Below are 54,700 nucleotides of genomic sequence, written 5' to 3'. Positions count from 1 at the left end.
GCGCGCATGCACACCAATTGGCCTCAGATACTTTGGGTGGTCCGGCACGGCCAGAGTGCCGGCAACGTGGCGCGCGACGCCGCCGAAGCCGGCGGGATGGCGGTCATCGATCTCGAGTGGCGCGACATCGACGTGCCGCTGTCGGAACTCGGCAAGGCGCAGTCGATCGCGCTGGGCAGGTGGTTCGGCACGCTCCCGGACGATCAGCAGCCCCAGGTCATTTTGTGCTCGCCGTACCTGCGGGCGCAGGAAACCGCACGCCTGCTGGCCGACAGCGCCCGTCCGGGCCGCGAGGGTCCGAAGCTCCGGATCGACGAGCGCCTGCGCGAGAAGGAGTTCGGCATCCTCGACCGGCTCACCAAGCTCGGCATCCAGCAAAAGCATCCCGAGCTCAACGAGCAGCGACAGCACGTGGGCAAGTTCTATTTCCGCCCACCCGGCGGCGAAAGCTGGTGCGACGTGATCCTGCGCCTGCGCAGCCTGCTGGAAATGGTGACGCGCGAATATGCCGGCTGCCGGGTGCTGGTGGTGGCGCACCAGGTGATCGTCAACTGCATGCGCTTCCTGCTGGAGCACATGGACGAGAAGCAGATCCTCGACATCGACCGCCAGGGCGACGTGCCGAACTGCGCCATCACCTCCTACCGGGCCGAACGCCGCAAGGACGAGGACGAGGTGCTGCAACTCGACCTGGTCAACTTCGTGGCGCCCTTGCAGCAAGCCGCGACGCCGGTCACGAGCGAGCCCGACCGCCCCGTGGCGCCGAAGCCCTGAGTCGCCGATGGCCACCCCGCGCGCCAGGGCGCTGACCGAGGCCGCCTTGCGGCGCTGGCCGCTGCCGGCGCTCGGCGCCGATGCCGACAAGGAAAGCCGCGGCCATGTGCTGGTGGTCGCCGGCAGCCGCGAGATTCCCGGCGCGGCGCTGCTTGCCGCCACCGCCGCACTGCGGGCCGGTGCCGGCAAGCTGACCATCGCGGCCCCCGAGCCGGTCGCCGCCGGCTTGGCGCTGGCGATCCCCGAGGCCAGGGTCATCGCGCTGGCCGAAACGCGCGCCGGCGGCTTCCATGCCAGCGGCTGCGAGGCGCTGGCGCCGATCGCCGAAGGCGTCAGCGCGCTGGTCATGGGACCGGGCATGCTCGACGAGGCACGCAGCGTGCTGTTCGTGCGCGAGTTGCTGCCGCTGTTCCGCCACAGCACGCTGGTGCTGGATGCGCTCGCGATGTCGGTGGTCCACGAGGGCGCGTTCGCGCAGCCGGTGGTGCTGACGCCGCACGCCGGCGAGATGGCGCACCTGAGCGGACTGGCCAAGGAGGTCATCTGCGCCGAGCCGCTCGCCGTGGCGCGCGAGGCGGCCAGACGATGGAACGCCTGCGTCGCGCTCAAGGGCGCGGTCACCCACATCGCCGAAGCCGACGGCGCGGCCTGGCGATTCGACGGGGGAGGGCCCGGACTCGCGACCTCCGGATCGGGCGACACGCTGGCCGGCCTGATCGGCGGTTTCGCGGCGCGCGGCCTGCCGCCGCTGCAGGCCTGTGCCTGGGGCGTGCTGATGCATGCGCGGGCCGGTGCCGTCCTGGCGCGCCACTATGGCCCGATGGGCTACCTCGCGCGCGAGCTGTCGGCTCAGGTGCCGGCGCTGATGCACGCGCTCGAGCGGCGGCGCTAGCGCGGCACGGCGGACGCTTGCCCGGCGGGTGGATCCACTGTTGATCTGTCTCCCCGGCGCGAGCATCATCAGCGATGCGCCACCGGGCACGTGGCTCCGCGGCCTTCGTCCCGGTCCCATTGGTACCAGCAGCTTCACTCCGAGCCATGGCCGAATTGAACCTGGTGTTCACAGTGCTGTGCCAACACTGTGGCAGGCCGTTGTACGGCCGTGTCAAGTTCTGCCCATCCTGTGGCAAGGAGGAGTCCATTTCGCTCGTGGCGGGCGCCGCAAGTGCGAGGCGGGCGCTGGAGCGCGACCCTGCGGACCAGGCCAGCCCGGCAGGCATCCAGGCGCCGGTCGCCGTGGCTCCGGCCGCGGTTCCACGGCATGAAGCGCAGGAGGCCGTGGCGACGCCGGCTGTCTCCGGCGCCGTCCGCAAGCTGAACGAGGAAGCGGATTCCGCGCCGGCCCGCGTCGCCGCCCGCATCGAGCCGCCAACGAAGGAGCCCGCGCCTCCGGTCGCGGTGTTGCTGACGCCGGAGCCGGCTGCGGTGCCGGCGCCGGTGGAAATGCCGGAGCCGGTTGCGGTGCCAGCGCCGGTGCAGATGCCGACGCCGGTGTCGGTTGCAGCGCCGGTGGAGATACCGACGCCAACGCCGATTCCTGCGCCGACCCCGATGGCGCCGCACGGCGCAGTCCCGAAGCGCCCGAGGATCGGCAAGATGGCGGCGATGGCATTGCTAGTGCTCGCTCTGGTGCCGGCTTCCCTCTATTTCAGCCGGCAGAACGAACCAGCGACCTTGCCGCAGCTCAATGAAAAGCTGCCACAGGCGCAGGGCACCCTGGATCGCGGCGACCCCGGCGCGACGCAGCGAGCCTTGGCCACATCAGCCGCCGCCTTGGTCCCGGGCCAGGCGCCACCGGCAGTCGAGGCACTGGGCATCGCCGACGCATTGCCAGGGCTGAGAGACAGTCCCAGTCCGGAGCCCCAGGAGACGACTTGCAGCCAGGCACTGGCCGCCCTGGGGCTTTGCTCGATTGAACCCGTGGCTGAAACAGGATCAGAACAAATCAAGCCATGAGGAGGCGCGAGCGCTGCCCAACCGATCGTCACTGCTCGCCCGAAAATAACACAATGTTGATTATGTTAAATCAATGAGACGAAAGCAAAGGGCCCTCGAGCCCCTTGCGCTCACCCGCCCGAAATCCGGCTCACCAACGCCTTGGCAAACGCAGCCGTTCCGGCACTGCCGCCGAGGTCGCCCGTGCGCACCTTGTCGATGTTCAGCGTCTCGTCGAGCGCCCGCCGCAGCCGCGTCGCCAGTTCCGGCAGCTTGCAGTGGTCGAGCATCAGCGCCGCGGCGAGCATCAGCGCGGTCGGATTGGCGATGCCCTTGCCGGCGATGTCGGGCGCCGACCCGTGCACGGCCTCGAAGATCGCCGCATCGGCACCGATATTGGCGCCCGGCGCCATGCCCAGCCCTCCCACCAGCCCGGCCACCAGGTCCGACAGGATGTCGCCGAACAGATTGGTCGTCACCAGCATGTCGAACTGCCACGGGTTCAGCACCAGCTTCATGGCGCAGGCGTCGATGATCACCGTGTCGAGTTCGAACTTGCCCTTGTACTTGCGCTCGTAGAGATCGAGCCCGGTCTCCAGGAAGATGCCCGTGAGGGCCTTCATGATGTTGGCCTTGTGGACGATCGTCACCTTCTTGCGCCCGGTGGCGACCGCGGTCTCGAAGGCGTATTCGAGCAGCCGCCGGCTGCCCTGCCGCGTGTTGATCCCGGTCGCCATGGCCACCGCATGCGGGTCGCCGTCGATCGGCACGTAGTGCTCGTGGCCGATGTAGAGGCCTTCGAGGTTCTCGCGCACCACCACCAGGTCGATGTCGTCGAAGCGGCCGCCCGGAATGAGCGTGCGCGCCGGCCGCAGGTTGGCATAGAGGCCGAATTCCTCGCGCAGCCGCACGTTCGACGACCGGTAGCCGCCGCCCGATGGCGTCTCGAGCGGGCCCTTCAGGGCCAGCCGGGTGCGGCGGATGCTCTCCAGCGTGGCGGCGGGCAGCGGGTCGCCGGCGGCCTGAACGCCGGCCAGACCGCCGATCTGGCGATCCCATTCGAATGGCGCGCCCAGCGCGTCTAGGGCGGAGAGCGTGGCGTCGACGATCTCGGGGCCGATGCCGTCGCCGGGAATCAGGGTGGCTGGGATGACAGTGGACATTCGAATGATTCCAAAAAATGCGGGAGATCCCGGATCGGCCGATTATGGATTCCCGTTCCCGGACGCCCGTGCCGCAGGAAGGCAGATCGGGCCGCTTCGGTGCATGATGGCTCGACTCGTCCACCACCCATCGGCCTTCGTCCGCAGCCGCGGAGAAGGCCGATCCTCATACCCTAGGAATCAAGCATGCAACTCGGAATGATCGGCCTCGGCCGCATGGGATCGAACATGGTTCGCCGCCTGCTTCGCAATGGCCATCGCTGCACGGTGTTCGATCACTCGACCCAGGCGGTCGGCGCGCTCGTCGAGGAAGGCGCCACCGGCGCCTCGTCGCCGGCCGAACTGGCCGCCAAGCTCGAGCGGCCACGCGCCATCTGGCTCATGGTGCCGGCCGCGGTGGTCGACCAGGCCATCGCCGAACTGCTGCCGCACCTGGCCGACGGCGACACGCTGATCGACGGCGGCAACTCCTACTACGTCGACGACCTCCGCCGCGCGAAGGAACTGGCAGCGAAGAACATCGGCTACGTCGACGTCGGCACCAGCGGCGGCGTCTGGGGGCTGGAGCGCGGCTACTGCATGATGATCGGCGGCCCGCTGGAGGCGGTCCAGCGGCTCGATCCGATCTTCAGGACCCTGGCGCCGGGCGTGGGCAGCATCGAACGCACGCCGGGCCGCGAAGCGGGCCGCGGCACCGCCGAAGACGGCTACCTGCGCTGCGGCGAGAACGGCGCCGGCCACTTCGTGAAGATGGTCCACAACGGCATCGAGTACGGAATGATGGCCGCCTACGCCGAAGGCATGGGCATCCTGAAGGCAGCCAATATCGGCAAGGCCCGGCACGACATCGACGCCGAGACCACGCCGCTGCGCGATCCCGGCCACTACCAATACGACTTCGACCTGCCCGACATCGCCGAGGTCTGGCGGCGCGGCAGCGTGATCGCCTCCTGGCTGCTCGACCTCACGGCCACCGCGCTGGTCGAAGACCCGGCGCTGTCCGGATTCAGCGGCCGCGTGTCGGACTCCGGCGAAGGCCGCTGGACCCTCAAGGCCGCCATCGACGAGGCCGTGCCCGCGCCCGTGCTCACCGCGGCCCTCTTCGAGCGCTTCTCGTCGCGCGGCGAGGCCGACTTCCAGAACAAGCTGCTGTCGGCGATGCGCTTCCAGTTCGGCGGCCACGTCGAAAAGAGCGGCGGCCACTGAGTCGCTGGGAGCCTCCGATGACCGACGCCGACCTCGACTCGCTGTGCATCAACACCATCCGCACGCTGTCGATCGACGCCGTGCAGGCCGCCAACTCCGGCCATCCGGGCACGCCCATGGCGCTGGCGCCGCTGGTCTACACCTTGTGGAACCGGGTGATGCGATTCGATCCGCAGGACCCGATCTGGCCCGGCCGCGACCGCTTCGTGCTCTCCAACGGCCACGCCTCGATGCTGCTGTGGTCGGTGCTGCACCTGAGCGGCACCGTGGCGGTGAACGCTGAGTACGAACGCCTGGGCGGACCGGCGGTCACGCTCGACGACATCCGGCGCTTCCGGCAGTTCGGCAGCAAGGCCCCGGGCCACCCCGAGTACCACTGGGTGTCGGGGGTCGAGGCCACCACCGGGCCGCTCGGCCAGGGCGTCGCCACCAGCGTCGGCATGGCGATGGCGCAGCGCTGGCTCGCCAACCGCTACGACCCGGACGGCCCTGCCCTGTTCGACTACGACATCTATGCCGTGTGCGGCGATGGCTGCCTGATGGAAGGCGTGTCTTCCGAAGCCGCCTCGCTGGCCGGCCATCTCGGGCTCGACCGGCTCTGCTGGATCTACGACAACAACCACATCACGATCGAAGGCAGCACGCAGATCACCTTCACCGAGGATGTGGCGATGCGCTTCGCCGCCTACGGCTGGGAGGTGCTGCGGGTCGGCGACGCCAATGACCTCGGGCTGATCGAGGCGGCGCTGGCCCGGTTCCGCCAGACCCGCGGACGGCCGACTCTGATCATCCTGGACAGCCACATCGGCTGGGGCTCGCCGCACCGCCAGGACACCGCTGCCGCGCACGGCGAACCGCTGGGCGAAGACGAGGTGCGCCTGGTCAAGCGCGCCTACGGCTGGCCCGAAGACGCGAAGTTCCTGGTGCCCGATGGCGTGCGGGCACATTTCGACGCCGGCATCGGCGCGCGCGGGGCCGCTGCGCGCGGCGCCTGGGACCAGGCCTTCGCCGCCCTGCGTACCCGCTCACCTGCCCTTGCGCTCGAGGTCGAGCAGGCTCAGCGGCGCGAACTCCCGGCCGGGTGGGACCACGACCTGCCGGTGTTCGCGGCCGATCCGAAGGGCCTGGCCGGGCGCGACGCTTCGGGCCAGGTGCTCAATGTGCTGGCACAGCGCGTGCCGTGGTTCATCGGCGGCTCGGCCGATCTCGGCAGCTCGAACAAGACCACTCTCAAGTACCCGGGCGCCGGCGACTTCCAGCCCGGCAGCCCGGGCGGCAAGAACCTGCACTTCGGCATCCGCGAGCACGCCATGGCAGCCGCCGTCAACGGCATGGCGCTGTCCAAGCTGCGGCCCTTCGGCGCCACTTTCTTCATCTTCAGCGACTATGCGCGGCCCGCGATCCGGCTGGCCGCGCTGATGGAGCTGCCATCGCTCTTCGTCTTCACGCATGACGCGATGGGCGACGGCGAAGACGGCCCGACGCACCAGCCGATCGAGCAGCTGGCGTCATTGCGCGCCATGCCGGGTCTCACCGTGCTGCGTCCCGGCGACGCCAACGAAGTGGTCGAAGCCTTGCGCGTCGCGCTGCAGTCCAAGCATCGGCCGACCGCGTTGGTGCTGTCGCGGCAGGCACTGCCGACCCTCGATCGCAGCGGGCTCGCGCCGGCGTCGGGCGTAGCGCGGGGCGCCTATGTGCTGGCCGACGCACCGGGCCAGGGCGAGCCCGACCTGATCCTGATCGCCAGCGGCAGCGAAGTCGCCCTGGCCCTGCAGGCACACGCCGAACTCGTGGCGCGGGGCCTGCGTCCACGGCTGGTCTCGATGCCGTCCTGGGATCTCTTCGAGCAGCAGGCGCCGGCCTACCGCGACGCCGTGCTGCCGCCCGGCGTCCGTGCGCGGGTCGCCGTGGAACAGGCGTCGGCCTTCGGCTGGGAGCGCTATGTGGGCTGGGACGGCAAGGTGATCGGCATGCAGACCTTCGGGGCCTCGGCGCCGCTGGCGGCGCTGCAACGGGAATTCGGCTTCACGGTCGAGCACGTGGTGGCGGTCGCGCTGTCGGTGCACGAGGCCCTCCGCCCTTCCCTCCGCCCCTGAGCGACGCCTGAGCGTGCCTCCTCGCGCGACCCGGAGGCTCGATCAATGCCTGCCGTGGCCGCGCAGGGCCGCGAGCATCAGCGTGGTGAGGGCGGCGCCACCGGCTGCCGCCATCACCATCGAGCGGACCGGCTGGTCCGCCACGTAGTGGCCGCCCTGCTCGCGCAGCCGCTGGCCCGTGCGCTTGAGATCGTCCATCATCGTTCGGGCCCGACGCCGGGCGGGCCGGGCCTCGTGTTCGACGCCCGAGGTGTAGGCGTCCGCGCCGTCGACGTCTCGCACGGCCTGGCGGGTCGCCTCGGCGATCTGTTCCGGTGACTTGTAGTCGGTCTGGTCTGGGGTTTGCATGGAAGTCCTTCGATTCACGAGAGTGCGGCACCGCGCCGCACATGCATTCATTGATAGTTTCGGCAACGCCCGCGCCATGTCGGCACCGTTGCGCAGCCCGCGTAGGTCTTCGCTCACCCTGCCGATCCGGTTGCGGTCTCGCGCAGCACGCCATTCGAAGGAATAATCCTGTTGCCATGGGACAAGCAATTTCCGACCGTGAGACCTTTGCCGGCGTGCTGCTGACGCTGGTGCGCGAGCGTTCGACCGCAACCGGCGCCAGCAAGACATCGCGCACCGGGCTGCAGGCCAGCGTGCCGGTAAGCGAGCGGCCCAGTGTGCGGCGAGGCCTCGATGCGCTGCTGGAGCACGGCTTGCTGGCGGTCAGCGGCGAAGACATCGGACTCACGGGCAAGGGCAAGCTGTTCATGGCTCACGTCCAGCGCGCCCGCGGCCAACCCCCGGTCGCGCAGGATCCCGACGACAAGAACCCGGCCGTGCTGGCGGCGATCGTGAGCGCCGTCGAGGCCGACGACCGACTCGACCCGCAGGGTTCGATGGACGATGTGCGCACCCTTCCGGCCCGCCTCGAAGGCTATCGGGCCGCACGCGCGCCGCGCTACTCCAAGGGCCTGCTGGTGCTGGGCGGCCTCGCCGCCGCGGCCGTGGCCTTCGCCCTGCTGCACTGAGCCCGCGCCGCGGCTGTCATCCGATTGCCCGCCCGGCAGTCGCGTCTCTCCTACGCAGCTTCGGGCCTTCGGCAGACGTGAAGCGGATGCCCCGTCGCGCATGCTTGCCGCACCCCAAAACCTGAGGAGAAAACAATGATCAAGATCGGAATCGTCGACGACCATGCCATCGTGCGCTCGGGCCTGCGCGACTTCTTCTCGCAGCACGTGGACCTGCGCGTCGTCGGCGAGGCCGCCAGCGGCCGCGAAGCCATCGACCTGGTGCGCAACCACGAGATCGACGTCCTGGTCATGGACCTCTCGATGCCGGGACAGAGCGGCATCGACGCCATTGCCATGGTGCGCGCGAAGGCGCCGGACACCGGCATCCTGATCCTGAGCGGCTATCCCGAGGAACACTACGCGATGAGCCTGATCCGGCAAGGCGCGAGCGGCTACCTCAACAAGGAATGCGATCCGAAGGAGATCGTCGAGGCGATCCGCACGATCTCGCTCGGCCGGCGCTACATCACGCCGGGCGTGGCCGAACTGCTGGCCCGCCAGCTCGACAAGAACACCGACGCGGCGCCGCACGAGCAGCTCTCCGAACGCGAGTTCCAGGTCTTCCTGAAGCTGGCCACCGGCGAGACCGCGGGCAGCATCGCGGAGCACCTGTCGCTGTCGGTGAAGACCGTGAGCACCTACCGCAGCCGGCTGATGGAGAAGATGAATCTCGCTTCCAACAGCGATCTGACCTACTACGCCCTGAAGAACCAACTGATCAGCTGAGCGCAGGGCCGTCTGGGCGAGGCGCTGCGCGGCCCCGGGCCGTTAAGCTAGGCCGTTTTTCCAACGGCCGAAACCGCCCCCCATGACGACCATTCAGTCCAGACGCAAGCTCATCGTCATCATCCTGCTGTGCGTCGCCGTCGGTGGTGCGGCGTTGCGCCAGTGGGCCGCGCCGGGCTCGACCACCCGCGACATCGGCACCCTGCTGATGCTGCTCTGGGTCCCGATCATCGGCAACGTGATCTCGTGGCTGATCGGGCGGCTGCGGCGCCCTGCTCCGCCTGCTGCATCGCCGTTCGACGAACGGGCTTCCTTCGACCCGCAACTGCTGGTCGAACTCACGCTGCGACCGCCGCTGGTGCCGGCCGAAGACATCCCCGTGCCCGCCGGCGAACACCGCTGCGCCCTCGTGATCGGCAACGAAGCCTTTTCTGCCCGCTGGTGGGTGGCGCCCGATCGGAGCTTTCGCCGCGGCAGCCCGCAAGCGCTCGAGATGGAATTTCTGGCCCCGCTGCTGGCGTTGCCCAGGTTCCAGCCGGGTGCCAGTTTCAGGATGCTGGTCGGGGAGTCGTTCGTCGGCGACGGCCGCGTGCTCCGGCGCCTCGAGCCGGCCCCGCAGGGCGCCTAGCGCAGGTCGCGCCGCGCCAGCAGCACGTTGCCGCCGGTGGTGTTGAACGAGATGGTCGGTGCGCTGAAGTCGCTCAGCGGTGCGCCCAGCCCGATCTCGCCGCTGCCGTGCAGAACGCACTCGTCGCGCCGCAGCGCGATCTCGCCGCTGGCGCCGGCCGTGCCATGGAAGCGGACCCAAGTGCCATAAGTGCTGACATCGACCAGCACACAACTGCCGTGGCGGGCCTCGATGCGCGCATGCAGCCGCGACACCCGCGGATCGTTCACCACGAACTGCGCCTCGTCGACCCGGCCCAGATGGATCGGCAGGTCGGAGGCGCTGAACATCGAACGGACGTCGAGCCAGGCCAGCTCGATCTGGCCGAAGGAAGAATCGGCACCGCGCGGCTGCTGCACCAGCGAGGCCGGCATCGTGAGGAACTCGGACACTTCGTCCTGCCAGTCGACCCGGTGCACCACCGGCATCTCGTTCTTGCCGCGGATGTTGATCGGGCCGAGGCTGCGGTGGCGAACCTCGCCGCCATGCAATTGTTCGATGACCGACTCGGTGGCCCAGATCTGTCCGGGCCCGGCCAGGTCGCTGAGACGCGAGGCCAGGTTGACCGCGTCGCCATAGCAATCGCCATCGACCTCGACCACTTCGCCGCTGGCCACGCCGATCTGAAGCTCCATGCGCAAGGGCGCCGGCCACGTCTGCAGCCGCTTCTGGTGGTTGCGCTGCATCTCGACCACGGCGCGGGTGGCACTGACGCCCTCCGCGAATATCGCAAACACGCCATCACCCAGCGATTTCACGACACGGCCTCCGTGGGACTCGCACACGCCGCCGATCCATTGGGTCAGGCGCGTCACCGTCTCGGTGGCGCGCGCATTCCCCATAGCCTCGAAGACTCTGGTACTTCCCGTCAGATCGGCAAATACGACAGTGGAATTGGCGCCCATGTTGTGCAGTTTTTGGTAGCTCTCGCGGAACGATTATGGCAAAGCAGCGCCGAAACACGGTCTCGGAGGCTCAAATCGGGCCGCCAGCGCCCCAAGATGTTGCTTTTTCATTTCGACACACGATGTAAGAATCGTTTTGACTCAAAAATGAGAACTTAGGCATTAGTTGTTAAACCGATCCTTGAGCAGATTCGTGAAGTATGTTGTTTTTGAACATGAAATGATGTTTCTCCGCTTGTGTGGCTCCGGGGGCAGCCTTAACGTAGCGCCTGTCAAGGTTTTGGCAATACGCCTTCCTCCCATGGTGTCACCCAGCAGTCTCCTTCGCTTTCTGTCCTTCCCGGGCTTCGGCTTTCGCCGTTCCGCGGATCGCCAGATCGGGCAGATCCGCACTGCAATGCTGTCACTTCTTCAGGTGCACGGCGGTCACACGATGCAACGCGTGGCCCAGCGGGTGCGTTTCGCCGGCGACCTCGAAGCTCTCTGGTACCTTCGCCAGGACGTGCTGACCGCCCTCAGCGCAGTCGACGGCGAAGTCGCCGCCAGGCGCCAGATGCGCCAGATCAATCGCCTGTTCAAGGGTGGCCTCCCGGGCACCATGGAGCCTCGCACGCATCACCGCGTGCAGGGCTAGGCTCGCCCCCAGGTCGGGCTCACTTCGTGTAGCCCTCCCACCCCCTGCCGGGGGCAACACCGGCGGACTGGCAAAGCCAGATCCGCGGTGTTTCACCAACGGGCCTGGCTGCGCCGGCCGAATCGCACTCCCCCCGGGGCTTGCCTAATGGTCGTGGTCGTGGTCGTGCCGGTGGCCCCAGACCATGAAGATGTCGCGGTCGTCGGCGGCCAGCTCCACCTTCGCGCCTACGGGCAACAGCACCTTGGTCGGCACGTGTCCGAACGGCAGGCCGGTCAGCACGGGCGGCTTGATCAGGCCGCGCAGCCGGTTGACGACGGTCTGCATGCCGAAGCCGCGGTCGTGCGGGGCCTTGCGGATGCCGGTGAACTGCCCGAGCACGATCGCCTTCTGGCGCCCGAGCACGCCCGCGTGGCGCAGCTGGTCGAGCATGCGCTCGACCCGGTACGGGTGTTCGTTAACGTCCTCCAGAAAGAGCACGCCCTTGTCGATCTCCGGAAACCACGGCGTGCCGAGCAGGCTGGTCAGCACGCAGAGGTTGCCGCCCCACAGCACCGCGTCGTGGATGCTGCGCAAGGGCGGCAGGTCGACGCTGTCGCGCGCCGGCATGCGCCAGCCGGTGCCCTCGCCCTGCCCCGCCAGCAGGTCGTCGAAGCAGGCTTCCATGATGTCGTCGGCGCCGGCTTCGGCACCGAAGTCCTCGCCCACGGCGGGTCCGGCCCAGGTGACGGCGCCGGTCTTGGCCAGCAGGGCCAACTGGAAGGCCGTGAAGTCGCTGAGCCCGACGAATTGCGTGCCGCGATGGATCGCCTTGGCCACGGCCTTGTAGGGAATGGCGTCGAGGATCCGGGTCAGGCCGTAGCCGCCGCGCGAGATCAGCGCGATGTCGGCGCCGCTCGCCGCGGCGCGCGAGATCGCGGCCAGCCGCGTGGCATCGTCGCCCGCGAAGCGCTGGTGGGTGGCGAGTGCCGCCTCGTCGATCTCGACCTCGTGGCCGAGGCTCTGAAGGCGCTTGACGCCGCGCTTGAAGGCGGCCTTGTCGCGCACCGCGCTGGAGGGCGAATAGATGTAGATGTGCTTTTTCACGGGGCGAAGTATCCCATTGCCTCGCGCACCCGCTGCGCCAGGGTCGCGGCCTGTTCGGGCGTCGGGCCGCCGAGCCCTTGCGGGATCGGGCCCAGCGCACGCAGCGCAGACTCGTAGCCGCGGTCGGGGAACGGGGCGCGCCAGGCCTGGCTTGCCGGCGCGGCGCCTTCGGGCACGGGCATCACGCAAGCGAAGCGCCCGGGCGCCGCCGCCGCCAGCCCCGCGGCCCAGTCGGCTGCGGCGGCACTGTGCAGCAATGCCAGCCGCCCTGGCGCGAGCTGCGCCAGCCATTCGAGCAGCACTTCGAGATGCCAGGCTGGACGATGCACCGCCTCGCGCTTGGGCTTGTCGCTCTTGCCGAAACCGATCAGGTCGGGCGCCAGCACCCGCAGGCCCGGCGCGCCCGCGAGGTGCCGGAAGAGATAGCTCCACTCGCCCGGCCCATGCAGGCACAGGCAGGTGCAGGGCGCGTCCGGCGGGCCTTCGTCCATGTAGTGCATGCGCCAGCCGCGCTGGCTCGGCAGCGCGCTGACGTGGTGCGGCGCGAAGGGATAGTCGCTCAGGCCGGCGAAGCGCTCTGGGGGCGTGCGCAGGGCATCGTCGCGCAAGGGCTCGGCCGCCTCGCGGGCGGCGCTGCGGCGGCGCTGGAAGAAGTCTTGCAGCAGGGCCTGGCAGTCATCGGCCAGCACGCCGCCCTGCACCTGCGTCCGGTGGTTGAGCCGGGCCTCGCGGAACAGGTCGATCACCGAGCCGGCAGCGCCGGTCTTCGGATCCGCGGCGCCGAACACGACCCGGGCCAGCCGCGCATGCAGCATCGCGCCGGCGCACATCGCGCAGGGCTCGAGCGTCACGAACAGCTCGCAGCCGTCGAGCCGGTAGTTGCCGAGTGCGGCGCCGCCCGCTCGCAGCGCGTTGATCTCGGCATGCGCGCTCGGGTCGTGCAGTGCGATCGGCGCGTTGCGCCCGCTGGCGACCACCCGTCCCTCCTTGACCAGCACGGCGCCGATCGGCACCTCGCCGGCCGCGGCCGCCTGCCGCGCCTCGGCCAGCGCAAGCGCCATCCAGTCGGCGTCAGTTGTCATCGGGCAAGGGCCGCGCCTGCACCGCGGCATCGAGCGACGGCTTGATCTGCTGCTGGATCTGCTGGCTCTGGGCGCGCGCGTCGCCCGCCGGCGCGCTGCCGGCCGCGCTCGTGCCGGCCGGCAGCACCGGGGCCGCGACCCCGGTCAGCTGCTTCTTGACCAGCAGCCCGACGATCACCAAAGCGAGCAGCAGGCCGATCAGTCCGAACACTCGCATCTCAGGCCTCTCCGGTGATGCCGAGCCGCTGCATCCAGTCGGCGAGCGCACGCTCGTCCGGCGTGCCTTCGCGGTACATCTCGAAAGTCGCGGCGTGCGATTCCTTGCGATGCTGGTTGAGCTTGACCTTGCATTGCAGCGCAGTGATCTTGAGCTCGAAGCCGACGATGCCGTTGAGCATCTTGTGCTGGAACTCCTGCCCCAGGTCGCGCCATTGCTGCGCATAGGCCGGTTCGTGCTGGCCGATGAGGCGTTTGAGCAGCGCGTCCTTCTCGTCGGGGCCTTCGATCAGGCGCGCCTCGACCGTGCAATGCACGGCCAGGTAGTTCCAGGTCGGCACCCGTGCCAGGTCCGGGTAGACCGAGGGCGAGAGGTAGGCGTGCGGCCCGAGAAAGCTCACGACCGCCTGCGGGCGGGCCTGCAGGAAGCGCCAGTGCGGATTGGGCTTGGCGCAATGGCCGAGCAGCGCGAAGTCGTCCGCGCCGCGTTCGTCCAGCACCAGCGGCAGGTGCGTGAGGTAGGGCTGGCCCGCGTCGTCGTTGGAGATCAGGGTCGCGAACGGATGGTCGCGCATGAGCCGCGCGGCGATGGCGCGGTCGGTGACGTTGAACTGCGGCGGCATGTACATGGGGCGTGATCCTGCGATCCCTCGATGGGACCGCCCGATTGTCCCCGAGCCGCCGCTACCTTGCGCCCGCTGCGCGCAGCTTTTCGACCATCGGCCCGTAGCCGCGGGCGACCGCCAGCTGCAGCGGCGTCTGGCCCTGGCGATCCGCCAGTTGCAGATTGGCGCCGGCGTCGACCAGGGCTACCAGCGTGCGCTGGTGGCGCGGGCCGCCGTCGCCGAGCACGATGGCCTCGATCAGCGCGGTCCAGTGCAGGTTGTTGACGTGGTCCAGCGGTGCACCGGCAGCGATCAGCCGGCGCACCACCTCGTCGTGGCCGAGGTGGGCGGCGGCGATCAACGCCGTGCCGTCGTAGCGGCTGGTGGTCTGGCCGGGTTTGGCGCCCAGCGACAGCAGCAGCGCCAGCGTCGGCACGTCGTCGGCCACCGCGGCGATGGTAACGGCGTCGTAGCGGTCGTTCTCGAGCACGTCGAGCTTCGCGCCGGCGGCGGCCAGGACGCCGATGGCGTCGCGCTGCCGTGCATGCGTCGCCACGTGCAGCGGCGTGCGGCCCAGGCGGTCGCGCGACTCGAGATCGGCGCCGCCGGCGATCAGCACCTTCAGCTGCGGCAGGTCACCGCGCGCGGCGGCGCGATGCAGTCCCTGGTAGGCCTGCAGCTCGGCCGCCGTCGGCGCCACCTGGGCCGCCACGGGAACGGCCAGGCCGGCAGCGACCAGCGCGAGGGCCACGACAACGGCCTTCATGGCGATCAGCCGAGCTGGGCCTTGATCTTGTCAAGCGCCGAATTGGCGCACTGCTCGTCGAGGTGGCCGCCCGGGGCGCCGCCGACGCCGACCGCACCGATGACTTCGTTGCCCGCCTTCACCGGCACGCCGCCGCCGAGCAGCAGGAAGCCCGGAATGTTCACGAGGTTGGCGGCCGCGGGGTTCTTCTGTGCGTTCTCCATCATCGCCAGGGTCGGCGCCTTGGCCGAGGCCGAGGTCCAGGCCTTGCGCTCGCTGGCGGCCAGGGTGTGGGAGCCGGCATTGTTGGCGCGCTGCACCGCGCGCACGGTGCCGGCGCGGTCGACGACGGTGGCGGCGACCGCATAGCCGTTGGCGGCGCAGGCGGCGACGGCGGCTCCGGCGATCTCGTTGGCCAGTTCGAGCGACATGTTCTTCTCGGCGCGAACCGACGGGCTCGGCGCCGCGGTCTGGGCCTGCACGGCCAGGGCGGAAGCGGCGAGCAGGACGGCGAGGCTGCCGAGGCGAAGGGACGTTTGCATGGAGTTCTCCGAATGGGTTGGGGATCAAGGCGCCGGCACATCACCGACGGCTTCGCCACTTTAGGAAGCTCCGCGCCTGCCGGCCATTCGTACGGCTACCCGCGCGGCTCCGTAGAACTACGGAGCGACCGCTCAGCCCCTGGCGTCGACCAGCCCGGCATAGCGCCGGATCAGCTGCGCCAGCGAATCGCAGTCCAGCTTGGCGAACAGGTTGGCCCTGTGCGTCTCCACGGTGCGCGGCGAGAGCGCCAGCGCCCGCGCGATCTCCTTGTTGGTGAGGCCGGCGACGATGAAGCCCAGCACTTCGCGCTCGCGCTCCGACAGTTGCGCGAAGCGCTCGCGCGCCGCCTGGTCGGCCTGCGTGCGCTCGCGCGAATCGACGTGCCTGCGCACCGCCTGCTGCAGCGCTTCGAGCAGTTGCTCATCGTCCACCGGCTTTTCCAGGAACTCCGCGGCGCCGGCCTTGAAGGCGCGGCGGCACATCTCGACCGTGCCGTGGCCGGTCAGCATGATCACCGGCTGGTCGACCCCTTGCGCCATCAGCGTGTCGAGCAGCGCGAGCCCGCCGATGCCGGGCATCCGCACGTCGAGCACGATGGCGCCGATGCCGGCGCGGTCGAAACCGTCCAGGAAGGCTCGCGGATCGGCCCAGGTCTGGGTCCGCAGGCCGACCGTGCCGATCAGCAGCGCCAGGCTTTCGCGCACCGCCTGGTCGTCGTCGATCAGGTGGATCAGCGGGGACAGCGGGCCGCTCATTCGGCAGCCTCCGTGCTGTGCACTGCGGCGCGAGCGCCTTCGGGCGGCCGGGCGGCGCTCATTCGGCAGCCTCCGTGCTGTGCACTGCGGCGCGAGCGCCTTCGGGCTTCGCCAGCGGCAGCCGCAGTGTGAAGCGGGCGCCGCGCGGCTCGGCAGGCGCCACCTCGAGCGAGCCGCCCATGCCGCTGGCCAGCGTCTCGGAGAGGCTCAAGCCGAGCCCGAGCCCGCCTTCGCGCGTGCTGAAGAAAGGTTCGAAGACCCGCGGCAGGGCTTCGGCCGACAGCCCGGGTCCGTTGTCGATCACGCCAAGCACGCCGCGGCCGGCCTCGATGCCGATGCTGAGGCGCAGGCGGCGCTCGGCGGGCGGCGACCCGTCGAGCGCCTGCAGCGCGTTCATCAGCAGGTTGTGGACGATCTGCTCCAGCGCCACCGGATCGGCCAGCACCAGCACGGACGAAGGCGCGGCGTCTTCGACGACCGGCGCCACCGAACGCCGGGCCAGCTCCGGCGCCAGCAGGTGAAGCGCGCTGCGCAGCGCCTCCTGGAGCGCCACCGCACGCACGCCAGCCTGCCGGTCGGGCCGTTCAATGACGCGCCGCAGCCGGCCCACCACGTCGGCGGCGCGGCGCGCCTGCTCGGCCGCCTGCTTCATCGCCGCCCGTGCCGTGGCCAGTTCGGGCGGCTCGTCGGCCAGCAGGCGCTGGGCTGCCTGGGTGTTGGCCAGCACCGCGGTCAGCGGCTGGTTGAGTTCGTGCGCCATGCCGGCCGCGAGTTCCCCCAGGGCGTTGAGCCGCGCCACCTGCCCGAGACGCAGCAGCTCCTCGGCGCGGCGGCGCGCGATGCGCTGGCGCCGCAGCGCATAGGCGCCGCCAAGCGCCACGCCCATCGCGACCGACCAGGCCGCCATCGCGGCCCAGGGCAATTCGGTCCAGGCGACCCGCCGTGAGGCGACCAGCTCGAAGGCCTGGCTTTCCGAGGCCAGCTGCTTGCGGAAGTCGAAGTGCCAGCCGCCCGCGGCGGCCGCGGCGCCCGGCTGCACCACGAAGCGCTGGCCCGCGTGCTCGAGCGTCACGCGCACCGGGCTGGTCTTCGGGTCCATCGGCCAGTCGCGCCAGGGCACCGCGGTGGCGAGGTCGATCGCGAGCGCATAGCTGACCGGCCGGGCCCCGACCACCAGCCGGTAGCGGCCGCTGGCGAAGTCGTCGGCGACGAACTCGGGGCGCTGCAGTTCGCGCGAGCGCGCCTCGGCCGGGCCGAGCGAGGGTTCCGGCCAGGCGCCATCGGCCTCGCGCCGTTCGACATCGAGGATCGAGGGATAGACCGAAGGCAGCCGGCGCTCGGAGCGGGCGGCGCCCGGCACCGGCTCGAGCAGCGCCAGCGTCGCCAGCACGGCGTCGTACTGCACCACCTGCTGGCTCATGAGCCGATGGGCGATGCGGCCGTTGACCTCGAAATCCTCGCGCAGCTGCCGCAGCTCGCCACGCGCGAGCCAGAGCGCACCGCTGCCGGCGACCAGCAGCCATGCGAGCCACCAGCCCCCTTGCGTACGCAACCATTGCCTCATGCCCGAATTGTGCCCGGGCGCGCGAGCGCCCTGCCTGCGCTTGCATTGGCCGCGGCCCTACGCTCACAATCCCAGCAGTTCGCAGGGCCCCTGCACTTCCAGCCTTCCGCATGTCGACACCCCATCCCGCAAGAGCCGAAGCGCCGGTTGAAACTCAACAGCCCCAGGCCTCGGCCACCAGGGTCGCCAGGCACACCGCCGAGTCGCCGCGCCGGGACATGACGCGCCTGGTGCTGGGCCTGGTCAAGCCCTACCGCGGCTGGCTGGTGATCGTGCTCGCCGCCATGATGGTCGAGATCCTCATGAGCCTGGCCGCGCCCTGGCCCCTCAAGCTGGTGCTCGACGATGCGCTCGGAACGCACCACCTGCCCTCCTGGCTCGACTGGGCGCACCAGCTCGGCATCGGCCGCCACACGCTGGGCGTGGCGCTGTTCGCCGGCATCGCGACCCTGGCGATCGCGGTCATCGGCGGCATCGCGAGCTACATCGACAACTACTACACCACCAGCATCGGGCAGTGGGTTGCCAACGACCTGCGGCTGCGCATCTACGAGCATCTGCACCGGCTGTCGCTCGCCTACTACGACACCGCCAAGACCGGCACCCTGATGTCGACCATCACCAGCGACGTCTCGACGGTGCAGGCCTTCGCCTCGTCGTCGACGCTGTCGATCGTGGTGGACATCGTCACGATCGTCTTCATGCTGGGCCTGATGTTCTGGCTCGACTGGGACTTCACGCTGATCGCGATCGCGGTCATGCCCTTCCTGCTGCTGTTCGTGTTCCGCTTCAAGAAGGCGGTCAAGGACGTCACGCGCGATGTGCGGGCGCGCCAGAGCGAGATCGTCGCGGTGGTCCAGGAAGGCCTGGGCTCGGTGCGCGCCATCAAGGCCTTCGGCCGCCAGGACCTCGAAGTGACGCACATGGCGGCCGCCAGCCGCGCCAGCACCGAGGCCGCGCTGCGGGCGCGCAAGATCAAGTCGCTGCTGTCGCCGGTGGTCGCGGTCGTGGTCGCGCTGTGCACCGGCATCGTGCTCTGGAAGGGCACGGCGCTGATCATCGCCGGCACCATGACGGCCGGCGCCCTCACGGTCTACCTCGCCTACCTGAGCAAGTTCTTCAAGCCGGTCAAGGACCTGGCCGGCATGGCCAGCACCATCGCCCAGACCACCGTCGCGCTCGAGCGGATCCAGAAGATCCTCGGCGCCGACGACATCATCCGCGATCGCCCCGACGCCATCGATCCCGGCCGCGCCAAGGGCGAGATCACCTTCGAGCACGTCGCCTTCGGCTACGGCGACGAGGCCCCGGTGCTGCGCGACGTCAGTTTCACGATCAAGCCCGGCCAGGTGGTCGGCATCGTCGGGCCGACCGGCAGCGGCAAGTCGACCGTCGTGAGCCTGATGCCGCGCTTCTACCAGCCGACCGGCGGACGCGTGCTGATCGACGGCATCGACATCAGCCTGCAGAAGCTGGTTGCGCTGCGTTCGCAGATCGGCTTCGTGCTGCAGGAGACGGTGCTGTTCCGCGGCACCATCGGCGAGAACATCGCCTACGGCAAGCCCGGCGCCACGCAGGAGGAGATCGTGGCCGCCGCCAGGCTCGCCAATGCCGACGAGTTCATCAGCCGCATGCCGCACGGCTACGACTCGCTGGTCGGCGAGCGCGGCGACACGCTCTCGGGCGGCCAGCGCCAGCGCATCGGCATCGCGCGGGCGGTGATCCGCAACAGCCCGATCATGATCCTCGACGAGCCGACCGCCGCCCTCGACACCGAGTCCGAACGGCTGGTCATCGAAGGACTGGAGCGGCTGATGCAGGGCCGCACCGTGATCATGATCGCGCACCGCCTGAGCACGCTTCGCAACGCCGACAAGATCATCGTGCTGAAAGACGGCATCGTGGTCGAGGAAGGCACCAACGACGAACTGGTCGCGCAGGGCGGCGTCTACGCCGAGCTGCACCGGATTCAATACGACACCCCGCCGGCCACCGCGGCCGCGCCCGCCTGAGGAAATCATGTCCCACAGATTGATCGTTCTGCCCGATGACACCGCCAAGCCGATCCTCGATGCGATCAATTCGGCCAAGCTGGCGCTGAACATCCGCATGTTCCTGTTCACCGACGAGACGCTGCTCGGGGCGGTCATCGCCGCCAAGCAGCGCGGCGTGAAGGTCCGCGTCATGCTCAATCCGGCGCGCCGCACCGGAGAGACCGAGAACGAGGCATCGCGCAAGGCGCTGGTCGAGGCCGGCATCGAGGTGCGCGACAGCAACCCGAAGTTCGACCTGACGCACCAGAAGTCGATGGTGGTCGATCACCAGACCGGCTTCGTCGAATCGCTCAACTGGGAGCCCAAGGACCTGACCGAGACACGCGACTACGCGGTCGTCACGACGCACGACCTCGAGACCCGCGAGATGGTGGCCTGCTTCGATGCCGACTGGGCGCACGAGGACTTCACGCCCCACCCCGAGTCGCGCCTGATCTGGTGTCCCGACAACGGCCGCCAGCGCGTGGCGGCCTTCATCGACGGCGCGCAGCACTCGCTGTGGGTGCAGAACGAGCGCTACCAGGACACGGTGATCATCGAGCGCCTGGTGCGCGCGGCGACGCGCGGCGTCAAAGTCCACATCCTGACCAAGCCGCCGCATTCGCTCAAGGCCGAGAAGCTGATCGAGGGCGTGGGCGGGCTGCGGATCCTGCAGGACGTGGGCGCCAAGGTGCACACCATGAAGCACCTGAAGCTGCACGCGAAGATGATGCTGGCCGACGGCAAGCGGGCCATCGTGGGCTCGATCAACCTGGCGCCGGGCAGCTTCGACGGCCGGCGCGAACTGGCGATCGAGACCGACCACGCGGGCACGGTGCAGCGGCTCGAGGATACGGCGCGCCGCGACTGGGAGTCTTCGCACAAGATCGACCTCAGCGACGCCGGCCTGCTGCACGACCTGCAAAAGCGCCAGCTCGATCCGAGCAAGCTGGTGCTGGACGGCGGCGACACGCCGGTGGCGGCGGACAAGCCGAAGAAGCACAAGGCGAAAGGCTGAGTCGCCATGAAGCGCAGCAGCCTCGCGGCGGCGTGCCTGCTGGCGGCCAGCGCGGCGCAGGCTGCGGCCGACGCCGAGTTCGCGGTCCGCTGGGACCCGGCGGAAGGCGGCCCGGCCACGATCGAGGCGGTCGCCGAGGCGCTGCGCCTTCCCGAAGGCAAGCGCAAGAGCTTCGAGGTCCGCTACTTCAGCATCGTGCAGCCCGCCGATGCGCCGCCGGGCGCCAGCGCGATCGCCCGCGAGCGGCTCTCCGGGGGCCAGATGGAGTCGATGTACAAGCTGCGAAGCCCCGTCGCCTTCCCGTCGCAAGGGGCGCAGGCCGACTGGCGCTGCCCCTTCAAGGTCGATGCCAAGCGCCAGAAGGAGGTCGACATCGGCTGGAGCGCCGAGGGCGTGACCAAGACCAACTACTCGCGCAGCTGCGCGGCCGACGGCCGCATCGCCGACCTGCTGCCGGCGCGCTTCATGGCCAAGCCGCTCGACTGCAGCAGCAGCATGTTGCGCATGAGTTCCCGGGGCATCAAGATCGAACGCTGGAGCCTGCCCGGCGGCCGGCAGGCCTTCGAGGTGTCGACCAACGGCAAGGACACCGGCGCCGAGCGCAAGGCCTTCGCCAGCGGTGTGGTGCAGCCGTTGATCGCGCGCGGCGCCAGGCCGCTCCAGCAGAGCAAGACCCAGCTGGGCAGCGCTTGCTGACGCCCTGAGGGCTCAGCCTGCCGGCTCCCGCGCGGCCGCGCCCATGGTGCCGGCCATGTCGCTCACGATCAGGCGCAGCAGTTCCGTCGCGGCGGGTGCCAGCATGCGGCCGTGGCGCGAGATCACGTGCGACCGGCCCTGGTGCAGCAGCGGGTTCTTCATCGGCAGCTCGGCCACCGCCGCCGTGTCCAGGTGCGGCGGCAGCGACATGCGCGTGCTCAGCGCGTAGCCCAGCCCGGCGACGACGAAGTAGCCGAGCGCGCTGAACGAGGTGGTGGTCAGCAGGGTCGGCAGCCGCACGCCCTCGCCGATCTCGGCCGCCTCGATGTGCTGGCGCACCCCGAAGCTGCGCTGCAGCGTGGCGCCCGGATAGGGCATCAGGTCGGCCAGCCTCAGCGGTCGGCCCAGCCGCGCCAGCGGATGGGTCGCGAGCACCAGCGCCTGGATCGGCTGCGGGTGCGAGTGGTGCGAGCGCAGGCGCTCGTCCCGGGGCGGCTGGAACAGCAGCCCGATGTGGGCACGCTCGTCGATCACGCGGCGCACGATCTCGTCGCTGCTGCCGACCTCGAGCGACACCGTGATCGCCGGATGAGAGCGCATGAAGGTCTGCAGGCTGTGGCGCATGAGCCAGTCGATGTAGCCCTCGCCGGCGACGATGTCGATGTGGCCCCGCTCGACCTTGCGGATGGCGTCCATCTGGGCCAGCAGGTGCTGCTTCTGGCTCTCCTGGCGGCGCAGGTAGACAGAGAGCAGTTCGCCGGCGTCGGTCGGCGCGACCCCGCGGCCGCGGCGCTCCAGCAGCAGCGTGCCGCATTCCTTCTCGAGCAGGCCGACGGCCCGGCTGACCGCCGACGGGTCCATGTCGAGCACCTCGGCGGCGCCGCGGACCGAGCCGCTTTCGAGCACCTGCATGAAGTAGCGCAAGCGCCTCGTGTCCAGCTTGTCGTCCATGTCCTCACTCCTGGAGTGTTGCATTCAATGCAACAAAGATCCTGAATTTTAGTCATTGATGCAATGACTTCTTTCTTTGAGACTCGCTGCATCCCATCGCAGAAGAGATCGAAGCCCCATGACATCCGCCACCGCCGCGCTCGCGCCCGAAGCGCTGGACTCCACCGCCCGCGACAAGCTCAAGCTGGTCGTCGTGGCCCTGGTCGTCGTCACCATCGCCGAGCTGATCGGCTCCGCGCAGTTCAAGCTGGGCCCGGGCAAGGTGGTGCTGCTGCCGATGCTGTGGGCCCTGCTGCTGGCGGCCGCCTGGGGCATCGCCGCGCGCCGCACGCCTTCGGCGCTGCGCATCCACACCGGCCTGCAGTCCTACGCCGGCGGCCTGCTCAATGCCGGGCTGCTGCTGTTCATCGTCAAGCTCGGCTTGACGGTCGGCTCCGCCCTGCCCTACGTGCGGCAGGCCGGCTGGGCGCTGGTGTTCCAGGAATTCGGCCATGCCTTCGGCACCCTGGCGCTGGGCCTGCCGCTGGCCCTGCTGCTCGGCATCAAGCGCGAGGCGGTGGGCGCCACCTTCTCGGTCGGCCGCGAGGGCAACCTGGCGATCATCGGAGAGAAGTACGGCATGGCCTCGGCCGAGGGCCGCGGCGTGCTGGCCGAGTACATCACCGGCACCGTGCTCGGTGCCCTCTTCATCGCGGTCCTCGCGGGCTTCGTCACCAGCCTCGGCATCTTCGACCCGCGCTCGCTCGCGATGGGCGCCGGCGTCGGCTCGGGCAGCCTGATGGCTGCCGCCATCGGCGCCATCAGCGCCCAGCAGCCGCCCGAGATGGTCAAGCAGCTGACCGCGATCGCGGCCGCCTCGAACCTGCTGACCACGGTGGTCGGCTTCTATTTCACGCTGTTCCTGTCGCTGCCGCTTTGCTCGTGGCTCTACGGCAAGCTCGAACCGGTGCTCGGTCGCTTCTCGAAGCGCCAGTCGGCCGATACCGCCTCGCTCGCCGGCGTGGCCGGGGTCGCCGCCCCGGAACTTCGGCTGGTCGACAACCTGGTCGCCTGCGTCCTGATGGCCGGCGGCGTGATGATCGGCAACCTGCTGTCGTTCAAGGTGCCGATGCTGCAGTCGCTGGCCGGCATGCTGGCCGTCATCGCCGTGGTGCTGGCGGTCGGGCTGGTCAAGCGCCTGCTGCCGAGGATGCCGATGGTGCTGGTGCTTTCGCTGGTGGCCACGGTGGTCGGCATTCCGGGCCTGCTGCCGTTCTCCGATGCGCTGATCGCGCTCACCGCCAAGCTCAACTTCCTGGCCTTCACCACGCCGGTGCTGGCGCTGGCCGGCTTCTCGGTCGCCAAGGACCTGCCGATGTTCCGCCAGCTGGGCTGGCGCATCGTGGTGGTCTCGCTGACCGCCACCGCCGGCACCTTCCTCGGCGCGACCCTGATCGCCGAATTCTTCCACTGACCCCATCGAGACCCAACGCCCCATGTACCGCGAACCCGAGATCGCCGAAGACACCCGCCAGCGCATGCTGGCCTGGCGCCACGACATCCACGCCAACCCCGAGACCGCCTTCGAGGAGCACCGCACCGCCAACGTGGTCGCCAACGCCCTGATGCTGATGGGCATCCCGGTGCATCGCGGCCTGGCCGGCACCGGCGTGGTCGGCACGCTCAAGAATGGCGAGGGCCCGAGCATCGCGCTGCGCGCCGACCTCGATGCGCTCAACATGACCGAACTCGGGGAGCGCGCCCACAAGTCCACCTGCGCCGGCAAGATGCACGGCTGCGGCCACGACGGCCACACCGCGATGCTGCTCGGCGCGGCCGACCACCTGGCGCGGCACAAGCCGTTCCAGGGCACGGTCCACTTCGTCTTCCAGCCGGCCGAGGAGAACGAGGGCGGCGGCCGCAAGATGGTCGATGAAGGGCTGTTCGAGCAGTTCCCCGCCGACGCGGTCTACGGCATGCACAACTTCCCGGGCATGCCGCGCGGCCAGTTCGGCATCCGCACCGGCACCATGACCGCCTACCTCGACACCTTCGAGATCGTGATCACCGGCAAGGGGTGCCACGGCGCGATGCCCGAGACCGGCATCGACCCGGTGATGATCTCGGCGCAACTGGTCAACGCGCTGCAGACCATCGTCAGCCGGCGCATCGGCGCCACCGAATCGGCGGTGGTCAGCGTGACCCAGATCCACGGCGGCGACACCTGGAACGTGGTGCCCGAGACGGTGGTGCTGCGCGGCACCGCGCGCGCCCTCGATGCCGCCATCCAGGACAAGGTCGAGGCGGCGATGAACCAGATCTGCGCCGGCATGGCGCAGACCCATGGCGCCACGGTGGCGCTCAAGTACATGCGCGGCTACCCGGGCGTGGTCAACACCGCCACCGAGACGGCGGCCGCAGTCGCCGCGGCCGCCAGCCTGGTCGGCGAGGCGCAGGTGCACACCGACATCCCGCCCGCGATGGGCTCGGAGGACTTCGCCTTCATGCTGCAGAAGCGGCCCGGCGCCTACATCGGCATCGGCGCCGGCGAGGGCCCGAACGACCCGCCGGTGCACAACCCGTACTACGACTTCAACGACCGCATCCTGCCGCTCGGCGCCGCCTACTGGGTGGCGCTTGTCAAGCAGCAGCTGGCGGCCGCATAGTCGGGCGATGCTCTCCGTCTTCGACATCTTCAAGGTCGGCATCGGCCCGTCGAGTTCCCACACCGTCGGTCCGATGCGGGCGGCGCTGATGTTCGCGAACGCGCTCGACCGCGATGGATTGCTGGCGCGCACGTCGCGCCTGCGGGCCTTGCTATATGGCTCGCTCGGCGCGACCGGGCACGGTCACGCGACCGACCTGGGCGTCATGCTGGGGCTGCTGGGCGAGGCGCCCGACACGGTCGATCCGGCGCAGGTGCGGCCGCACATCGACACCGTGCGCCGCAGCGGCGAACTGTCGCTGCTGGGCCGCCACCCGATCGGCTTCGCCCAGGCCCGCGACATCGAGTTCGTCGGCCACGAGTCGCTGGCCGAGCATCCCAACGGCATGCGGATGATGGCGCTCGACGCCGCCGGCGCCGTGCTGGCCGACCGCTGCTACTTCTCGGTGGGCGGTGGCTTCGTCGTCGAAGGCGGCCGCGACGCGGCAGTGGCTGAAGTCGCCGCGGGCCCGACCTGGCCGCATCCGTTTCGCACCGGCGACGAACTGATCTCGCAGGCCACCCAAAAGGGGCTCAGCGTGGCCCGGCTGGTGCGCGACAACGAGGAAGCCTGGCGCGCTCCGGACGCGGTGCGCGCGGGCGTGCTCCACATCTGGCAGGTGATGCGGCAATGCGTGCAACGCGGCTTCGGCATCGACAACGCCAGCGCCGCCGAACGCCTGCCGGGCAATCTCAACATCCGCCGCCGGGCGCCGCAGCTGTTCCGCGAACTGCTGGCGCGCGACGCCGGAGCCGCCGGCGCCGACCCGCTGGCCGCGATGGACTGGGTCAATGCGTTCGCGATGGCGGTCAACGAAGAGAACGCGGCCGGCGGGCGCGTGGTCACGGCGCCGACCAACGGCGCGGCAGGCGTGATCCCGGCCGTGCTGCACTACTACGAGAAATTCTGCCCCGGCGCCTCGGACGATGGCGTGGTGGACTTCCTGCTCACCGCGGCGGCGATCGGCATGCTCTACAAGGCCAACGCGTCGATCTCGGGCGCCGAGGTCGGCTGCCAGGGCGAGGTGGGCGTGGCCTGCTCGATGGCCGCCGGAGCGCTGGCGGCCGTGCTCGGCGGCACGCCGGCGCAGGTCGAGAACGCGGCCGAGATCGGCATGGAGCACAACCTGGGCCTGACCTGCGATCCGGTCGGCGGGCTGGTGCAGATCCCTTGCATCGAGCGCAATGCGATGGGTGCGGTCAAGGCCATCAACGCCGCTCGGCTGGCACTGCGCGGCGACGGCAGCCACTATGTCTCGCTCGACGCCGTCATCCGGACCATGATGCAGACCGGCGAGGACATGAAGTCGACCTACAAGGAGACTTCGCTAGGCGGGCTGGCTGTGAATGTTGTGGAGTGCTGAGGCACGCAGCCATCGTCGGAGATCACGATCATCCGAGCCCGCTCAGCCGAGCGGCCAGCAGGTCTGCCTGCTCGGCAAACTTCTTCGGGTTGGTCTTCTGCAACTGCGCCAGGTTCTGCTGTTTCCACCGTACGCCCGGCAGGTGTTCGAGATCGGCGACGTCCAGCAACGCCCATTCGGGTGCGCCGGCCACCAGCGACAGTTGGGTTCGAAGGCGTGCCGGATGTCGCACAGCGGCGGAAACAAGACCTCGTTCACCGGCCGGTTGCTGCTGGCCAGGTAGGCCACGAAGGCGCGCCGGATGGCAGGCGTGATGCCTTCGTGCGCGAACAACTGCATGATCTCCAGGTCGGCCATCAGGGTCTCGCGCGGTCACCGGCGCATGCGTCTGAGATCCACCGACAAGCGCGGCATGTCGCGCACGAAGAGATTGATCGCGGTTCCACCCTTCAGCGCGAACGTGTCGTCCACGAACACCTGCGGCGCTTGGTTGCTCCATGCGATTTCATTCACACCTTTCAAAACTTGGCGAGATTGAAATAGAGATTTTTATCGTAGCCTGGCTACGATAAAAATAACTTTCTCAAATCACACAGCACGGCCCTTTGGTTTTCAGTTCAAGGGCCATCGCCCGAGCGCCACGTACCGCCCCTCGCCGACGAGACTCTGGAGCAGGACGAACTCACGGGCGTTCCAGGCCACCGGCTCCACCGACTGCTCGGGCACGGCTCGCACGTCGCGAAGCAGCGTGAGGTGCGGCGTGAAGCTTCCATCGTCGACATCCACCCCATGGAGGGACAACGCAACACCCAAGGTGGATCGGAAATCCTGCAGCGGCTGCAGTGCTTCCCGGTTGAGCAGGACGAGCGGGCGCTTCTTCGCGCCGGACTTGAAGCTCATGGCCATGTCGAAGCGGACTTCGAATGCCGGGCTGTCCAGGGTCGCGGCGGCACGCAGCGCGCGAGCCACGGTTTCTTCCTTCAGCGCGCCCAGGTGATGAAGCGTGACATGCAGCCGCTCCACGGCGGTCGCCGGGGTCCTCAGGCCATGGTCGAAGCGCAGGCGTGCAGCAATTTCCATGGCCCGGCCAGCAGCAAGCGCATCGGGCCGAAGTGCGAAGAAGAGGCTCGACGACATGAAGCATTCCCTGGCGGTAGGCCCGCATCCAAGTCATCAAAGGGGGAACAGCTTTTCGGCCATGAAGTCCACGAACCCGCGCAGCCGTGGTGACAAGTGGCGACTCGACGGCCACAGGATGCGGAAGGTCGTGCAGTCCTCGTTGAAGTCGTCGAGGACCGTCTCGAGAGAGCCGGCCTCGAGCTGGCGCCTGATGGCGATATCCGGGATGCACGCCACACCCAGCCCTTGTTCCACGAAGGAGACGAGCGGGTCGAGCGTGTTGGTCACCATGCCGAGGGCCAGCTCGGGCGCCCGTCCGCGTGTGCCTTCGCCAAGTGGCCAGCCATCCAGCTTTCCCGTGCTGGGATAGCGATAGAGAAAGCAGGCATGCCGCTCGAGATCCTCCGGCTTGGAGGGGCGTCCCGTTCGTTCGAAGTAGTCCGGCGACCCGACGATCACGCGCCGATACGAACCGATGACCCGAGCCATCAGCCTGGAGTCGGCCGGCACGCCCGTGCGGATCACGGCATCGAATCCCTCTTCGATCACATCGACCAGCCGGTCGCTGCAATCGATATCGAGCTCGACATCGGGATAAAGACGCTTGAATGCCGCCAGCGTGGGCAGGAAGAGCATGCCAACCGACGGCATGCTGACCCGAAGCCTTCCCCGAGGCGAACTCTGCGCCTCGGAAAGCTCGAGTTCTGCGGCCTCGATCTCGGCAAGTATTCGCCTGCACCGCGCGAGAAACGAGTTGCCCTCCGGCGTTAGGCTCACGGTGCGCGTCGACCGATGAAAAAGCCGCACCCCCAGCCGCTCCTCCAATCGCACGATGGCCTTGCTCACCGCCGATGAGGAAATCCCGAGTTGCTGGCCGGCGATCGTGAAACTGCGGGCCTCGGATGCCCGGACAAAGACGCTCAATGCACCCAATCTGTCCACTGCCACACCTCCATTGCTGACATGGCCGTCATCTGTGTTGTTCGCGCCAGCCCATATCAATGACCGGCGAATGCGGGAACCATACACACATGATTCACCCTGCCAGCAACCGGCGCACAAGCGCCCTTCCGATCGTCGCGCTCCTCGCACTCGCCATGACCGGATTCCTCGCGCTCCTCACTGAAACGATTCCCGCAGGCATGCTGTCACAGATCAGCCAGGGCATGAACGTCTCGGAGGCGCTTGCCGGCCAGTTCGTCACTCTCTATGCCATCGGCTCGCTGGTGGCGGCGATCCCATTGATCGTTCTCACGCACGGCTGGAAGCGCCGCCCACTGCTGCTTGCGGCATTGAGCGGCCTGCTCGTCTTCAATACCGTCACCGCAGTCACCTCCGACTACACGATCGCATTGATCGCCCGCTGCCTGGCCGGCATGGCGGGCGGCCTCATCTGGGGGATGCTCGTGGGCTATGCGCGGCGGATGGTTGCGCCGGAACTCAAGGGACGCGCGTTGGCATTGGTCAGCATAGGCGCACCACTTGCGCTGTCATTGGGCGTTCCGGCCGGGACTTTCCTGGGAAGTCTGCTGGGGTGGCGCAGCACCTTCGGATTGATCTCTCTGCTGACCCTCGGCGTCATGATCCTGGTCCTGTTCCGTGTCCCCAACTATCCCGGGCAAGAACAGGAGAAGCGCCTCCCCATCCGGGCGGTTTTTGCAACTCCCGGGGTTCGCCCGGTCCTCGCCGTGCTGGTCCTCTGGATACTTGCCCACAGCATCCTCTATACCTACATCGTCCCTTTCCTTGCACCTGCCGGCCTCTCCGACCGGGCCGATCTGGTACTGCTCGTCTTTGGCGTTTCGTCTCTGGCCGGCATCTGGATCACCGGCTTGCTGATCGACCGGAACCTGCGGCTCCTGGTGCTGACGAGCCTGGGATTCTTCGCCCTCGCATCGCTTGCGCTCGGCATCGGCGGCAAGGAGATCGCGATCGTCTACCTCGCTGTGATCGTGTGGGGCGTGACCTTCGGCGGATCGGCCGCACAGTTGCAGACCGCCACCGCCGATGCGGCCGGATCCGGAGCCGATGTCGCGCAGTCCATCCTCGTGACGGTATGGAACATTGCCATTGCAGCCGGCGCCATCATCGGCGGGGTTCTGCTGGAGACCGTCGGGGTGGCCTCCTTCGCATGGGTCCTGTTCGCGTTGCTCGTTGCCGCGGTCCTGATCACATGGGCTTCACGGGAACATGGGTTCCCCGGCATCACCCGGAAGGTTCTGACCTGACGCTACAAGTGCCGCAAAGGTCGTTCGGCCTTCACTCCCACTCGATCGTCGCCGGCGGCTTGCTGCTCACGTCGTAGGTCACGCGGTTGATCCCGCGCACCTCGTTGATGATCCGCCCCGACACCTTCTTCAGCAGCGCATAGGGCAGCTCGGCCCAGTCGGCGGTCATGAAGTCGCTGGTCTGCACCGCCCGCAGTGCCACCACGTAGTCGTAGGTGCGGCCGTCGCCCATCACGCCGACGCTCTTCACCGGCAGAAACACCGTGAACGCCTGGCTCGTGAGGTCGTACCAGCTCTTGCCGCTGGCAGGGTCGGTGAAGTTGTGCAGTTCCTCGATGAAGATCGCGTCGGCGCGGCGCAGCAGGTCGGCGTATTCCTTCTTGACCTCGCCGAGGATGCGCACGCCCAGGCCCGGGCCCGGGAACGGATGGCGGTACACCATGCCGTGCGGCAGGCCCAGCGCCACGCCGAGCTCGCGCACCTCGTCCTTGAACAGGTCGCGCAGCGGTTCGAGCAGCTTCAGGCCCAGCTGCTCGGGCAGCCCGCCGACGTTGTGGTGGCTCTTGATCGTGACCGCCTTCTTGCTCTTGGCGCCGCCCGACTCGATCACGTCGGGATAGATCGTGCCTTGCGCCAGCCACTTGGCACCCTTCGCGCCGGCGCTGGTGAGCTTGGCCGCCTCCTGCTTGAACACGGTGACGAACTCGCCGCCGATGATCTTGCGCTTGGCCTCGGGGTCGCTCACGCCGGCCAGCTTGCCCAGGAACAGCTCGCTGGCATCGACGCGGATCACCTTGGCATGCAGCTGGCCGACGAACATGTCCATCACCATGTCGCCTTCGTTCAGTCGCAGCAGGCCGTGATCGACGAAGACGCAGGTCAACTGGTCGCCGATGGCGCGATGGATCAGCGCCGCGGCCACCGACGAATCGACGCCGCCCGAAAGGCCGAGGATGACCTCCTCGTCGCCCACCTGCTGGCGGATGGCTTCCACGGCTTCGGCGATGTGGTCGCGCATCACCCAGTCGGGCCGCGCCGCGCAGATGCCGAGCACGAAGCGGTCGAGGATCGCCTGGCCCTGCTGCGTGTGCGTGACCTCGGGATGGAACTGCACCGCATAGAAGTGCCGCGCCTCGTCCGCCATGCCGGCGATCGGGCAGCTCTCGGTCGAGGCCATCAGCTTGAAGCCCGGCGGCAGCTCGGTGACCTTGTCGCCGTGGCTCATCCAGACGTTGAGCATGCCGTGCCCCTCGTCGGTCGTGAAGTCGGCGATGTCGCGCAGCAGCTCGGTGTGGCCGCGCGCCCGCACGGCCGCAAAGCCGAACTCCCGCTTGTGGCCGCCCTCGACCTTGCCGCCCAGCTGGTGCGCCATGGTCTGCATGCCGTAGCAGATGCCGAGCACCGGCACGCCGAGCTCGAACACCGCCTGCGGCGCCTTGTCGGTGGTGTCTTCGTAGACGCTGGCGTGGCTGCCCGAGAGGATCACGCCCTTGAGTTTGCCGTCGCTGGCGAACTCGCGCACCCACTCGTCGGTCACGTCGCAGGGATGGACCTCCGAGAACACATGGGCTTCGCGCACGCGGCGCGCGATGAGCTGGGTGACTTGCGAACCGAAGTCGAGGATGAGGATCTTGTCGTGTTGCATGGAGAAGACTCAGAGCGTTGAAATGTCGAAAAGGCGAACGCCCGCCTGCGGCGCCGCCTGGATGAGTTGCGGGTCGAAGGTGGCAAGCGGAAGGTCCAGCGAGCGGGCCAGCCAGAGATAGCCCGCGTCGTACTGCGAGACGCCGGCGTCGATGGCCACGGCCAGCACCGCCTTGTGCTGGGCCGGCGCCAGCTCGTGCAGTTCGACGCGGTGCCGGATGGCATCGAGCACGCTCCAGAGCCCTTCGACCGCCGAGGTCGGAATGCGCCCGCTGCGCACCCCGTTGGCGAGGATGTTGGTGCACTCCCACTGCCAGGCATTGGGCGCCTGCGGCTCGACCTCGTCGCGGCGGATCGCGGCGTAGAGCTTGCGGGTGTGTTCGCTGGCCTGGTCGGGCAGCAGCCAGGCCGCCGTGACCGAGGCGTCCATCACGAAGGCGGTCATCCGGCACGCCCTTCGGTGCGCAAGGCGCGCACATCGGGACCCGGCCGGATGGTGGCGTGCAGCGCATCGATCTGGCCCAGTTCACGGGCGATCTGCTCGTCGGTGATGACCGGCTTGCGCCGCATCGGCAGCATGCGCACGACTTCCTTGCCGTGGCGCGTGATGCGCACTTCCTCGCCCTTCTCGACCAGGTCGATCAGGGCCGAGAAGTTGTTCTTGGCTTCGGAGATACCGAGGGATTGCATTTGGGCCAGAAGAAAATAATCTGGCCCAAATTCTAGCGCAATCTGGCCTGAATTTCAGTATCAGGCCAGATCAAGGCTATTCAGCGCGGTAGTTCGGCGCTTCCTTCGTGATCTGCACGTCGTGCACATGGCTCTCGCGAATCCCCGCCGTGGTGATCTCGACGAACTCGGCCTTGTTCTTCATGTCGTCGATCGTGGCGCAGCCGCAGTAGCCCATGCTGGCGCGCAGCCCGCCGGACATCTGGTAGACGATCGAGACCATCGAGCCCTTGTAGGGCACGCGGCCTTCGATGCCCTCGGGCACCAGCTTGTCGGCGTTCGGATTGCCGGTGCTCGATTCCTGGAAGTAGCGGTCGGCGCTGCCCTGCTGCATCGCGCCGATCGAGCCCATGCCGCGGTAGCTCTTGTAGCTGCGGCCCTGGAACAGCACGATTTCGCCCGGCGCCTCTTCGGTGCCGGCGAACATGCCGCCCATCATCACAGTGCTGGCACCGGCCGCGATCGCCTTGGCGATGTCGCCCGAATAGCGCACGCCACCGTCGGCGATCAGCGGCACGCCGGTGCCCTGCAGCGCGGTCGCGACGTTGTCGATCGCCATGATCTGCGGCACGCCCACGCCGGCCACGATGCGCGTGGTGCAGATCGAGCCCGGGCCGATGCCGACCTTGACCGCGTCGGCGCCGGCATCGGCCAGCGCGCGGGCGGCGTCGCCGGTGGCGATGTTGCCGCCGATCACGTCGACCTGCGGATAGTTCTGCTTGACCCAGCGCACGCGCTCGATCACGCCGGCGCTGTGGCCGTGCGCGGTGTCGACCACGATGGCGTCGACGCCGGCCTTGACCAGCGCCTCGACGCGCTCCTCGGTGCCCTCGCCCACGCCGACCGCCGCGCCCACGCGCAGGCGGCCGCTGGCGTCGCGCGCCGCGTTCGGAAAGCTGGTCTGCTTGGTGATGTCCTTGACGGTGATCAGGCCCTTGAGCTCCCAGGCCTCGTTGATGACCAGCAGCCGCTCGAGCTTATGCTTGTTGAGCAGTGCCTTGGCATCGGCCAGCGTGGTGCCGTCGGGCACCGTGATGAGCCGGTCGCGCCGGGTCATGATCTCGCTCACCGGGACGTCGTAGCGGCTCTCGAAACGCAGGTCGCGGCCGGTGACGATGCCCACCACCTTGCCGGCGTCGCAGACCGGAAAGCCCGAGATGCCGAGCTGGTCGGACAGCGCCATGACCTGGCGCACGGTGTGGGTCGGGGTGATCACGACCGGGTCGCGCAGCACGCCGGATTCGTAGCGCTTCACCTTGGCCACCTGGGCCGCCTGCTCGGCCGCCGTGAGGTTCTTGTGCACGATGCCGATGCCGCCTTCCTGCGCGATGGCGATCGCGAGGCGGGCTTCGGTCACGGTGTCCATCGCGGCGGAAACCAGCGGCAGATTGAGCGTGATGTTGCGGGAAAGCCGGGTGGCGAGGGAGGTGTCCTTGGGCAGGACCTGGGAGAACGCTGGCACCAGCAACACGTCGTCGAAGGTGAGCGCTTTGCCGAGAAGGCGCATGGGTGAAGCTCCAAAAGATGGATTGTAACGAGGGCCCGGTGTCCCGGCCGGCGCAGGGATGAGCGCTTTCTGCTACCCAATGGCGCCCGGGTGCGACCAAATGCCGCCTGAACGTTGCAAAAACGCCCTCCCGCACGTTGCAAAACGTAAGGCGGCGCTAAACTTCCGCCCATGAAGCTTGTCCAGTTGCTCCTTGTCGGGTCCGTGTTTCTGCTGCCCCTGGGCGCGCATGCCCAATGGCAGTGGCTCGACAAGAACAACAAGAAGGTCTACAGCGACCAGGCGCCGCCGCCGGAGGTGCCCGAAAAGAACATCCTGCGCCGGCCCGGTGCCCCGCCCAAGCGCCTGAATTTCAGCACACCGGCCGCTGCCGATGCGGCCGCCACCGAGACGGCGGCAGCGGCGCCCTCCACCCCTTCGCCGCCTCCCGCGGCGCCCAAGGCCGCCGGCGTCGACAAGGAACTCGAGGAGAAGGCCCGCAAGGCCGAGGAAGCCGAAAAGGCCAAGCAGGCCGCCGAGGCCCAGAAGCTCGCTCAGGCCAAGGCTGAAAACTGCGGCCGGGCGCGCCAGGGCAAGGCGACCATGGACAGCGGCATCCGCGTCGCACGCGTGAATGCCCAGGGCGAGCGCATCATCATGGACGACGAGGCGCGCGCCAGCGAGCAGAAGCGGCTGCAGACCATCATCGACGCCGACTGCAAGTGAGCCTCGGCGGGCCTTAGTACCCGGCCTTGCCGCCCTTGCGGCGGTTCGCGAAGAGGCCGGTGCCGCGCGCGCCCTGCTGGCGGAATCGCTCGCGCCGCGCCACCTTCGGATCCACCGTGAGGGGACGGCAAAGCTCGATGCGATCGAGATCGCTCACGCATCGGGTCCATTCGACCGCCCGCCCCCAGATGCCCGGCGCCATCGCCTGCCAGTCCAGCCCCGGCAGTGCCTGCGCCAGGCCGCTGGCAACCACGGCATCGTGCACCGTGGCACCGTCCGCGACCTCGACTTCCTGTTCGAAGACCTTGCGCGGTGCCGGCGAGCAGGCGACCGTGACCCTGGGCATCACGTGGCGCCGTAGACCTGCTCGGCGCGCTTGACGAAGGCCTCCACCAGGTTGGAGGCGATCTTGTCGAACACCGGGCCGACCAGTGCCTGGAGCGCGAAGTTGCTGAAGCCGTAGCTCAGGTTGAGTTCGACCCTGCAGGCCCGCTCTCCGTCCTCGCCGACCGGCGTGAAGGTCCAGACCCCATCGAGGTTCGAGAACGGTCCGTCGACCAGCTTCAGGTGCACCTCGCGGCCCGGCACGTGCGTGTTGCGGGTGGTGAAGCTCTGGTGGAAACCGCTGAACGCGAGACCGACTTCGGCCGTCATGCCGAGCGCGCTTTCCTCGATGACTTTCGAGCGATCGCACCACGGCAGGAACTCGGGATACTTGGCCACATCGGTGACGAGCGCGTACATCTCGTCGGCGCTGTACCAGATAAGAACGGACTTGTGGACTGTTTTCATAGAATCGGCACCGCGTGCGCGACGGATTGTATTGAAGCCATGCAGCCCTCACCTGAAACACCATGGCCACGAAAAAGAAGCAAGACCCCTCCTCCCGCATCGCCGACAACAAGAAGGCCGCGTACAACTATTTCTTCGAAGAGCGTTTCGAGGCCGGCATGGTGCTCGAAGGCTGGGAGGTGAAGTCGCTGCGCGAAGGCAAGGTGCAGCTGACCGACGGCTACGTCGTGATCCGCGACGGCGAGCTGTACGTGATCGGCTGCCAGATCAATCCGCTGCGTTCGGCCTCCACCCACGTCACGCCCGATTCGGTCCGCACCAAGAAGCTGCTGCTGCACAAGGAGCAGATCCGCCGCCTGATCGGCAAGGTTGAACAGAAGGGCTACACGCTGGTGCCGCTCAACCTCCACTGGAAGGCCGGCAAGGTCAAGTGCGAGATCGCGCTGGCCAAGGGCAAGGCCGAGCACGACAAGCGCGACACCATCAAGGACCGCGAAGGCAAGCGCGAGGTCGAGCGCGCCATGAAGAGCCGCAGCCGTTGAGGCGGAATATTTCGAGGCCGATGGAATAAACGGCCGGTCGGCGGCGTTCGTGCATCAGGTACTTCGCCCATGGACCCACGCGCCCTCGTCCCCCACATCCCGAGCCTGCGGCGCTACGCGCGCGCGCTGACCGGCGACGCCTGGGCCGCCGACGACCTGGTGCAGGACACGCTGGAGCGCGCCTGCCGCAAGTGGCGGCTCTGGAGCCTGGGCACCGACCTGCGCGCCTGGCTCTTCACGGTCATGCACAACCAGTTCGCCAGCCAGATGCGGCGGGCCCCGGCGCGTGCGGTCGTCGTCGACATCGATGATGCGGTTCACGAGCTGCGCGCGCCCGATTCGCAGCGCGACCAGGCGATCGACCTCCAGCGCTGCCTGCTGCTGCTGCCCGAAGACCAGCGCGCCGTGCTGCTGCTGGTCGCGCTCGAGGACCTCTCCTACGCCCAGGTCGCGAAGGTGCTCGGCATTCCTGCCGGCACCGTGATGTCGCGCCTTTCGCGCGCCCGCGCCCGCCTGCAGGCCCTGATGGACGAGGCGCCGCCGGTCGCCGGCCGCGCCGCACTGCGCCGCCTCAAATAGACGGCAGCCCGCCATGAACACCCCGCCCCCACCCCCCGACGAAGACCTGCAGGCCTGGCAGGCCCAGCGCGACGCCCTGCGCCAACTGCATCGCGAAGTGCTCGACGAACCGGTTCCGCCCCTGCTGCTGGAGGCCGCGGGCCTGGCGGGCAGGCAGCGCGCGGCCGACATCCGCTGGCTGCGCTGGGGCGGCATGGCGGCCGCGGTCGCGATCGCCTTCGGCGCCGGCTGGCTGGGCAACGCGCAATGGCTGCGGGCCGCCGGCGACGCGGCACGCCTGTCGCGCTCCGCGCCCGCCACGCAGGAGTTCGTGCGTGCGGCGGCGGTGGCGCACGCGGTCTACGCGCCCGAGAAGCGCCATCCGGTGGAGGTCGCCGCCGCCGAGCAGCAGCACCTGGTGCAGTGGCTCTCCAGGCGGCTCGACAGGCCGTTGAAAGTGCCCGATCTGTCGGCCCAGGGCTACACGCTGGTCGGTGGCCGCCTGCTTCCGGGAAGCCAGGGGCCGCGGGCACAGTTCATGTTCGAACGGACGGGTGGCGAACGGGTCACGCTCTACATCGGCAGCCTGGCCGGCACCGCCGAACCCGGCACAGACGAGACTGCCTTGCGCTTCGCCACCGACAGCCCGGTGCCGAGCTTCTACTGGGTCGACCGCGGCTTCGGCTACGCTCTGGCCGGCGCGCTGCCGCGCGATGCGCTGCTGGGCCTGGCCACCGCCGTGTACCGTCAACTCGAAGGTGCCGGCGGCTAGACTGCCCGGGGCCGCATTCCGAATTTTTTAACCGAAGGAGAAAAACTCATGAAACTGCTCAGCGCCTCGATTCTTGCCGCCGCCCTGCTCGCCGGCTGCGGCAGCATGTCCGGCAAGGCGCCGGACACGCCGACCCGCACCGCCGACGGCGTGCTGATCGGCCCGACCGGCATGACGCTCTACACCTTCGACCGCGACGTCGTCGGCAGCGGCAAGTCGGCCTGCAACGGCCCCTGCATCACCGCCTGGCCCGCACTCAAGGTGGCCGACACGGCCAAGCCGATGGGCGCCTACACGATCATCACGCGCGACGACGGCACCAAGCAGTGGGCCTACAAGGGCGCTCCGCTCTACTACTGGTCGAAGGACACCAAGGCCGGCGACAAGACCGGCGACGGCGTCAACGGCGTCTGGAAGCTGGCTCGCCCCTGAGCGCCCCGCGCCTGAGAAGCGCGTCCGCAACGAAAAAGGCCGGCATCATGTGCCGGCCTTTTTTCTTGCTCAATGCACCGTGGGAAGCGCCTCTCGGGAGGCTTCGCGACGGTCGCGCAAGCCCAGCAGTTCATTGAAGACCAGCGCGCCGATGACCAGCGCGCCGCCCGTCAGAACGGCCGGCTCGGGCTCCTCGCCGGCCCCGATCCAGGCCAGCGCGATGCCGAAGATCACCTCGAGCAGGGCCAGCAGTGCCACCTCCGGCGCCTTGAGCACGCGGGCGCACAGCACCGACAGGACGCAGGGAATGGCCAGCTGGAACAAGCCGAGAAAGGCCAGCAGGCCGAGGTCGTGCGCATTGGCCTGGAAGGGCCAGGCCAGCGGCAGGGTGACCAGCGAGGAAATCACCGCGCCGATCAGCACCGCGGGCACCAGGTCGATGTCGTGGCCCTTGGCGTGCGCATGCTGCACCACGGTCCAGTTGCAGGCGCCGGCCAGCGGCACGCACAGCGCCACCAGGGTGCCCAGCAACTGGCCCTCGCCGAGCTGGGTGCCGTACATCCAGCCGATGCCCAGGCCGGCCACCACGATCGCCGCCCAGGTGCGCGCCGGCAGCCGGTGGCCGATGAATATCCGGGCGCCGAGTGCGGTCAGCAGCGGACCCAGGGCCATCGTCACCAGCACGTTGGCGACGCTGGTCAGCGTCAGCGCGACCATGAAGGCCGTGAACATCACGCTCCAGCAGACGCCCGAGATCCACAGCTCGCGGCCGCCCTGCCGGATCTTGGCGAACACCGTGCGGCCCTGCCACAGCGGCAGGATCACGGCCAGCGACAGCAAGGTGAAGAAGCTGCGCCAGAAGGTCACCTCGAAGCTGCGCGCATGCTCCAGGTGCCGGGTGACGACGCCGGCCGTGGCCCACATCAGGGTCACGACCACCATCAGCCAGACGGCCTTCCCATGAGTCAAACCAGGCCTGCCCATGGCCTTCGGACTTATTCGCGCGAAGCGCGCTTGCGCTCGTGTTCCTTCAGGTAGCGCTTGCGCAGGCGCACGCTCTTGGGCGTGATCTCGACCAGTTCGTCGTCTTCGATGAACTCGACGCCGTATTCGAGCGTGAGCTCGATCGGCGGCGTGATCTTGATCGCGTCTTCCTTGCCGGAGACGCGGAAGTTGGTCAGCTGCTTGGTGCGCGTGGCGTTCACCACCAGGTCGTTGTCGCGGCTGTGGATGCCGACGATCATGCCCTCGTAGACCGGGTCGTTGGCGCGCACGAACATGCGGCCGCGGTCGTCCAGCTTGCCCAGCGCGTAGGTGAAGATCTCGCCGTCGTCCATCGAGATCAGCACGCCGTTCTTGCGGCTGCCGATCTCGCCCTTGAAGGGTTCGTACTTGTCGAAGATGTTCGAGATCAGGCCGGAGCCGCGCGTCAGGTTCAGGAACTCGTTGGTGAAGCCGATCAGGCCCCGCGCCGGAATCCGGTACTCGAGGCGCACGCGGCCGCGGCCGTCCGGTTCCATGTTGACCAGTTCGCCCTTGCGCTCGCCCAGCGCCTGCATCACGCCGCCCTGGTGCTGGTCCTCGATGTCGGCCGTGACGAGCTCGATCGGCTCGTGCTTCTCGCCGTTGATCTCGCGGAACACCACGCGCGGCTTGGACACGGCCATTTCGAAGCCTTCGCGGCGCATGTTCTCCAGCAGGATGGTCAGGTGCAGTTCACCGCGGCCCATCACTTCGAAGATGCCTTCCTCGTCGGTCTCGCTCACGCGCAACGCCACGTTGTGCTGCAGTTCCTTCTGCAGGCGGTCCCAGATCTGGCGGCTGGTGACGTACTTGCCTTCGCGGCCGGCCAGCGGGCTGGTGTTGACGCAGAAGTTCATGGTCAGGGTCGGCTCGTCGACCTTGAGCATCGGCAGCGGTGCCGGATTCGACGGGTCGGTCACGGTGACGCCGATGCCGATGTCGGAGATGCCGTTGATCAGCACGATCTCGCCCGGGCCGGCCTCGGTGGCTTGCACGCGCTCCAGGCCCTGGAAGGTCAGCACCTGGTTGACGCGGCCCTTGACGGTCTTGCCGTCCGGACCTTCCATCACCACCACGTCCATCATGGGCTTGATGGTGCCCTGGCTGATGCGGCCGACGCCGATGCGGCCGACGAAGGTCGAGAAGTCGAGTGCCGAGATCTGCAGCTGCAGCGGCGCCTTCGGGTCGCCCTTCTGGGCCGGCACGTGCTTCAGGATGGTGTTGAACAAGGCCGACATGTCGGGACCCCACTGCTCGCCCTGGCCGCCCTCTTCCAGCGACGACCAGCCGTTGATGCCCGAGGCATAGACCACCGGGAAGTCGAGTTGCTCGTCGGTTGCGCCGAGCTTGTCGAACAGGTCGAAGGCCGCATTCACCACGTAGTCGGGACGCGCACCGGGCTTGTCGACCTTGTTCACCACCAGGATCGGCTTCAGGCCCAGGGCCAGCGCCTTCTTGGTCACGAAGCGGGTCTGGGGCATCGGGCCCTCTTGCGCGTCGATCAGCAGCACCACGCCGTCGACCATGCTGAGCGCACGTTCGACCTCGCCGCCGAAGTCCGCGTGGCCGGGGGTGTCGACGATGTTGATGTGCGTGCCTTCCCAGGTCACGGCGCAGTTCTTGGCCAGGATCGTGATGCCGCGCTCTTTTTCGATCGCGTTGTTGTCCATCACGGTGTCGACCACCTTCTCGTGCTCTGCGAAGGTGCCGGACTGGCGCAGCAGCTGGTCGACCATGGTGGTCTTGCCATGGTCCACGTGGGCGATGATGGCGATGTTGCGAATCTGTTGGGTCATGGTGTCGCTTCGGTCAAAAGTAATGTCTGCTGGATTTCGATGGGGCTCAGCAGCCGCCCCGGGATGAGTTCGCCGGCCTTGACGTGGGCGGTGCCCAGGAAGGCCTCAGGCTCGTTGCCGAACACCGCCACCGCGGGCGCGTCGGCCCAGCTGCCGCGCCGGCGCAAGCCCGACAGGAAGCGCCCGGCATCTTCGGCGCCGAGCGTGACGTGCGTGTGATCGGCCACCAGCGCCTCGGTCGGCAGCAGGCAGGCCAGGCGCTCGTCCTCGGACATGGCTTCGAGGGCCTCGAGCGTGATGCATTGCGAGGCATCGAAGCCGCCGGTGGCGGTGCGGCGCAGCGAAGTGAGGTGGGCGCCGCAGCCGAGGGCCTCGCCGATGTCCTCGCCGAGGGTCCGGATGTAGGTGCCCTTGCTGACGGACGCCTCGATGCGGATGTCGATGTCCGAGAGCGCCGCCAGCGCAAGCTTGTAGATCACGACGTCGCGCGGCGCGCGTTCGACCTCGATCCCCTCGCGGGCGTATTCGTACAAGGCCTTGCCGTCCTTCTTGAGCGCGCTGTGCATCGGCGGCACCTGGCGGATCGGCCCGGTGAACTGCGACTGCACGCGCGCCAGGTCGTCGGCGCCGACGGCCACCGGACGCTCGGCGATCACCTCGCCCTCGGCATCGCCGGTGGCGGTCTTCACGCCCAGGCGCGCGCGCGCCTCATAAGTCTTGTCGGCGTCGAGGTGGAGCTGGCTGAACTTGGTCGCCGAGCCGAAGCACAGCGGCAGCACGCCGGTCGCGAGCGGATCGAGCGTGCCCGTGTGGCCGGCTTTTTCGGCGCGCAGCAACCACTTGGCCTTCTGCAAGGCCTGGTTGCTGGAGAGACCCAGCGGTTTGTCGAGCAGCAACACCCCATGCACAGGGCGCCGCTGCACCCGTGTGCGTGGCGCGTTCATCTTCAGTCGTCTTTCGAGCGAGAAGCGACGGCCTGCGCGATCAGCGCATTCATGTCGGCCGCACGCTCGGTGGTGCGGTCGAACTGGAAATGCAAGGTCGGCACGGTGTGGATATGCAGGCGCTTGAACAGGCCGTTGCGCAGGAAGCCCGCGGCCTGGTTCAGCGCTTCGGTGGTCTCGACCGGGTCGCCCACGAGCAGGCTGAAGAAGACCTTCGCATGCGCGTAGTCGGGCGTGACCTCGACCGCCTGGATCGTGACCATGCCCACCCGCGGGTCCTTGAGTTCGCGCGCGATCAGTTCCGTCAGATCGCGCTGGATCTGATCGGCGACCTTGAAGGCGCGGTTCGGGGCTGCGGCTTTACGTTTGGGCATGGCCAGCTTCGCTTCGGTCGCTTACAGCGTCCGGGCGATTTCCTTGATCTCGAAGAACTCGAGGTGATCACCCTCTTTGATGTCGTTGTAGTTCTTGAGCTTGATACCGCACTCGAAGCCTTCGCGCACTTCGCGGACGTCGTCCTTCATGCGCTTGAGCGAATCGATCTCGCCGGTGTAGATCACGACGTTGTCGCGCAGCAGGCGGAAATGCGCACTGCGGTTGACCGAACCCGAGGTGACCATACAGCCCGCGACCGTGCCGATCTTGGAGGCCACGAACACGGTGCGGATCTCGGCCGAGCCGATGACCTCTTCGCGCCGCTCGGGAGCCAGCATGCCGGACATCGCGACCTTGATCTCGTCCACAGCGTCGTAAATGATGCTGTAGTAGTTCAGCTGCACGCCGTTGTTCTCGGCCAGCTTGCGCGCACCGGCATCGGCGCGCACGTTGAAGCCGATCACGATCGCCTTCGAGGCGATCGCCAGGTTGATGTCGCTCTCGCTGATGCCGCCGACGCCGGCGTACACCATCTGCACCTTGACCTCCTCGGTCGCCAGCTTGAGCAGCGACTGGGCCAGTGCCTCCTGCGAGCCCTGCACGTCGGCCTTGATGATGATCCGCAGCGTCTGGACTTCGCCCGCCGACAGGTCGGTGAACATGTTCTGCAGGTTCGCCGCCTGGGCCTTCGCCAGCTTGGTGTTGCGGAACTTGCCGGCACGGTAGGTGGCGATCTCGCGCGCCCGGCGCTCGTCGGCCATCACCATGAACTCGTCGCCCGCTTGCGGCACCTCGGTCAGGCCCTGGATCTCGACCGGAATCGACGGACCCGCCGACTTGATGGTCTTGCCGTCCTCGTCGATCATGGCGCGCACGCGGCCATAGGTCGATCCGGCCAGCACCACGTCGCCGGTCTTGAGCGTGCCGGACTGCACCAGCACGGTCGCGACCGGGCCGCGGCCTTTGTCGAGCTGGGCTTCGATGACCAGGCCCTTGGCGGCGGCATCGACCGGCGCCTTGAGTTCCAGCACTTCGGCCTGCAGCAGCACCTGTTCGAGCAGGTCGTCCACGCCCTGCCCGGTCTTGGCGGACACCGGCACGAAAGGCACGTCGCCGCCGTACTCTTCAGGCACGACTTCTTCGGCAACCAGTTCCTGCTTGACGCGGTCGAGGTTGGCATCGGGCTTGTCGACCTTGTTGATCGCGACCACGATCGGCACACCAGCCGCCTTCGCGTGCTTGATGGCTTCCTTGGTCTGCGGCATGACGCCGTCGTCGGCCGCCACCACCAGGATCACGATGTCGGTCGCCTGCGCACCGCGGGCACGCATGGCGGTGAACGCCTCGTGGCCCGGGGTGTCCAGGAAGGACACCATGCCGCGCGCGGTCTGGACGTGGTACGCCCCGATGTGCTGCGTGATGCCGCCGGCTTCGCCCGCGGCCACCTTGGCGCGGCGGATGTAGTCCAGCAGCGAGGTCTTGCCGTGGTCGACGTGACCCATGACGGTCACGACCGGTGCGCGCGGCAGGGCTTCGGCCTGCGTTGCCGACACGTCCTCGTCGGTGAAGGCTTCGGGGTCGTCGAGCGCGGCGACCACGGCCGTGTGGCCCATGTCTTCCACGATGATCATCGCGGTGTCCTGGTCGAGCGACTGGTTGATGGTCGCCATCTGGCCGAGCTTCATCAGTTGCTTGATGACTTCGGACGCCTTGACCGCCATCTTGTGCGCGAGCTCCGACACCGTGATGGTCTCGGGCACGTGCACTTCGAGCACGCGCGCCTCGACCGGTGCGGCCGGCATGCGCTCTTCGTGGCCTCCGCGGTCGTTGCCGCGGCGGCCGCGCGGGCCTCCGCGCCAGTTGCCGCGGCCGACACCGCCGCTGGCATCGCCGCGGGTCTTGATTTCCTTTTTCTTGGCGGTGTCGCCGGCCCAGCTCGACGAGAGCTTGGCCGACTTGACTTCCTTGCCGGCGCCGGCGCCAGGCGCGGCGGCGGCACCCGGCGCTGCGGGCGCACCCGGGCGGGCCGGCGGCGCGGTCGGCTTGTGCAGCGTGCCCTTGACGGCCGCCTTCTCGGGCGCGGGCTTCTCGGGCGCCTTGTGCGGCACCAGCACGCGCGCCGGGGCGTTCATCATGGCGCGGATGGCCTCGGCCTCGGCCAGGGCCTTGCGGCGGCGCTCGTCGAGGTCCTTGGCGCGGGCGGCTTCCTCGTCGGCACGAGCCTTCGATTCGGCGGCAGCCTTGGCCTTGGCGTCGTCCTTGGCCTGCGCGGCCGCGGCTTCTGCGGCAGCCTTGCGGTCGGTCACGGCGGGGGCTTCCTCGGGCGCTTCAGGTGCACCTTCGGTGACCGCGGCGGCGGCTTCGGCAGCCTTCTTGCGGGCGGCCTTGGCCTCCTGCTCGGCCTGCTCGGCGCGCTCGACCTTCTCGCGTTCGCGGGCTTCGGCTTCTTCGCGCAGGCGGCGCTTCTCGGCCAGCTCTTCTTCCTGGCGGCGGATCAGTTCGGCCTGGCGGCGTGCGTCTTCCTCGCGGCGGGCGAGTTCGGCTTCGTCGATGCGCGGCGCTGCGGGCTCAGCTGCGGCGGGCGCCTCGGCTTCGGCCGCGGCGGTCGCTTCGGACACCGCCGGGTGGCCTTCGTCGCGCTGGATGAAGGTGCGCTTCTTGCGCACTTCGACCTGGATGGTGCGGGCGCGGCCGGTGGCGTCGGCCTGCTTGATCTCGCTGGTCGACTTCTTGGTCAGCGTGATCTTCTTGCGCTCGGGCTCGACCGTGCCGTGGCTGGCCTTCAGAAAGCCGAGCAGGCGCTGCTTGTCGGCCTCGCTGAGCGCGTCGGTGACGGCCTGCTTGGGCACGCCTGCGCTCTTGAGCTGGTCAAGCAAGGTTTCGGGAGTCTTCTTGAGTTCGTTCGCGAACTCGGCGACAGTGGTACTGGACATATTGGTTTCGTGCCTCCATGACCGTCACTCTTGGCCGGCGAACCAATGTTCGCGGGCTTTCAAGATCAGGTTCTTGGCCTCATCGGCGCTCTGGCCGGTGATTTCGGTGAGTTCATCGACCGCGAGGTCGGCCAGGTCGTCACGGGTGTGCACACCCGCCTCGGCCAATTTGGGAATCAGGGCCGCATCGAGGCCGGCGAGGTCGCGCAGATCCTGCGAAACGCTCTCGACGTCCTCTTCACGGGCGATCTCCGCCGTCAACAACGCATCCTTGGCGCGCGAACGCAGCTCGTTGATGGTGTCTTCGTCGAAGCTCTCGATCTCGAGCAGCTCGGAGATCGGCACGTAGGCCACTTCCTCGAGGCTGGTGAAACCTTCGGAGATCAGGATGTCGGCGATTTCCTCGTCGACGTCGAGCTTCTCCATGAACAGCTTGCGGCTGGCATCGGTTTCGGTCGCCTGCTTCTGGGCCGACTCGTTGGCATCCATGATGTTGATCTTCCAGCCGGTCAGGTCGGAGGCGAGCCTCACGTTCTGGCCGCCACGGCCGATCGCGATCGCGAGGTTTTCCTCGTCGACCACCACGTCCATTGCATGTTTTTCTTCGTCGACCACGATCGACGACACGTTGGCCGGCGCCAGGGCGCCGATCACGAACTGGGCCGGGTCCTCGCTCCACAGCACGATGTCGACGCGCTCGCCGGCGAGCTCGTTGGTGACCGCGTTGACCCGGGTGCCGCGCACGCCGACGCAGGTGCCGATCGGATCGACCCGCTTGTCGTGCGACAGCACCGCGATCTTGGCGCGCGAACCGGGGTCGCGGGCGCAGCTCTTGATCTCGAGCAGGCCCTGCTCGATCTCGGGCACTTCCTGGCGGAACAGCTCGATCATGAACTCGGGGGCCGAGCGTGACAGGATGATCGGCGCCCCGCGCAGCGTGAGGTCGACCTCCATGATCATGGCCCTCACGCGGTCGCCGTTGCGCAGGTTTTCCTTGGCGATCATCTCGCTGCGGCGCAGGCGGCCTTCGACCCGGCCCGCTTCCACGATGATGTCGCCCTTGTCCAGGCGCTTGACGGTGCCGGTGAAGATCTTCTCGCCGCGCGACATGAAGTCGTTGAGCAGCATCTCGCGCTCGGCATCGCGGATCTTCTGCAGGATCACCTGCTTGGCGGCCATGGCGCCGATGCGGCCGATCGGCACCGAATCCACCGCTTCCTCGATGTACTCGTCGACCTCGATGTCGGGCATCTCTTCCTTGGCCTCGAACAGCAGGATTTCCTGGTCGGGCAGCTGCAGGCCGGCTTCGTCCGGAACGACGTGCCAGCGGCGGAAGGTCTCGTAGTCGCCGCTGTCGCGGTCGACGGCGACGCGAATGTCCACGTCGCCCTGATAGAGCTTCTTGGTGGCTTGCGCCAGGGCGGATTCGACTGCGCCGAAGACGACGTCGCGTTCGACGTTCTTCTCGCGCGAGATCGCATCCACCAACATCAACATTTCGCGATTCATGCCACCACTCTCCTCATTCAGTCCGACACCGCGGTGCCGGGTTTTGGCCTGCGCCCATTGAAATCCACTATCGGGGCCAGCCGCGCCTCGCGCAGCTCGTCCAATGCAAAACCGAGCGCCTGCAGGGGGGCAGGCACGCGCTTCTTGCTGATCTTCTGGCCGGGCTTCGCGGCCGGCTCCTCGCTCCAGACGATCTGCCACCCGGGCTGACCGTCTGCGCCTGCGACACGCTCCAGCGTGCCGCGAAATTTCTTGCGGTTGGCGGACACCTGGCCCGCCGCGGCCGCGCCCATCGGGGCCTTCAGCGTGATGTCGATCACCTCGCCGGCAAAACGCTCGAAATCCTGTTCGTTTCGCAACGGCCGATCGATGCCCGGCGATGACACCTCGAGCCGCTTGTATTCGGCGCCGTCGACCTCGAGCGCGAACTGCAGCTGCCGCGTGACCTTCTCGCAATCCTCGACCGTGATGAAGGGCTCCGGCGTTCCGGCAGCAGCTTCAGATGTGGGGCCGGCCCAGGGCAAATCAATCGTGACGCGCAGCAATCCCCCGGCCGAGCGTTCGATCTCGACCAGGTCGTAGCCGAGACCGGCCACGGTTTGTTCCACTGTCTGCTGCAATGCCACGTGTCTTTGTTCGCCTTTGAAATTCACCCGATGCCGCAGTGCCTCCGCCCCGCTCCGAGGTCACTTGCCGCATCGAAAATGCTTCGACCAATAAAAAACGGGCGGTTGGTACCCGCCCGTTTGGTCGTGAGCCTCGGATTATATGCCAAATGCGTTACAGAAACAGGGGTTTCTACGGCTTCTGAAACGCTTTGACGCGGTAAGAGCGCCACCAAACCATTGCAAAAAGCAACGCTCCGAGGGCCAGGACCGCGGCGGCCACCAGCAGGGGCACCGCGAACGAGCCGGTTCGCTGGGCCAGGGGCGCCGCGAACAGCGGCCCGAGGATCTGCCCGACCCCGTAGGAAGCCGTCGCATAGCCGATCAGGCCGGCCGAGGCATTGCCGCGCAGCCGGCGGGCATCCCGCATCGCGAAAAGGGTGATTGCCGTGAAGGGCATGCCGAGCAGCAGGCTGCCGAGGCCGAAGCCCCAGATCGTCGGCCACGCCACCGACAGCACGACCCCGAGCGCCTGCAGCGCGTAGGCGACGGCGAGCAGCAGCCGGTTGTCCCAGTGGATCGGCGCCCGGGCGCCGATCAGCGCGCCCGGCACGATCGCCAGCCCGAACAGCGGCCAGAAGAAGTCCGGCCACGGCGAGCCTGGCAGCGCCTGCCGGGCGATCACCGGCAGGAAGGTCGCGGTGATGATGTAGCCGAAGCCGGCCAGGCCGTAGAGGGCCACCAGCCAGCGGGCGTCGCGGCTCGCGGCGGCCGATTCGGCCGCCGACGGCGGGACGGCCGCCGCCGGGGCGCTGGCCGACCCTGATTCGCCGTCGCCGAAGATGCGCCAGATGATGGCGATCAGCGCCAGCGACAACAGCCCGAAGCCGATCCAACCGGCCTCGGAACCCCAGCGCCCGAGCGCGCCGCCGAGCAATCCGGTGGCTGCGATGCCGATGCCGGGGCCCGTGTAGATCACGCCCGCCAGCGCCGGCGCACCGGTTTCCGCCAGCCGGCGCAAGCCCCAGCCGGAGGCGAAAACGAAGGTCCAGGCGCTCATCACGCCGGCCGCGGTGCGCAGCACGCCCCAGGGCGTGAAGCCCTGCAGCAGGCCCATGCCGAGCAGCAGCGCAGCGGTGGCGACCAGGCCGCCGCGCACCATGCTGGTGGGCTTGAGGCGGATCGCCGCGCAGCTGAGGGCGCCCAGGAAATAGCCCAGGTAGTTGAGCGAGGCCAGCACGCCGCCGGCCTGCAGGTCCAGCTTGCCCTCGTGCAGCATGACCGGCAGCATCGGCGTGAAGGCGAAGCGCCCCAGGCCCATGGCCACGGCCAGGGCCACCATGCAGGCCAGCGCCGCCCGCCAAGCCGAGCGCCTGTCGTAGCCGATCAACGACATTCCGCCGCTGCCACCAGCTTCTGCGTATAGGGATGCTCGGGCGCATCGAGCACCCGCTCGACCGCGCCCGACTCGAGGATGGCGCCGTCCTTCATCACGATGACCTGGTGCGCCATGGCGCGGATCACCTCGACGTCATGGGTGATGAGCAGGTAGCTCAGCCCGCGCTCGCGCTGCAGCCGCTGCAGCAGGCCCAGGACCTGCTTCTGGATCGTGACGTCGAGCGCGCTGGTCGGCTCGTCGAGCACCAGCAGCTTCGGGTCGACGATCAGGGCCCGCGCGATCGCCAGCCGCTGCCGCTGGCCGCCCGAGAACTCGTGCGGATAGCGGTCGAGCAAGGCCGGGAACTGGCTCTCGGCGAGGCCGACGTCGGCCAGCGCGGTCAAGGCCCGTTCGCGGCGGGCGCGGGGATCGAGTCCGGGCGCGTGCACCGTCAGGCCCTCGCCGACGATCTGCTCGACCGTCATGCGCGGCGACAGGGACGAGAACGGGTCCTGGAAGACCACCTGCATCAGCCGGCGCAGCGCGCGGTCGCTGCGGCCGCCCGCGGCCCACTGCCGGCCCGCGACATCGAGCCGGCCCTGGTGCTTCAGGAGCCCGAGCGCCGCCAGCGCCAGCGTCGACTTGCCCGATCCGGATTCGCCGACCACACCCAGCGTCTCGCCCGGCACGATGCGGAAATCCGCGCCCTGCACGGCCACGAACTCGCCGCTGGAGAACCAGCCCTTGATACCGGGGCGGGGCACCGGGTAGCTCACGCGCAGCCCCGCCGCCTCGAGCACCGGCTGCGCCTGCGAGTCGACCGCCACCGAAGCGACATCCCGGCTCGGGCGGCTGTCGATCAGCTTGCGGGTGTAGGGGTGCTGCGGCGCGTCGAACACGCTGGCCACCACGCCGTGCTCGACGATGTGGCCGTTCTCCATCACGGCCACGCGATCGGCGAAGCGGCGCACCAGGTTCAGGTCGTGCGTGATCAGGAGCACCGCCATGCCGTGCTTGCGCTGCAGTTCGGCCAGCAGGTCGAGGATCTGCGCGCGCACCGTGACATCGAGCGCCGTGGTCGGCTCGTCGGCCAGCAGCAGGCGCGGCTTGCACGCCAGCGCCATCGCGATCATCGCGCGCTGGCGCTGGCCGCCCGAGAGCTGGTGCGGAAACGCCCTCGCCCGGCGCGCCGGCTCCGGGATGCCGGTGTCGGCGAGCAGTTGCACGGCGGCCTGGTGCGCGTCGCGCGCCGACATGCCCTGGTGCAGCTCGAGCACTTCGGCAATCTGGTCGCCCACCGGGTAGAGCGCATTGAGCGCGGTCATCGGCTCCTGGAAGATCATCGCGATCTCCTTGCCGCGGATGCCGCGCAGCTGGCGTTCGGGAATCTGCAGCAGGTCGCGCGCGGCCTCCCCGCCCTCGCCGGCGAAGCTCGCACGCCCCGAAAGCTGCGCGTTCTGCGCCAGCCGCAGCAGGCTCAGCGCAGTCACCGTCTTGCCGGAGCCGGACTCGCCGACCAGCGCGAGCTTCTCGCCCGGCGCGATCTCGAAGTCGATGCCGTGCACGACTTCCTTGTCGCCGAAGGCGACCCGCAGGCCCTGGACGTTCAGCAGTGCTCCGCTCATTGATCGGCCTTGCGCGGATCGAGCGCATCGCGCAGCGCGTCGCCCATGAAAGTGAGCAGCATCAGGGTCAGCACCAGCACGCCGAAGGTCGACATCGAGATCCACCAGGCGTCGATGTTGGCCTTGCCCTGGCTCAGCAGTTCGCCGAGCGAAGGCGTGCCCGGCGGCACGCCGAGGCCGAGGAAGTCGAGCGAGGTCAGCGCCAGGATCGCGGCGCTCATGCGAAACGGCAGGAAGGTCACGACCGGCGTCATGCTGTTGGGGAGGATGTGCTTCCACATGATCTGCAGGTTGCCGACGCCGAGCGCGCGCGCGGCGCGCACGTAGTCCATCTGCCGGTTGCGCAGGAACTCGGCACGCACATAGTCCGACAAGCCCATCCATCCGAACAGGCTCAGCAGGATCAGCAGCAGCGAGACGCTGGGCGCGAAGATCGCGCTGAAGATGATCAGCAGGTAGAGCTCGGGCATCGAACTCCAGATCTCGATGAAGCGCTGGAACGCGAGGTCGATGCGGCCGGCGAAGAAGCCCTGGATGGCGCCCGTGACGATGCCCAGCACCACGCCGACGAATGTCAGCGCCAGCGCAAACAGCACGCTCACCCGGAAGCCGTAGATCAGTTGAGCCAGCAGGTCGCGGCCGCGGTCGTCGCTGCCCAGGAGGTTCTCGGCCGAAGGCGCCGCCGGATTGGGCGACCTGGCGAAGTAGTTGAGCGTCTTCGGGCCGTAGGGATTGGGCGCGTAGAGGGCCCAGTTGGCGCCGCCCGTGATGCGTTCGCGGATGAAGGGATCGAGATAGTCGGCCGGGGTCTCAAAGTCGCCGCCGAAGGTCTTTTCCGAATAGTCGCGCAGCACCGGAAAGTAGGTCTGGCCCTCGTAGCGCACCACCAGCGGCTTGTCGGTGGAGAGCAGTTCGGCGAACAGGCTCAGCACCACAAGCAGCGTGAAGACCAGAAGGCTCCAGTAGCCGAGCCGGTTGCGCCTGAAGCGCTGCCAGGCGCGGCGGCCGGGCGAAACGATGGCGCCGCCGCTAGTCAAACTTCACCCTCGGATCCACCAGGACATAGCAGAGATCGCTGACCAGCTTGGTCACCAGCCCGATCAGCGTGAACAGATAGAGCGTGCCCAGCACCACCGGATAGTCGCGGCGGATCACGCTCTCGTAGCTCAGCAGGCCCAGTCCATCGAGCGAGAACAGCGTCTCGATGAGCAGGGAGCCGGTGAAGAAGGCCCCGATGAAGGCGGCCGGAAAACCCGTGACGATCGGGATCAGCGCATTGCGGAACACGTGCTTCCACAGCACGTCGCGCTCGGTCAGCCCCTTGGCCCGCGCGGTCAGCACGTACTGCTTGCGGATCTCCTCGAGAAAGGAGTTCTTGGTCAGCATGGCGGTGACCGCGAAGCTGCCCAGCACCATCGCCGTCACGGGCAAGGCGATATGCCACAGGTAGTCGACCGTTCGCGCACCCCAGCTCATCGCCTCCCAGCCGGGCGATGTCAGGCCGCGCAGCGGAAACCACTGCAGCTGCCCGCCGAAGATCACGAGCAGCGCCACGCCGAGCACGAAGCCCGGAATCGCATAGCCGATCAGCACGATCAGCGTGGTGAGGAAGTCGAAGCGCGAGCCCGCCCTCACCGCCTTGGCGACGCCCAGCGGCACGGCGATCAGGTAGCTGATGAAGAAGGTCCAGAGCCCGAGGCTGATCGACACCGGCATCTTTTCCTTGACCAGTTCCCACACGGCCTTGCGCTGGTAGAAGCTGGTGCCCAGATCGAAGCGCGCGTAGGACTTCAGCATCTGCCAGAAGCGCTCGAGCGGCGGCTTGTCGAAGCCGTAGAGTTGCTTGATCTCCTCGATGCGCTGCGGATCGAGACCTTGCCGCCCGCGGTAGCCTGCGCCACTCGCGGCCGCCCGTTCGCCACCCGAATCGCGCCCCTGCAACTGCGACACCATCTGCTCGACCGGCCCGCCCGGCACGAACTGGATCACGACGAAGGTCAGCAGCAGCACGCCGAACAGGGTCGGCACCATCAGCAGCAGGCGTTTGAGGATGTAGCTGACCATCGCCTTCCTACTTGTTGGCGGGCGATGCCCACCAGGTGCTCATGGCCCAGTCGTGGGCGTCGTAATAGGGAGGGATCACGGGAGGCAGCACGAATGGCTTCGGATGGTAGCCGATCAGGAAGGCGCCGCCGTAGTACTGCGGGATCGAGTAGTAGCCGTGCGAAAGCACCCGGTCGAGCGCGCGCATGGCGGCGCTGAGCTCGGGCCGCGTGGTCGCGCTCACGACCTTCTTCACCAGCGCATCCACAGCCGGGTCGGCGATGCCCCAGATGTTTCGCGAGCCGTGGGTCGCGGCGGCCTCCGAGCCGAACAGCTCCAGCAGTTCGCCGCCCGGCGCCGTGCTGCCCGGCAGCCGGACCGTGGTCATCTCGAAATCGAAGTTGTCCATGCGCTGCTGGGCCAGCGAGAAATCGACCGTGCGGAAAGTCATCTGGATCCCGAGCTTCTGCAGCGCCGACTGGAATGGCGTCGCGACCCGGATCAGCGAAGGCTGGTCGTTGAGGAACTCGATCGTGAAGGGCTCGCCCTTCTCGTTGCGCAAGGCGCCATCCCGGTAGGTCCATCCCGCCTCGGCCAGCAATGCCCGTGCCTTGCGCAGGTTCTCGCGCAGGCTGCCCGGCGGCGCGGTGCTCGGCGAGACCACGGCGGGGCCGAAGACCTCGGGCCGCAGCTTGTCGCGCAGGGGTTCGAGCAAGACGAGTTCTTCCGGCGTGGGCAGCCCTTCGGCGTGAAACTCGCTGTTCGGGAAATAGCCTTCGACACGCTTGTACAGCCCATAGAAGAGCTGCCGGTTGAGCCACTCGAAATCCACCGCGAGCCCGATCGCCTGCCGCACCCGGATGTCCTTGAACTTCGGATTGCGGGCATTGAAGACGTAGCCCTGGAAGTCGCCGGGATTGCGGTTCTCGAAGGCCCGCTTGACGATCTCGCCGGAGTCGAACTGCTTGCCCTTGTACTGGCGGGCCCAGTTGCGCGAGGTGAACTCGCGCATGAAGTCGTATTCGTCGGCCTTGAGGCCTTCGAAGCGCGCCGTGTCGTCGAGGTAGATCCGGTAGGTGACGCGGTCGAAGTTGAAGAAGCCCTTGCGCACCGGCAACTCCGCGCCCCAGTAGTTCGGGTCCCGGGCGTAGGTGATGTCGCGGCCCATGCGCGGGTTCACCAGCTTGTACGGGCCCGAGCCGATCGGCACATCGGTCGTGATCTGGTCGAAAGGCTTGCCGCCGCCCCAGGCGCGGCTGAACACCGGCATGCCCCCGACCACCAGCGGAAGCTCGGGGTTGGGACTCCTGAAGTCGAAGCGCACAGTGCGTTCGTCGAGCGCCTTGACGCCCTTCACCTCGGCGTAGATCGTCTTGAACTGGGGCGCCGCCAGTTTGCCGGTGAGCGTGGTGAACGAATGCACCACGTCGGCCGCGAGCACCGGGCTGCCGTCGTTGAAACGCGCCTTCGGATGGATCCTGAAGGTGGCGGACTGCTTGTCCGCCGCGACCTCCACGTCCTCGGCCAGCAGGCCGTAGGCCGTGGTCGGCTCCTCGGAGTTGCCGGTCAACAGGCTCTCGAACATCAGGCTGCCGATGCCGTAGGGCGCCGTGCCCTTGAGCGTGAACGGGTTGAACTTGTCGAAATTGGTCGGCCGGGTCGGCGGCACCATGCGCATCTCGCCGCCTTTGGGCGCCTTGGGGTTGACATAGTCGAAGTGAGTGAACCCCGCCGGGTACTTGATGTCGCCGAACTGGGCGTAGGCATGCGCAGCCCAGGAGGGAACCGCGCAAAGCGCCAACAAGAGGAGAAGCCAAACCCGCATGCGAGAATTCTGCCCAAGATTTACACGAGGTCGTCCCATGGGCTTTCTTTCCGGCAAAAAACTTCTGATCACGGGCGTGCTGAGCAACCGCTCCATCGCCTACGGCATCGCCAAGGCCTGCCATGCGCAAGGCGCCGAGTTGGCTTTCAGCTATGTCGGCGAGCGCTTCAAGGACCGCATCACCGAGTTCGCGGCCGATTTCGACTCCAAGCTGGTGTTCGACTGCGATGTCGGCGACGACGCCCAGATCGCGAAACTGTTCGCCGACCTGGCCCAGACCTGGCCCAAGTTCGACGGTTTCGTCCACAGCATCGGCTTTGCCCCGCGCGAGGCGATCGCGGGCGACTTCCTCGACGGCCTGTCCCGCGAAGGCTTCAAGATCGCGCACGATATCAGTGCGTACAGCTTCCCGGCCATGGCCAAGGCGGCCCTGCCCTACCTCAACGACAAGTCGGCGCTGCTCACGCTGACCTACCTGGGCGCGATCCGGGCCCTGCCCAACTACAACACCATGGGCCTGGCGAAGGCCTCGCTCGAAGCCTCCGTGCGCTACCTCGCCGAATCGCTCGGGCCCAAGGGCATGCGCGTGAACGGCATCAGCGCCGGCCCGATCAAGACGCTGGCGGCCAGCGGCATCAAGGATTTCGGCAAGCTGCTGTCGGCGATCTCGAAGGTGGCGCCGATGCGCCGCAACGTGACCATCGAAGAGGTCGGCAACGTCGCCGCCTTCCTGCTGAGCGACCTGGCGAGCGGCGTGACCGCCGAAATCACCTACGTGGACGGCGGCTTCAGCCAGGTGGTGGGCGGAGTGTCGGAAGGCTAGTCGCGTTCCGGGCGATGGGGCGCGACAGCCCCTTGGCGATGGTTGGGGAGGGATGACTTGTCACGATGAACAAGATGGATCGACGCGCTTTCGTCCTGGCGGGCCTGGCCGCGCTGGCTTCGACGGCGCTGGCACGGAGCGGCGCGCCGCCGCTGATGCTGGCCGAGGTGTACCGCCGCGGCATGCCGCTGGCGGACTACTGGGTCAGCGAGAAATACGACGGCGTTCGCGGCTACTGGGACGGCAAGCGGCTGTGGACCCGCGGCGGCGAGCCGGTTGCGGCGCCGG

The 54,700-nt window shown here is 68.2% G+C and carries 56 protein-coding genes and 1 pseudogene (1 of these 57 running past the window's edge); 23 read left to right on the top strand and 34 right to left on the bottom strand.

The window, feature by feature from the left end:
• The first annotated feature begins 6 nt into the window (after positions 1-6).
• The 3 genes from QTI45_RS05790 (at position 7) to QTI45_RS05780 (ending at position 2,730) form a co-directional block, all read left to right on the top strand.
• Entirely contained in the window at positions 7-774 is a 768-nt protein-coding gene (locus QTI45_RS05790) for a histidine phosphatase family protein (RefSeq protein WP_286653769.1), read from the top strand.
• Between the two features lie 7 nt (positions 775-781).
• A complete protein-coding gene (locus QTI45_RS05785; protein WP_286653768.1) occupies positions 782-1,666 on the top strand; it encodes an NAD(P)H-hydrate dehydratase in 885 nt (294 codons plus the stop codon).
• A 146-nt stretch (positions 1,667-1,812) separates the two neighbouring features.
• Entirely contained in the window at positions 1,813-2,730 is a 918-nt protein-coding gene (locus QTI45_RS05780) for a zinc ribbon domain-containing protein (RefSeq protein ID WP_286653767.1), read from the top strand.
• 110 nt (positions 2,731-2,840) lie between these two features.
• On the opposite strand, the gene QTI45_RS05775 is transcribed toward QTI45_RS05780, so the two are convergent.
• Complete coding sequence (locus QTI45_RS05775; protein ID WP_286653766.1) at positions 2,841-3,872, bottom strand: isocitrate/isopropylmalate dehydrogenase family protein; 1,032 nt, start codon at positions 3,870-3,872, stop codon at positions 2,841-2,843.
• A 186-nt stretch (positions 3,873-4,058) separates the two neighbouring features.
• Here QTI45_RS05775 and gnd point away from each other — a divergent pair, with 186 nt between their 5' ends.
• Positions 4,059-5,078: a phosphogluconate dehydrogenase (NAD(+)-dependent, decarboxylating) gene (gene gnd / locus QTI45_RS05770; RefSeq protein WP_286653765.1), complete on the top strand. Its 1,020-nt coding sequence runs from the start codon at positions 4,059-4,061 to the stop codon at positions 5,076-5,078.
• 17 nt (positions 5,079-5,095) lie between these two features.
• The gene (gene tkt, locus QTI45_RS05765; protein ID WP_286653764.1) at positions 5,096-7,174 is read left to right on the top strand and encodes a transketolase; all 2,079 of its coding nucleotides are present in this window, start codon (positions 5,096-5,098) and stop codon (positions 7,172-7,174) included.
• 42 nt (positions 7,175-7,216) lie between these two features.
• On the opposite strand, the gene QTI45_RS05760 is transcribed toward tkt, so the two are convergent.
• Complete coding sequence (locus tag QTI45_RS05760) at positions 7,217-7,522, bottom strand: hypothetical protein (RefSeq protein ID WP_286653763.1); 306 nt, start codon at positions 7,520-7,522, stop codon at positions 7,217-7,219.
• Between the two features lie 176 nt (positions 7,523-7,698).
• Here QTI45_RS05760 and QTI45_RS05755 point away from each other — a divergent pair, with 176 nt between their 5' ends.
• From QTI45_RS05755 to QTI45_RS05745, 3 genes are all read left to right on the top strand, one after another.
• Entirely contained in the window at positions 7,699-8,190 is a 492-nt protein-coding gene (locus tag QTI45_RS05755; RefSeq protein ID WP_286653762.1) for a hypothetical protein, read from the top strand.
• A 135-nt stretch (positions 8,191-8,325) separates the two neighbouring features.
• Entirely contained in the window at positions 8,326-8,958 is a 633-nt protein-coding gene (locus QTI45_RS05750; protein WP_286367809.1) for a response regulator, read from the top strand.
• An 82-nt stretch (positions 8,959-9,040) separates the two neighbouring features.
• Entirely contained in the window at positions 9,041-9,586 is a 546-nt protein-coding gene (locus QTI45_RS05745) for a hypothetical protein (RefSeq protein WP_286653761.1), read from the top strand.
• Here QTI45_RS05745 and QTI45_RS05740 read toward each other — a convergent pair.
• Complete coding sequence (locus QTI45_RS05740; RefSeq protein ID WP_286367807.1) at positions 9,583-10,530, bottom strand: adenylate/guanylate cyclase domain-containing protein; 948 nt, start codon at positions 10,528-10,530, stop codon at positions 9,583-9,585. The genes QTI45_RS05745 and QTI45_RS05740 overlap by 4 nt on opposite strands.
• 397 nt (positions 10,531-10,927) lie before the next feature.
• Here QTI45_RS05740 and QTI45_RS05735 point away from each other — a divergent pair, with 397 nt between their 5' ends.
• Positions 10,928-11,164 (top strand): hypothetical protein, encoded by a 237-nt coding sequence (locus QTI45_RS05735; protein ID WP_286653760.1) that lies wholly within the window; start codon positions 10,928-10,930, stop codon positions 11,162-11,164.
• A 144-nt stretch (positions 11,165-11,308) separates the two neighbouring features.
• Here QTI45_RS05735 and QTI45_RS05730 read toward each other — a convergent pair whose 3' ends face one another.
• From QTI45_RS05730 to QTI45_RS05695, 8 genes are all read right to left on the bottom strand, one after another.
• Positions 11,309-12,250, bottom strand: a complete 942-nt coding sequence (locus tag QTI45_RS05730) for an LD-carboxypeptidase (protein WP_286653759.1) — start codon at positions 12,248-12,250, stop codon at positions 11,309-11,311.
• Positions 12,247-13,332: a tRNA adenosine(34) deaminase TadA gene (gene tadA / locus QTI45_RS05725; protein ID WP_286653758.1), complete on the bottom strand. Its 1,086-nt coding sequence runs from the start codon at positions 13,330-13,332 to the stop codon at positions 12,247-12,249. The genes QTI45_RS05730 and tadA overlap by 4 nt, the downstream gene beginning before the upstream one ends.
• On the bottom strand, positions 13,322-13,549 hold the full coding sequence (locus QTI45_RS05720; protein WP_286653757.1) for a hypothetical protein: 228 nt from the start codon (positions 13,547-13,549) through the stop codon (positions 13,322-13,324). Before QTI45_RS05720 ends, tadA begins: the two co-directional genes overlap by 11 nt.
• Position 13,550: 1 nt before the next feature.
• Positions 13,551-14,177 carry an FMN-binding negative transcriptional regulator gene (locus QTI45_RS05715; protein WP_286367802.1) on the bottom strand — a complete coding sequence of 209 codons (627 nt, stop codon included), beginning with the start codon at positions 14,175-14,177 and terminating at the stop codon, positions 13,551-13,553.
• Between the two features lie 55 nt (positions 14,178-14,232).
• The gene (locus QTI45_RS05710; protein ID WP_286653756.1) at positions 14,233-14,919 is read right to left on the bottom strand and encodes an ankyrin repeat domain-containing protein; all 687 of its coding nucleotides are present in this window, start codon (positions 14,917-14,919) and stop codon (positions 14,233-14,235) included.
• A 5-nt stretch (positions 14,920-14,924) separates the two neighbouring features.
• Positions 14,925-15,440, bottom strand: coding sequence for a GlcG/HbpS family heme-binding protein (locus QTI45_RS05705; protein WP_286367800.1), 516 nt, complete (start codon positions 15,438-15,440; stop codon positions 14,925-14,927).
• A gap of 132 nt (positions 15,441-15,572) precedes the next feature.
• Positions 15,573-16,196: a response regulator transcription factor gene (locus QTI45_RS05700; RefSeq protein WP_286367799.1), complete on the bottom strand. Its 624-nt coding sequence runs from the start codon at positions 16,194-16,196 to the stop codon at positions 15,573-15,575.
• Positions 16,197-16,254: 58 nt separating this feature from the next.
• Positions 16,255-17,760, bottom strand: a complete 1,506-nt coding sequence (locus tag QTI45_RS05695; RefSeq protein ID WP_286653755.1) for a sensor histidine kinase — start codon at positions 17,758-17,760, stop codon at positions 16,255-16,257.
• A 218-nt stretch (positions 17,761-17,978) separates the two neighbouring features.
• Here QTI45_RS05695 and QTI45_RS05690 point away from each other — a divergent pair, with 218 nt between their 5' ends.
• Genes QTI45_RS05690 through QTI45_RS05680 form a run of 3 tightly spaced genes read left to right on the top strand, consistent with a single transcriptional unit; the run spans position 17,979 to position 21,507 of the window.
• The gene (locus tag QTI45_RS05690; RefSeq protein ID WP_286653754.1) at positions 17,979-19,772 is read left to right on the top strand and encodes an ABC transporter ATP-binding protein; all 1,794 of its coding nucleotides are present in this window, start codon (positions 17,979-17,981) and stop codon (positions 19,770-19,772) included.
• Positions 19,773-19,779: 7 nt separating this feature from the next.
• A complete protein-coding gene (locus QTI45_RS05685; protein WP_286653753.1) occupies positions 19,780-20,811 on the top strand; it encodes a phospholipase D-like domain-containing protein in 1,032 nt (343 codons plus the stop codon).
• A gap of 6 nt (positions 20,812-20,817) precedes the next feature.
• Positions 20,818-21,507: a hypothetical protein gene (locus QTI45_RS05680; RefSeq protein WP_286653752.1), complete on the top strand. Its 690-nt coding sequence runs from the start codon at positions 20,818-20,820 to the stop codon at positions 21,505-21,507.
• Positions 21,508-21,519: 12 nt separating this feature from the next.
• Here the strand turns inward: QTI45_RS05680 and QTI45_RS05675 are convergent, their stop codons facing one another.
• Positions 21,520-22,458 carry a LysR family transcriptional regulator gene (locus tag QTI45_RS05675; protein ID WP_286367794.1) on the bottom strand — a complete coding sequence of 313 codons (939 nt, stop codon included), beginning with the start codon at positions 22,456-22,458 and terminating at the stop codon, positions 21,520-21,522.
• Between the two features lie 118 nt (positions 22,459-22,576).
• Here QTI45_RS05675 and QTI45_RS05670 point away from each other — a divergent pair, with 118 nt between their 5' ends.
• The 3 genes from QTI45_RS05670 to QTI45_RS05660 are packed head-to-tail and all read left to right on the top strand — an operon-like array spanning position 22,577 to position 26,505.
• A complete protein-coding gene (locus QTI45_RS05670; protein ID WP_286653751.1) occupies positions 22,577-23,911 on the top strand; it encodes a DUF3100 domain-containing protein in 1,335 nt (444 codons plus the stop codon).
• A gap of 22 nt (positions 23,912-23,933) precedes the next feature.
• The gene (locus tag QTI45_RS05665; RefSeq protein WP_286653750.1) at positions 23,934-25,103 is read left to right on the top strand and encodes a M20 aminoacylase family protein; all 1,170 of its coding nucleotides are present in this window, start codon (positions 23,934-23,936) and stop codon (positions 25,101-25,103) included.
• Positions 25,104-25,110: 7 nt separating this feature from the next.
• A complete protein-coding gene (locus QTI45_RS05660) occupies positions 25,111-26,505 on the top strand; it encodes an L-serine ammonia-lyase (RefSeq protein WP_286653749.1) in 1,395 nt (464 codons plus the stop codon).
• A gap of 28 nt (positions 26,506-26,533) precedes the next feature.
• Here QTI45_RS05660 and QTI45_RS35520 read toward each other — a convergent pair whose 3' ends face one another.
• The 4 genes and pseudogenes from QTI45_RS35520 to QTI45_RS05640 form a co-directional block, all read right to left on the bottom strand.
• Positions 26,534-26,674, bottom strand: coding sequence for a hypothetical protein (locus QTI45_RS35520; protein ID WP_286653748.1), 141 nt, complete (start codon positions 26,672-26,674; stop codon positions 26,534-26,536).
• A 221-nt stretch (positions 26,675-26,895) separates the two neighbouring features.
• Positions 26,896-27,027: pseudogene (locus tag QTI45_RS35515) on the bottom strand (nucleotidyl transferase AbiEii/AbiGii toxin family protein); the annotation flags it as partial.
• Between the two features lie 90 nt (positions 27,028-27,117).
• Positions 27,118-27,642: a 2'-5' RNA ligase family protein gene (locus QTI45_RS05645; RefSeq protein ID WP_286653746.1), complete on the bottom strand. Its 525-nt coding sequence runs from the start codon at positions 27,640-27,642 to the stop codon at positions 27,118-27,120.
• 36 nt (positions 27,643-27,678) lie between these two features.
• Positions 27,679-28,566 (bottom strand): LysR family transcriptional regulator, encoded by an 888-nt coding sequence (locus QTI45_RS05640; RefSeq protein WP_286653745.1) that lies wholly within the window; start codon positions 28,564-28,566, stop codon positions 27,679-27,681.
• A gap of 89 nt (positions 28,567-28,655) precedes the next feature.
• Between QTI45_RS05640 and QTI45_RS05635 the strand changes: the two genes are divergently transcribed.
• Positions 28,656-29,852, top strand: coding sequence for an MFS transporter (locus QTI45_RS05635; RefSeq protein WP_286653744.1), 1,197 nt, complete (start codon positions 28,656-28,658; stop codon positions 29,850-29,852).
• 31 nt (positions 29,853-29,883) lie between these two features.
• On the opposite strand, the gene guaA is transcribed toward QTI45_RS05635, so the two are convergent.
• The 4 genes from guaA to guaB form a co-directional block, all read right to left on the bottom strand.
• Entirely contained in the window at positions 29,884-31,497 is a 1,614-nt protein-coding gene (gene guaA / locus QTI45_RS05630) for a glutamine-hydrolyzing GMP synthase (protein ID WP_286653743.1), read from the bottom strand.
• 9 nt (positions 31,498-31,506) lie between these two features.
• Positions 31,507-31,941: a type II toxin-antitoxin system VapC family toxin gene (locus tag QTI45_RS05625; protein ID WP_286367788.1), complete on the bottom strand. Its 435-nt coding sequence runs from the start codon at positions 31,939-31,941 to the stop codon at positions 31,507-31,509.
• Entirely contained in the window at positions 31,938-32,186 is a 249-nt protein-coding gene (locus QTI45_RS05620) for a type II toxin-antitoxin system Phd/YefM family antitoxin (RefSeq protein WP_286653742.1), read from the bottom strand. Before QTI45_RS05620 ends, QTI45_RS05625 begins: the two co-directional genes overlap by 4 nt.
• Positions 32,187-32,262: 76 nt before the next feature.
• Positions 32,263-33,732 carry an IMP dehydrogenase gene (gene guaB / locus QTI45_RS05615; protein WP_286367786.1) on the bottom strand — a complete coding sequence of 490 codons (1,470 nt, stop codon included), beginning with the start codon at positions 33,730-33,732 and terminating at the stop codon, positions 32,263-32,265.
• A gap of 171 nt (positions 33,733-33,903) precedes the next feature.
• On the opposite strand from guaB, the gene QTI45_RS05610 reads away from it, so the two are divergent.
• On the top strand, positions 33,904-34,437 hold the full coding sequence (locus QTI45_RS05610; protein WP_286367785.1) for a DUF4124 domain-containing protein: 534 nt from the start codon (positions 33,904-33,906) through the stop codon (positions 34,435-34,437).
• 13 nt (positions 34,438-34,450) lie between these two features.
• Here the strand turns inward: QTI45_RS05610 and QTI45_RS05605 are convergent, their stop codons facing one another.
• Positions 34,451-34,783, bottom strand: a complete 333-nt coding sequence (locus QTI45_RS05605; protein ID WP_286653741.1) for an RnfH family protein — start codon at positions 34,781-34,783, stop codon at positions 34,451-34,453.
• Positions 34,783-35,229 (bottom strand): type II toxin-antitoxin system RatA family toxin, encoded by a 447-nt coding sequence (locus tag QTI45_RS05600; protein WP_286367783.1) that lies wholly within the window; start codon positions 35,227-35,229, stop codon positions 34,783-34,785. Before QTI45_RS05600 ends, QTI45_RS05605 begins: the two co-directional genes overlap by 1 nt.
• A gap of 62 nt (positions 35,230-35,291) precedes the next feature.
• On the opposite strand from QTI45_RS05600, the gene smpB reads away from it, so the two are divergent.
• From smpB to QTI45_RS05580, 4 genes are all read left to right on the top strand, one after another.
• A complete protein-coding gene (gene smpB / locus QTI45_RS05595; protein WP_286367782.1) occupies positions 35,292-35,771 on the top strand; it encodes an SsrA-binding protein SmpB in 480 nt (159 codons plus the stop codon).
• A gap of 69 nt (positions 35,772-35,840) precedes the next feature.
• Positions 35,841-36,350 carry a sigma-70 family RNA polymerase sigma factor gene (locus tag QTI45_RS05590; protein ID WP_286367781.1) on the top strand — a complete coding sequence of 170 codons (510 nt, stop codon included), beginning with the start codon at positions 35,841-35,843 and terminating at the stop codon, positions 36,348-36,350.
• Positions 36,351-36,363: 13 nt separating this feature from the next.
• A complete protein-coding gene (locus QTI45_RS05585) occupies positions 36,364-37,101 on the top strand; it encodes an anti-sigma factor family protein (protein ID WP_286653740.1) in 738 nt (245 codons plus the stop codon).
• Positions 37,102-37,149: 48 nt separating this feature from the next.
• Positions 37,150-37,533 (top strand): COG4315 family predicted lipoprotein, encoded by a 384-nt coding sequence (locus QTI45_RS05580; RefSeq protein WP_286367779.1) that lies wholly within the window; start codon positions 37,150-37,152, stop codon positions 37,531-37,533.
• A gap of 69 nt (positions 37,534-37,602) precedes the next feature.
• Here QTI45_RS05580 and QTI45_RS05575 read toward each other — a convergent pair whose 3' ends face one another.
• The 12 genes from QTI45_RS05575 to QTI45_RS05520 all read right to left on the bottom strand — a co-directional run bounded on the left by QTI45_RS05575 (position 37,603) and on the right by QTI45_RS05520 (position 53,589).
• Complete coding sequence (locus QTI45_RS05575; protein ID WP_286653739.1) at positions 37,603-38,517, bottom strand: DMT family transporter; 915 nt, start codon at positions 38,515-38,517, stop codon at positions 37,603-37,605.
• Positions 38,518-38,528: 11 nt separating this feature from the next.
• Positions 38,529-40,352 (bottom strand): translational GTPase TypA, encoded by a 1,824-nt coding sequence (typA, locus tag QTI45_RS05570; protein ID WP_286367777.1) that lies wholly within the window; start codon positions 40,350-40,352, stop codon positions 38,529-38,531.
• A complete protein-coding gene (gene truB, locus QTI45_RS05565) occupies positions 40,349-41,296 on the bottom strand; it encodes a tRNA pseudouridine(55) synthase TruB (RefSeq protein ID WP_286653738.1) in 948 nt (315 codons plus the stop codon). The genes typA and truB overlap by 4 nt, the downstream gene beginning before the upstream one ends.
• A 2-nt stretch (positions 41,297-41,298) precedes the next feature.
• Positions 41,299-41,670 (bottom strand): 30S ribosome-binding factor RbfA, encoded by a 372-nt coding sequence (gene rbfA / locus QTI45_RS05560; protein ID WP_093107543.1) that lies wholly within the window; start codon positions 41,668-41,670, stop codon positions 41,299-41,301.
• 21 nt (positions 41,671-41,691) lie between these two features.
• Complete coding sequence (gene infB / locus QTI45_RS05555) at positions 41,692-44,604, bottom strand: translation initiation factor IF-2 (RefSeq protein WP_286367775.1); 2,913 nt, start codon at positions 44,602-44,604, stop codon at positions 41,692-41,694.
• Between the two features lie 24 nt (positions 44,605-44,628).
• Positions 44,629-46,113 (bottom strand): transcription termination factor NusA, encoded by a 1,485-nt coding sequence (nusA, locus tag QTI45_RS05550; RefSeq protein WP_286367774.1) that lies wholly within the window; start codon positions 46,111-46,113, stop codon positions 44,629-44,631.
• A gap of 17 nt (positions 46,114-46,130) precedes the next feature.
• On the bottom strand, positions 46,131-46,739 hold the full coding sequence (gene rimP, locus QTI45_RS05545; protein ID WP_286653737.1) for a ribosome maturation factor RimP: 609 nt from the start codon (positions 46,737-46,739) through the stop codon (positions 46,131-46,133).
• A 172-nt stretch (positions 46,740-46,911) separates the two neighbouring features.
• Positions 46,912-48,114 (bottom strand): YbfB/YjiJ family MFS transporter, encoded by a 1,203-nt coding sequence (locus tag QTI45_RS05540; RefSeq protein WP_286653736.1) that lies wholly within the window; start codon positions 48,112-48,114, stop codon positions 46,912-46,914.
• Positions 48,105-49,721: an ABC transporter ATP-binding protein gene (locus QTI45_RS05535; protein WP_286653735.1), complete on the bottom strand. Its 1,617-nt coding sequence runs from the start codon at positions 49,719-49,721 to the stop codon at positions 48,105-48,107. Before QTI45_RS05535 ends, QTI45_RS05540 begins: the two co-directional genes overlap by 10 nt.
• Entirely contained in the window at positions 49,718-50,758 is a 1,041-nt protein-coding gene (locus tag QTI45_RS05530; protein WP_286367770.1) for an ABC transporter permease, read from the bottom strand. The genes QTI45_RS05535 and QTI45_RS05530 overlap by 4 nt, the downstream gene beginning before the upstream one ends.
• Positions 50,751-51,785, bottom strand: coding sequence for a microcin C ABC transporter permease YejB (locus QTI45_RS05525; protein WP_286367769.1), 1,035 nt, complete (start codon positions 51,783-51,785; stop codon positions 50,751-50,753). Before QTI45_RS05525 ends, QTI45_RS05530 begins: the two co-directional genes overlap by 8 nt.
• Positions 51,786-51,792: 7 nt before the next feature.
• On the bottom strand, positions 51,793-53,589 hold the full coding sequence (locus tag QTI45_RS05520) for an extracellular solute-binding protein (RefSeq protein ID WP_286653734.1): 1,797 nt from the start codon (positions 53,587-53,589) through the stop codon (positions 51,793-51,795).
• A 37-nt stretch (positions 53,590-53,626) separates the two neighbouring features.
• Here QTI45_RS05520 and fabI point away from each other — a divergent pair, with 37 nt between their 5' ends.
• Together fabI and QTI45_RS05510 are read left to right on the top strand one after the other, a co-directional pair.
• Entirely contained in the window at positions 53,627-54,412 is a 786-nt protein-coding gene (gene fabI / locus QTI45_RS05515) for an enoyl-ACP reductase FabI (RefSeq protein WP_286367767.1), read from the top strand.
• Between the two features lie 74 nt (positions 54,413-54,486).
• Positions 54,487-54,700 carry the start of a DNA ligase gene (locus tag QTI45_RS05510; RefSeq protein WP_286653733.1) on the top strand. Its footprint extends 632 nt past the window's final position, so only the first 214 of its 846 coding nucleotides appear in the window; it begins with the start codon at positions 54,487-54,489; its stop codon lies off the right edge, out of view.

This window comes from Variovorax saccharolyticus (assembly GCF_030316765.1).
Lineage (GTDB): Bacteria > Pseudomonadota > Gammaproteobacteria > Burkholderiales > Burkholderiaceae_C > Variovorax > Variovorax saccharolyticus.
The sequence above is the reverse complement of the archived record's forward strand: the minus strand, read 5'-3'. Positions and strand labels throughout refer to the sequence as shown.

Excerpts from the sequence above, each read along its gene's own strand:
- rbfA (WP_093107543.1), bottom strand. The coding sequence starts at position 41,670 with ATGCCCAAACGTAAAGCCGCAGCCCCGAACCGCGCCTTCAAGGTCGCC.
- QTI45_RS05740 (WP_286367807.1), bottom strand. The coding sequence starts at position 10,530 with ATGGGCGCCAATTCCACTGTCGTATTTGCCGATCTGACGGGAAGTACC.
- QTI45_RS05675 (WP_286367794.1), bottom strand. The coding sequence starts at position 22,458 with ATGGACGACAAGCTGGACACGAGGCGCTTGCGCTACTTCATGCAGGTG.
- QTI45_RS05775 (WP_286653766.1), bottom strand. The coding sequence starts at position 3,872 with ATGTCCACTGTCATCCCAGCCACCCTGATTCCCGGCGACGGCATCGGC.
- gnd (WP_286653765.1), top strand. The coding sequence starts at position 4,059 with ATGCAACTCGGAATGATCGGCCTCGGCCGCATGGGATCGAACATGGTT.
- QTI45_RS05680 (WP_286653752.1), top strand. The coding sequence starts at position 20,818 with ATGAAGCGCAGCAGCCTCGCGGCGGCGTGCCTGCTGGCGGCCAGCGCG.
- QTI45_RS05625 (WP_286367788.1), bottom strand. The coding sequence starts at position 31,941 with ATGACCGCCTTCGTGATGGACGCCTCGGTCACGGCGGCCTGGCTGCTG.
- QTI45_RS05520 (WP_286653734.1), bottom strand. The coding sequence starts at position 53,589 with ATGCGGGTTTGGCTTCTCCTCTTGTTGGCGCTTTGCGCGGTTCCCTCC.
- QTI45_RS05635 (WP_286653744.1), top strand. The coding sequence starts at position 28,656 with ATGATTCACCCTGCCAGCAACCGGCGCACAAGCGCCCTTCCGATCGTC.
- nusA (WP_286367774.1), bottom strand. The coding sequence starts at position 46,113 with ATGAATCGCGAAATGTTGATGTTGGTGGATGCGATCTCGCGCGAGAAG.
- guaB (WP_286367786.1), bottom strand. The coding sequence starts at position 33,732 with ATGCGCCTTCTCGGCAAAGCGCTCACCTTCGACGACGTGTTGCTGGTG.
- QTI45_RS05665 (WP_286653750.1), top strand. The coding sequence starts at position 23,934 with ATGTACCGCGAACCCGAGATCGCCGAAGACACCCGCCAGCGCATGCTG.
- QTI45_RS05620 (WP_286653742.1), bottom strand. The coding sequence starts at position 32,186 with ATGCAATCCCTCGGTATCTCCGAAGCCAAGAACAACTTCTCGGCCCTG.
- QTI45_RS05790 (WP_286653769.1), top strand. The coding sequence starts at position 7 with ATGCACACCAATTGGCCTCAGATACTTTGGGTGGTCCGGCACGGCCAG.
- QTI45_RS05540 (WP_286653736.1), bottom strand. The coding sequence starts at position 48,114 with ATGTCGTTGATCGGCTACGACAGGCGCTCGGCTTGGCGGGCGGCGCTG.
- fabI (WP_286367767.1), top strand. The coding sequence starts at position 53,627 with ATGGGCTTTCTTTCCGGCAAAAAACTTCTGATCACGGGCGTGCTGAGC.
- QTI45_RS05610 (WP_286367785.1), top strand. The coding sequence starts at position 33,904 with ATGAAGCTTGTCCAGTTGCTCCTTGTCGGGTCCGTGTTTCTGCTGCCC.
- QTI45_RS05525 (WP_286367769.1), bottom strand. The coding sequence starts at position 51,785 with ATGGTCAGCTACATCCTCAAACGCCTGCTGCTGATGGTGCCGACCCTG.
- tadA (WP_286653758.1), bottom strand. The coding sequence starts at position 13,332 with ATGACAACTGACGCCGACTGGATGGCGCTTGCGCTGGCCGAGGCGCGG.
- typA (WP_286367777.1), bottom strand. The coding sequence starts at position 40,352 with ATGACCCAACAGATTCGCAACATCGCCATCATCGCCCACGTGGACCAT.
- QTI45_RS05585 (WP_286653740.1), top strand. The coding sequence starts at position 36,364 with ATGAACACCCCGCCCCCACCCCCCGACGAAGACCTGCAGGCCTGGCAG.
- QTI45_RS05685 (WP_286653753.1), top strand. The coding sequence starts at position 19,780 with ATGTCCCACAGATTGATCGTTCTGCCCGATGACACCGCCAAGCCGATC.
- QTI45_RS05755 (WP_286653762.1), top strand. The coding sequence starts at position 7,699 with ATGGGACAAGCAATTTCCGACCGTGAGACCTTTGCCGGCGTGCTGCTG.
- QTI45_RS05600 (WP_286367783.1), bottom strand. The coding sequence starts at position 35,229 with ATGAAAACAGTCCACAAGTCCGTTCTTATCTGGTACAGCGCCGACGAG.
- QTI45_RS05760 (WP_286653763.1), bottom strand. The coding sequence starts at position 7,522 with ATGCAAACCCCAGACCAGACCGACTACAAGTCACCGGAACAGATCGCC.
- QTI45_RS05785 (WP_286653768.1), top strand. The coding sequence starts at position 782 with ATGGCCACCCCGCGCGCCAGGGCGCTGACCGAGGCCGCCTTGCGGCGC.
- QTI45_RS05690 (WP_286653754.1), top strand. The coding sequence starts at position 17,979 with ATGACGCGCCTGGTGCTGGGCCTGGTCAAGCCCTACCGCGGCTGGCTG.
- QTI45_RS05710 (WP_286653756.1), bottom strand. The coding sequence starts at position 14,919 with ATGAAGGCCGTTGTCGTGGCCCTCGCGCTGGTCGCTGCCGGCCTGGCC.
- QTI45_RS05605 (WP_286653741.1), bottom strand. The coding sequence starts at position 34,783 with ATGCCCAGGGTCACGGTCGCCTGCTCGCCGGCACCGCGCAAGGTCTTC.
- QTI45_RS05695 (WP_286653755.1), bottom strand. The coding sequence starts at position 17,760 with ATGAGGCAATGGTTGCGTACGCAAGGGGGCTGGTGGCTCGCATGGCTG.
- QTI45_RS05645 (WP_286653746.1), bottom strand. The coding sequence starts at position 27,642 with ATGTCGTCGAGCCTCTTCTTCGCACTTCGGCCCGATGCGCTTGCTGCT.
- QTI45_RS05535 (WP_286653735.1), bottom strand. The coding sequence starts at position 49,721 with ATGAGCGGAGCACTGCTGAACGTCCAGGGCCTGCGGGTCGCCTTCGGC.
- QTI45_RS05750 (WP_286367809.1), top strand. The coding sequence starts at position 8,326 with ATGATCAAGATCGGAATCGTCGACGACCATGCCATCGTGCGCTCGGGC.
- QTI45_RS05700 (WP_286367799.1), bottom strand. The coding sequence starts at position 16,196 with ATGAGCGGCCCGCTGTCCCCGCTGATCCACCTGATCGACGACGACCAG.
- guaA (WP_286653743.1), bottom strand. The coding sequence starts at position 31,497 with ATGCAACACGACAAGATCCTCATCCTCGACTTCGGTTCGCAAGTCACC.
- QTI45_RS05660 (WP_286653749.1), top strand. The coding sequence starts at position 25,111 with ATGCTCTCCGTCTTCGACATCTTCAAGGTCGGCATCGGCCCGTCGAGT.
- QTI45_RS05720 (WP_286653757.1), bottom strand. The coding sequence starts at position 13,549 with ATGCGAGTGTTCGGACTGATCGGCCTGCTGCTCGCTTTGGTGATCGTC.
- QTI45_RS05705 (WP_286367800.1), bottom strand. The coding sequence starts at position 15,440 with ATGCAAACGTCCCTTCGCCTCGGCAGCCTCGCCGTCCTGCTCGCCGCT.
- QTI45_RS05715 (WP_286367802.1), bottom strand. The coding sequence starts at position 14,177 with ATGTACATGCCGCCGCAGTTCAACGTCACCGACCGCGCCATCGCCGCG.
- QTI45_RS05590 (WP_286367781.1), top strand. The coding sequence starts at position 35,841 with ATGGACCCACGCGCCCTCGTCCCCCACATCCCGAGCCTGCGGCGCTAC.
- QTI45_RS05575 (WP_286653739.1), bottom strand. The coding sequence starts at position 38,517 with ATGGGCAGGCCTGGTTTGACTCATGGGAAGGCCGTCTGGCTGATGGTG.
- QTI45_RS05580 (WP_286367779.1), top strand. The coding sequence starts at position 37,150 with ATGAAACTGCTCAGCGCCTCGATTCTTGCCGCCGCCCTGCTCGCCGGC.
- QTI45_RS05745 (WP_286653761.1), top strand. The coding sequence starts at position 9,041 with ATGACGACCATTCAGTCCAGACGCAAGCTCATCGTCATCATCCTGCTG.
- smpB (WP_286367782.1), top strand. The coding sequence starts at position 35,292 with ATGGCCACGAAAAAGAAGCAAGACCCCTCCTCCCGCATCGCCGACAAC.
- truB (WP_286653738.1), bottom strand. The coding sequence starts at position 41,296 with ATGAACGCGCCACGCACACGGGTGCAGCGGCGCCCTGTGCATGGGGTG.
- infB (WP_286367775.1), bottom strand. The coding sequence starts at position 44,604 with ATGTCCAGTACCACTGTCGCCGAGTTCGCGAACGAACTCAAGAAGACT.
- tkt (WP_286653764.1), top strand. The coding sequence starts at position 5,096 with ATGACCGACGCCGACCTCGACTCGCTGTGCATCAACACCATCCGCACG.
- QTI45_RS05735 (WP_286653760.1), top strand. The coding sequence starts at position 10,928 with ATGCTGTCACTTCTTCAGGTGCACGGCGGTCACACGATGCAACGCGTG.
- QTI45_RS05780 (WP_286653767.1), top strand. The coding sequence starts at position 1,813 with ATGGCCGAATTGAACCTGGTGTTCACAGTGCTGTGCCAACACTGTGGC.
- QTI45_RS05670 (WP_286653751.1), top strand. The coding sequence starts at position 22,577 with ATGACATCCGCCACCGCCGCGCTCGCGCCCGAAGCGCTGGACTCCACC.